We start from the raw sequence: 56,167 nt of genomic DNA, 5'->3' as shown, positions 1-56,167 counted from the left end.
CGGCCGCCTCCAGATTCCTCACCAGTTCGCGCGGCGTGCATGTTGGGGGCACAGGTGAGAAAAGGGATCAGACAAGGCACCGCCGTGGTCGCCATGACCGCGGCAGGCATGACCGGCTGGCTGGGTGTGCCGAGCGTGGCGCATCAGGCCGGCCAGGCCACCCTGGCCAAGGGACGCCACACGGTGTCCGCCAGGGAACTGGCCCGAGCCTTCCAGACCGGCTTCGGCATGCGCCACATCTCCCGCGCCTGACGCGCCTCGATCCACCGGCGTCACGGTTTCCTCCACCTGGTGGTGCGGCCGCTGCGCCCTCGGCCGACGTACGGCAGCACCGCGCTCTGAAGTACGCGGGCCGTCATCGCTCGTGTGATCGCAAACGTGACAAGCCGCCGCCCCAGGTAGGAGCGGCGGCCTACGCCGGTTCGCCGGACTGCTGACGACTGGTCTTCGCCTCAAGGACAAGGGCTCAGGTGAACAGATCCTGAAGGGTCTGCGTGGTGGCCGCGCGTTCGAGCCAGGCCTCGAGCTGGGCCAGGTCGGTGCAGGAGATGATCCGGGCGCGGGCGTCTTCCGGTACGTCGAAACCACGGGCTTCCAGTACGAGCAACACTGACGTGGCGGCTTGCTCCGCCCTGCCTTCCGCCCTGCCTTTGATGCGACCTTCTGCGAGGCCGCGGCCGGAGTGCTCGCGGGCGAAGGGGCTGTAGACGGGCCAGTCGGTGGACGTCATGACCTCCTCCATGAGGTGTCGGATATCGGGCGCGACTATGCTGTTGGCGTATGGCACCCCATTGGGGTTAGAGTGGGGGTATGCCTAAGATCAATGTGTACCTCCCTGACGATCTCGCCGAGGCCGTCAAGCAGGCCGGCGTCCCGGTGTCGGCGATCTGCCAGCGCGCCCTGGAGCAGGCGGTGCGCCGGGTGACCGCCATCAGGGAGATGGCCCTGGTCCCCCAGGACCTCGACGAGCCGACCGGAGCGCTGGCCCACCTCACTCCCAGGACTCGTGTCGTGGCGGTCAAGCTGGCCCAGGAGGCGGCCAGAGCCGACGGGGCCACCAGCGTCGGCACCGAGCACCTGCTCGCCGGCATGCTGGCCGACGGCGCCAACCTGGCGCTGCATGTGCTTCGCGCCATGGAAATCGACCCAGAGCAGGTCGGGCGCGACCTGTCCCGCCACCGACCGGCCCGGCGGCCTGAGAGCGCCGCCACGGCCACGGACGGCGCCGCGCCGCTGGCGCTGAGCACGGAGGCCGCCAACGCCCTGGAGTTCACCGTCACTGAGGCCACCTCCCTCGGCCACAACTACGTCGGCTGTGAGCATCTTCTGCTCGGCCTCGTCACCGAGCCCGACGGGATCGCCGGCCAGGTCCTGCGCGGGCTGGGCGCCGAGCCCCGGCTCACCCGGCGCGCGGTGGTGGCTGCCCTCGCGGGATACGTCCACCTGCGCGCCCAGGCCCAGCAGGACGCCCCCGCGCCCCCGGCCGGGCAGGCGGCGGGCGAGTCCGCCGTGCAGGCGAGACTGGCGGCTGCGATCCGTCAGGAGCTCCAGCCGTTCGTCCAGCGCCTCGAACGACTGGAAGAGCGCCTCGGCACGGACGCCTGAGGACCACAAATGATCACCACCGGCCGGAAGCGTACGCTCGCCGCGCTGCGCGTCGCCATCGTCTCCGTGGTCGTGGTCGGCATCGTGATCGCGGCAACATGGTGAGCCGCCCTCCGGGATCCGGTGGCGACTCTCACAACTCTGCCGGGATGCCGATGGCCTCCACTCAGAGCAGATGAGAAGCGGGGCGTGCTCAGGTGAACAGGTCCTGAAGGGTTTGGGCGGTGGCCGCCCGAGTGAGCCAGGTTTCGAGCTGGGCCAGGTCGGTGCAGGAGCGGATCCGGACGCGGGTGTCCTCTGAGATGTCGAGGCTGCGGGCTGTCGGCACACGGACATGGCAGCCAGGTCCAGGTGGCCGGCGGCTTGCTGGGGTCGGTGATGGCCGGGATGCCGTCCGGTCCCAGCGCCCGGGCCTGGAAGCGGAAGTGCGCTGATCTTGGCCGAGCAGCTTCTGGCGGGCATCGACCCGAAGTACGAGAGACGCCATGGGCTCGTGCTCGTTCGATATGTCTCCGCCTTGGCCCAGGCGAAGGAGGTCCCCGGGGCGGTGGCCGAGCTCACGGAAGCCGTAGGCATCACCGGGCAGCACATTTCGGTCCGGCTCACCGACGAGATCCGGCAAGCACGAGCCCGGCCGAATCCGTGGGCGGATACCACCCATGTCCGTCAGCTGGACGAGACCCTGCGCTCCCGCAGGCTCGTCCGGAGTTGCCCGGCCTGAACGGGATCGAGTTGCCGGTCAGAGCCAGTCGCGGCGTTTGAAGACGGTGTAGAGCACCAGGCAGACCGCCGCCATGAGCAGGATGGCGAACGGGTAGCCGAACGCCCAGTGGGTTTCGGGCATGACGTCGAAGTTCATCCCGTAAATGGTGCCGACCAGGGTGGGCGCGAAGAGGATGGCGGCCCAGGCGGAGATCTTCTTGACCTCCTCGCCCTGCCTGATGCTCGCCTCCGTCATCCTCGCCATCTCCTCGTTCTGCGCCTGCGTGACGAGCGTCGAGTTGACGATGAGGATGTTCTGCAACGTCTGCCGGAAGGACGAGATGCGCTCCGCCACCGTGATCGCGTGGTCGGCCACGTCACGCAGATAGCTCTCGAGCTCGCTGGTCACGCCGTATTTCGCCGCTCCCGCGATGAACCCGTGGATCATCCCGACCAGCGGCGCCGTGGCCCGCTGGAACTCGATCACCTCGCCTGACAGCTCGTAGACGCGGCGGGAGACCGAGGGGTCGCCGCCGAAGACCTGGACCTCGATCTCCTCGATGTCCTTCTGCAGCCCGGCCACCACCGGCGCGTAGCCGTCGACGATGGTGTCGAGGATGGCGTAGAGCACGGCCTGCGGGCCCTGCCGCAGCAGGTCGGGGTCGGACTCCATACGCCGGCGCACACCGTGCAGGTCGGGGGCCTCCGCGTGGCGTACGGTGATCACGAAGTTGGGGCCGACGAAGAAGTGCAGCTCCCCGAACGCGACCTCCTCCACGTCGTCGAGGTAGCGTGCGGCCCGCAGCACCACGAACAGCGTGTCGCCGTATCGGTCGGCCTTGGGCCGCTGGGAGCCGACGATGGCGTCCTCCAGCGCCAGCTCGTGCAGCTCGAACTCCTCGCCGAGCTTGACCAGCTCCCATTCCTTCGGCCGGTAGAGGCCGATCCAGGCCATGCTGCCCGGCTCCTGCTTGAGGCGTTCGAAGGCGTCGGCGAGCGAGCCCGGGTTGCCGACGCGCTCGCCGTCGCGGTAGATCGCGTTGTCGATGACGGTCGGCCGGTCGGGCGGCTCCTCCGAAGCGCGCGGGTCCATGGAGAGCTCGGGCGCCTCCTCGCGCGCGTCCGTGCCACGCCTGAAGCCTCTGACCCTGGCCATGCCCCTCCCAACGGCCTTCCCGACGGTTACGCGGGCCTGAACTCGTCGAGCTGCTGCACCGCCCGGTCCCTGATGGACTTGCGCCACATGGGCGTCCAGCCGAACAGCAGCCCGTGCGGCCTGCCCAGCGCCATCTTCGACCAGCGCCTGAAGTCGAACTCGTCGTGGTGGCGGACGATCAGGCCGTCCTCGAACCTGAACAGCGCGTCGATCTCGTTGACGACCTCGCGTCCCGTGCGCGAGAACGTGTAGCGGGCCGTCCAGTGCGCGGCGCCGCTGTGGTCGTCCGCCGTCACGTCACGATAGGCGGACTTCAGCCCGTCGCGGACGCCGAGCTGCAGCCGCCACATCCGCATGACCCTTTCGCGCCCCTCCACCTCCTGGAAGATGGGGTCGCCGAAACTGACCTCGGGGTGGTAGCAGCTCTCCATGGACGCGAAGTCCGCCCGCCCCAGAGCGTCGTAGAAGGCGCTGATGAGCGCCACGTGCCGATCGTTCACTTTCCCATCAGATCATGTCCGCGCCGTTGTCCCAGCACACGGCCCTGAGCCAGGCGTCGCCGAGGTCGAGCCGGGCGAGCGCGTCGAGCTGGTGCGCGTAGGAGTACGGGATGGTCGGGAAGTCGCTGCCGAGCACCACCTTCCCCGCGAGCCCGAGATCAAGCAGGGCGGGCCGCAGCCGGGCGGGGAACGGCATGCCGCGCTCGGCGAAGTCGGTGAACGCCATCGTGGTGTCCAGCGCGACCCGTTCGTAACGTCCGGCCAGCTCGAAGAACGGGTCGTACTCCGGCATCCCCAGGTGCGCGATCACCAGCCGGAGCCCGGGATGGCGGCGCAGCACCTGACCGATCGGCTCGGCGCCGACGTGACCTCCGGGGACGGGCACCGAGCTGGCGTGCGTCACCACCGGCACTCCGGCCTCCGCCAGCAGCCCCCACACCTCGTCCAGGTCCTCGCTCCGCGGGTCGAACCCGCCGACCTGCAGGTGCACCTTGAAGATCCGGGCGCCGTCCGTGAGCGCGCGGCGCACGTAGTCCCCGACTCCAGGCTCGGGGTAGAAGGTCGCCGACGGGAGACATTCCGGTGTACGGCGGGCGAAGTCGAGGGTCCAGCTGTTGAGATCGGCGGCCATGTCCGGTTTGTGGGCGTAGGCCAGGGCGGGGAACGTGCGCACACCCATCTCCCTCAGCCGCGCCAGCCGCTCCTCCGCCGGCCACTCGTACTCGATCTTCCAGCCGTCGCCCACCAGCGGGCCGCCGTGGCGGAAGTGGTGCCAGACCCGCCGCTGCATGCGGTCGGGCAGGAAGTGGACGTGCAGGTCGATCAGGCCGGGCAAACCGAGGCCCCGCCACCAGTCCGGCACCTCCGCGTCAGAATGTCGTTCCGTGGCCACGGAAAGGACTTTACCTGGATAGGGTTTTCCCTCGATGGACAAGTTCTGGGCCCACCTGATCGAGGTTCAGCCCGACCCCGACCCCTGGGTCGTGGCGGTCTCGGCTCTCGCCGCGCTCGTGCTCGTCGGTTTCCGGCTGCCCTGGCAGCTGTCCAGAGGCCTGATCACGATCGCCCACGAGGGCGGCCACGCGCTGATGGCGCTGGCCACCCGCCGCAAGCTCGAAGGCATCCGTCTGCACTCCGACACCTCGGGCGTCACCCTGACCAGGGGCAGGCCCACCGGTCCCGGCATGGTGCTGACCGCGCTGGCCGGCTATCTCGCGCCCTCGCTGCTGGGCCTGGCCGCGGCGTGGCTGACCGAGCAGGGCCGCATCACGCTGCTGATCTGGGTCGTGCTGCTGTTCCTGGTCTGCATGCTGCTGCTCATCCGCAACCTGTACGGCGCCCTGATCCTGCTGGCCACCGGCGGCGCGGTGTTCGCCCTGATCATGTACGCGCCGGCCGAGGTGCAGCAGGTCGTGGCCCTGGTGGCGGTCTGGTTCCTGCTGTTCGGCGGGATCCGCCCGATCATCGAGCTGCAGCGCAAGCGGCACCGGCGCCAGGCCCGTGACTCCGACGCCGACCAGCTCGCCCGGCTGACGATCCTGCCGGGCGGGTTCTACGTGTTCTTCTTCCTGCTGGTGTCACTCGCGTCCGTGGCGTTCGCCGCCTACCTCATGAATCCCCTTTAGGCTGGCATATCCCCACTGAACTCCCTTGCGAGCCTCATGGCAGGGAGTGTCGTGCTGCCTGGTCGAAGCCCGTGTGCGTGCGGGGCGCGGTGGCGCGCTCAACCGAGTAGCTTGCGCGCTGCCTGCTCGATCTCCTCCTCCGACAGCAGCACGTGGTCGGCCGCCCCGCCCAGCGGGATGAAGCTGTCGGATGAGGTGACCCGGGCGATCGACCCGGTGAACCCGGCGTCGAGCAGCTCGGCCACGACGCCCTCCGACACGCCTCCCGAGTGGCGGGTCTCGTCGGCGATCAGCACGTTGCCGGTCAGCTCCGCGGCCCGCAGCAGGTCGTCCATCGGCAGCGGCGCCAGCCAGCGCAGGTCGAGCACGCGGCAGCCGTAGCCCTCCTGGGTGAGCCGGACCGCGGCGCGCAGGCTCATGCGCACCCCGTTGCCGAACGTCACGATCGTCAGGTCGCGCCCGTCGCCGTAGGAGCGGGCACTCCCGACGGGGACGTGCGTCTCGGCCCAGCGACCGGGCGGCGCGTAAGGTGCCAGCCAACCGCCGTCGCCCGCCTCGAACAGGTCACGCGTGTGGTAGAGCGCGATGGGCTCGAGGTAGACGCAGACCGACCCGGACGTGCGGGCCGCCGCCAGGCAGGTGCGCAGCATGGCCGAGGCGTCGTCGGGGCGCGACGGTGAGGCGATGACCAGCCCTGGGATGTCGCGCAGCGCGGCCACCGCGTTGTCGTTGTGGAAGTGGCCGCCGAACCCCTTCTGGTAGGCGTAACCGGCCACCCGCACCACCATCGGGTTGGTGTAGTTGCCGCGCGAGAAGAACGACAGCGTGGCCGCCTCCCCACGGATCTGGTCGAGCGCGTTGTGCAGGTAGGCGAGGTATTGGATCTCGGGCACCGGCAGCAGCCCCGACACGCCGGAGCCGAGCGCCAGCCCCAGGATGGCCTGCTCGTCGAGCAGCGTGTCGAACACCCGCCCTGCCCCGAAACGTTTCTGCAACCCCCTGGTCACGCCGTAGACGCCGCCCTTCTTGGCGACGTCCTCGCCGAGCACCGTCATCTCCGGGTAGACGGTCAGCGCGTCGGCGAGCGTGCGGTTGATGGACTGGCAGAGCGTCAGCGGCTGCTCGTTCTCCGGCAGCGAACCGGCGAACGCCTTCTCCCTGGCCTCGCCGGTGGCCGCCACCGGGCTGATCCTGGCGATCAGTTCGGCGTCGCGCGGCGCGATCGGCTCCATGACCTCGCGGGCCGAGCCGAGGCGCGGGCTGCGCGTCGTCTCCATCGCCATCCGCAGCACGTGCTCGCGGGCGGACTCGTACGTGGTGAGCAGCCCTTCAGGGGTCTCCAGCCCGGCCTCGACGAGCAGCGCCGCCGTCCGCAGCAGCGGGTCGCGCGCGAGGTCGGCCTTGATCTCGCGCTGCGTACGGTAGGCCGACTCGACGTCGGAGCCGGCGTGCCCCATGAGCCGCACGGCCGACAGGTGCAGGAACGCGGGGGAGCGGTGCTCGCGTACGTGCTCGGCGGCGCGGACGGCCACGTCGTAGGCCTCTGCCAGGTCGCATCCGTCGGCGGCGAAGTAGGCGATGCCCGGGCGCCGCGCGGCCGTCTCCACCCATCCCTTGGGGGTGCGGACGCTGATGCCGATGCCGTTGTCCTCGCACACGAACAGCAGGGGCAGCGCCTGCCCCTGGTAGGTCGCGTAGGAGGCGGTGTTGAAGCCGGACAGGGCGCTGGCGTGGTTGATCGAGGCGTCGCCGAAGCTGCAGACGGCGACCGCGTCCTCCGGCCATGCGGACCTGACGCCGAGGGCCCGCGCCCGCTCGATCGCGAACGCCACGCCGACGGCTCTGGGCAGGTGGCTGGCGATCGTGGAGGTCTGCGGGATGACGGCCAGGTCGGGATGGCCGAACACCTTGTGCCGGCCGCCCGCGATCGGCTCGTCGGCCGCTGCGGTCAGGCCCATCAGCACGTCGCGGATGCCCTGCTCGGGCAGCCGCCCGGCCTGCTCCGACCGGGTGAGGTAGAAGGCGCCGGAGCGGTAGTGGAGCAGGGCGGGGTCGCCGGGCCGCAGGGCGGCGGCGACGGCGGCGTTGCCCTCGTGACCGGCGGAGCCGATCGTGTAGTAGCCCTCGTCCTGCGCGCGCAGCCAGCGGGCCGCGACGTCGAGCAGCCGGCTGTCGAGCTGGCGGTGGAACAGGGTGCGGCACCGCTCGCCGGTCAGGGCGACGCCGTCGCGGACCGGCTGTGCGGGATCTCGGGCGGGGCCCGCCTCAAGCATCGCCACGGCCTGGGTGAAATGAGTCTCAACTGTGTCGCGCGCCACAACTCGATTATGTCTTTGTTCGGCGCCGCCGTCTGCTGGACGCCGGCGACATGTCGTGGACCGGTTTCGGCGGCCGGCACATCGACGGCGCCTCAAGCCCCGTCATCGCCAGGGTGAGCATCGCCTCCAGCCTCCTGATCGGCGTCTCCAAAGCCGCGGTCGGGACCAGGTTCGCCACCGAGGCGGCCGGTCCTACCACCCGCCCGCGCCGACCGGCTGCCTCGCCCGAGTGCCGGACCCCTCACCTCGAACGACACCAGGAACGAGCCCGGCTCCGGGCCGGTGGAACCGGCGTCCCCGCGGCGACACGCGACGGCCCGCCCAGGACCGTGGACTCCACAAAAGCCGACAGGCTCGTGACGCGTCGAGGTGGGCTTCCGGAGGGGCCGACAACGGCCGAGCACTCCCAGGTGATCTCATTCCGCGTCGTCGGACCAATACATGTAGGGGCTCTCGTAATAAGGCCCCTCCGCGAACGGTGGACGCCTATCATGATCTCGGAGCACCTCATAGGAATGTTCGATCGGGTCCCTCCCCGAATCAAGCCTGCCTTCTCGGAGCGCATCGATCGTCGTATCTCCGTAGATCCCCGGAAGCCGTGGCAGGATGATGTGCAGCTTGCCCGGCAGTTGTCCGTGTTCGTAGACCACCATCCGGTTGAACTCGCGTAGGTGATCTCTGGCCTTGTCGTGGGCATCGCCCGTCAGGTCGGCCCACAGCTCGTCCGGCCGGAAACGTACGTCATAGCTCTCCGTGACGTTTTCGAAGCTCTGCTTGTGGTTCTTGAAACTGATGCCGAACGAATCGCACACGTCGCTGGTCTGACCGGCGACGTAAGCCAGCGCTTGCGCGGATCCGTGGAACTTGCGCATGGATTCCCCGATGAGCTCACCCATCTCCTCCGGCAACGCCTTGGACGCGCGGAGAGCGAAACCCTCGAGCTGATCCACCTTTTTCTCGAACTGGTTGGCGACTTTACGGAGCACATCCGCGTTGAAGATCAAGTCTTCCGGAGCGCTCCGATCAAAAAACTTCTTGATGACCGAGTAGTCGTTGGGCGAAACGTCCTCGTTTTCTTCCATGTGGTCGACCAGAACTTCCTCGCATGTATAGGTGCCGCCCCCGCTGGTCGTGTTCAGCAGTAGATCTTTATTCTCCATAAATGCTTCTTCGGCGGCAGTGTAGTTGGCTGAAGTGGTGGCAAGCATGCCGCCGATATTGCTGTATTGCCAGTGGAATTCCCGTCCCGCATCGGCTAGTACGTCGATCACCTTCGCCAGATCGAGCTGCATTCTTGAAATGGTTCGCCAAGAACCGGGCAGGAGAGAGTCCTGATAAGCTTGTTTGGCCAAGGGGGAGGAGTCAAGGTTCTCTAGTTGAAACTGAAACGTGCTGCTGTGTCCGAAGTCCGGTCCGGGGGTAGCGCCGCTTTTCCAGAGGATTACGCTGGTCTGGTAGCTCCATGGTGTCGGCTCGGAGGTGTCAAAATAATCTGATGACCTTTGCATGTCGGCCGCCAGTCCGGCGAGCTCGGAGTGGTTGACATTGATGCCACGCGAGGGCCAAGGCCAATCGCTGGTGCGAGCAAGCTGGATCTCTCCGGACCACTCTCTCCATTCTGAGTAGGATTTCTCTGCCATGGTTGAATCCTCCTGTGAGTTCCGGCAAGGTCGGCCCTCCAGCTCGAAGGTCGGGGACTTCTGCGTTGTCACACGAACAACATCGAGCTGCAGCGCCTCAATGAGACTGGTAATGGGATCGCAGGAGCCATCACCTGTCATGCGCTGGCTCTTGCTGGTGAAAGCGGTCCGAATATTACCGTGATCTTCCCCCTCCATCGCCGCCGCGAGGAAGAAGGGCGGGCGACCTCAGAGCCGCGTCACCCAGATATGGCGTTCCGCAGGGTTAGGGGCGACACCAGCCAGCGATTGCATCCCCTCAGAACCCTCTAATGGCGGTCTGCGCAGACACAAGGACAAGACGCCCACGATTTCAGACATTAGCTGTCGTCCATGTCGTGCACGGTGATCAGGGGTCTGCTGCAGATCGCCGACGAGGGCTCCTGGGTACCAGGGCCGGGTGTCGCTGTACTTCAAGCCGCTGGGCTCGCGCTCGTGGCAGTACGTGAAGACGACCTGGTCCAGCGACAGCGGCCGCCTCTACACCAAGGCCAAAGCCCGGCGGTCGGGTCACTGGAGGTTCGTCTTCCGCGGTGACGACGACGCCCACGGCGACACCAGCGGCCTCGGACTACGTCCGGGTGCGACGGTGACCGCCTGAGCTGGGGAGCGGCCCCGGGGCACACCGCCCCGGGGCCGCACCGGTCTCGGCCTAGTTGGGCTGCTGGCCGGGCAGCTTGGCGTCGATGCGGACAAGAAGGGACTTGATGTCCGCGATGTCACTGTCGACGGCGTCGAATCGCCGGTCCACGGCCTCGAACCGGTCGTCCACCGCCTTGAACCGGTCGTCCACGGCTGTGAAGCGCTCGTCCATGGCCCTGAACTGCTCGTCCACCGCCTTGAACCGGTCGTCGATCTCACGGGCCTGCTTGCCCATGAACGCCTCGAGACGGTCGAACCGGGCCTCGTGCGAGTCGAGCCGCTGGTAGATCTTGTCGATCTGCAGCTCCATCCGCGCGGCCTCAGAGCGATCGGCCGCAGTCGGATACGAAAATCAGTCCTATTCGGCCCGCCTGAACTGGGCGATGCCCACGCCGAGCAGCGCCGCTCCGAGCGCGGCCACGACGCCCAGCTCCAGCAGCACCGGCACCTGCTGGCCGAACCACGTCACCCCCGGGTTCAGCACCGCGTTCACCTGGGCCGGCACGTCCAGATGGGAGAAGACCGCCTGCCGCATCGGATCCACCGCGTACGTCATAGGGTTGACCACGGTCAGCACGTGCAGCCACGAAGGCAGGTTGGCCAGCGGGAACATCGCCCCCGACAGGAACATCATCGGCATGATCGCCATCTGCATCAGCCCGAAGAAGGACTGCATGTTCTTCATCCGGGCGGCCAGCATCACCCCGAAGGCCGTGATCGTGAACGCCGCCAGGAACATCTCCGCCAGCAGCGTGAGGAACAGCGAGGGGGAGTAGGGCACGCCCACCAGCCCCGCCATGGCGAGGATCACGACGCCTTGCCCGGTGGCCACGATGGCGCCGCCGAGGCACTTGCCGACCACGATCGCGCCGCGCGACACGGGCGCGACGAGCATCTCCCTGAGGAACCCGAACTCGCGGTCCCACACGATGGACCCGGCGGAGAACATGCCCGTCATGATCACGGTCATGGAGATCATGCCGGGGAACATGAACGTGCGGTAGTCGATCCCGGGGATCGAACCCTGCACCAGCGAGCCCAGGCCCGTGCCCATGACGAACAGCCACAACACGGGCTGCATGAGCATCGACAACATGCGGGTGCGGTCGTTGACGAAGCGCAACATCTCCCGATGGAGCACGATCTTGATGGCCCGGAGATCGTGACCGGCGCTGCGGGCCGGCACCCGGACACTGATGGTCTCTGCCGCCATGACTACCGCCTCGCCATCGCACGCATCCACGCCATGGTGTCGCCGCCGGCCTCGGCGTCGCGGATCGTGGAGCCGGTGTAGGACATGAACACGTCGTCGAGCGACGGCCGGGAGACGCTGACCGAGCGGATCGGCATGCCGAGCTCGGCGAACAGCCGGGGCACGAACTCCTCACCCGACGGCACGGCGAACGTCACCGCGCCCTCGCGCACGGCCGCCTCCAGCCCGAACCGCTCCCGCAGCGCCTCGATCGCCGCGGTGTCGTCGGCGGTCTGGATCTGCACGCGGTCCTTGCCGACGCTGGCCTTGAGCGCCTCGGGCGAGTCGATGACGACGATCTCGCCATGGTCGATGATCGCGATCCTGTCGCAGTATTCGGCCTCGTCCATGTAGTGCGTGGTCATGAAGATGGTGATGTCCTCCATGAGCCGTAACTGGTTGATGTAGCCCCAGATGGCCGAGCGGGTCTGCGGGTCGAGGCCGACGGTCGGCTCGTCGAGGAACAGGACCCGCGGCGAGTGCAGCAGGCCCCTGGCGATCTCCAGCCGCCGCTTCATGCCGCCGGAGAACGTCATCACCTTGGCGTCCTTGCGGTCCCACAGCGCGACCATCTCCATCACCTGCCGGATCCGGTCGCCGACCAGGCTCTTCGGCACGCCGTACAGTTCGGCGTGGAACCGCAGGTTCTGCTCGGCGCTCAGGTAGCCGTCGAGGGTGGGGTCCTGGAAGACCAGGCCGATGTTCCTGCGCACCTCGTCACGTTCCCGCACCACGTCGTGCCCCGCGACGGTGGCGGCGCCGCCGGTCGGGTTCACCAGGGTGCAGAGCATGCTGATGGTGGTGGTCTTGCCGGCGCCGTTGGGGCCGAGGAAGCCGAACACCTCGCCGGGACGCACCTCGAAGTCCACGCCTTTGACGGCGTCGACCTTGCCGTACGACTTGCGCAGCCCTTGCACGGCCACCGCCGCGTTCTCGTTCATTCAGCCCTCCGCGAGGATCTGGAAGACGGACCTGCGGGTCTGCTTGATCAGCTTCTTGGCCTCCGCCACCTGCCGGTCGCTGCCCGTCCTGGCCAGGTGGGAGAAGGCCTCGCTGAGCTGGGCCCAGAGCAGGCGCAGCTCGTGGTGGCCGGTCGGCACGGTGCGGGCGACCTCCTCCCACGGCGCCTCGCCGGCGTGCCGGGCCGCCTGCGCGCGCCCCTGCTCGCTCACCCGGTACGTACGGCTCCCGCCCGCTTCGTCCGCCACCACCAGCCCTTCGTCCTCGAGCTGCTGGAGCGCCGGGTAGACCGATCCAGGGCTGGGCCGCCACACGCCGCCGCTGCGCTCCTCGATGTCCTGGATCAGCTGGTAGCCGTTCTGCGGCCCTTCGTGGAGGAGGGCGAGCAGGGCCGCCCTGACGTCACCCCTGCGCACCCTCGGCGGGGGCGTGTCCCACCCAGGCCCCGCGCCGAACGGTGGCGGTGGTGGTGGCGGTGGCGGGGATGGTGGCGGTGGGCCGGGTGGGAAGGCTCCGGGCCCGGGCGCCCCTGGCGGGGGGACGGGCGGCGGCGCATTCCAGAAGTCGTTCTCGCGCATGCTGCCTCCAACCTATCGAGATAGCGTGACGATATATCTAGATAGTTGGCATGAGCAAGGGTATGTCCAGTAAGTCGGAGAAAGTTAGCGAGCGCTAACTGAGGCTTCGATCGCGGACCTCGCCATCGCGTGCAGCAGCGGCCGCATCTCCTGCGCGGGCAGCTCGCCGGCGCTGTGCGGCGTCGAGTTGAGCAGGCCGAAGACCGCGTGCGTCGCGGCGCGCAGGCGCGCGGCCGGGCAGGCGGGGTGCAGCTCGGCCAGCACGGTCACCCACTCCTCGACGTAGAGGCGCTGCAGCCGCCTGATCTGCCGGCGCGCCGGCTCGGGCACGTTGCCCAGCTCCCTGTCGTGCACGGTGATCAGGGCCGGCTGCTCGATCGCGAACGTGATCTGCACGTTGAGCAGCGCGTCCAGCGTCTCCGCAGGGCCTGGGGAGGAGGTGGCGACCGCGACGGCCGACTCGCGCAGCCGCGAGCTGACGTCGAGCAGCATCTCCGACAGCAGCGCGTCCTTGCCGCTGAAGTGCCGGTAGAGAGCGGGCCCCGAGATGCCGACCGCGCCCCCGATGTCCTCGATCGAGACCCCGTGGAAGCCGCGAGCGGCGAACAGCCGGGCCGCCGCCTCCAGGATCTCCGCGCGCCGGTTGCCGCGATTGCGGGTAGGTGGAGAGACGGTGCTCACGTCTCACATGCTAGACGATTAGGTTAATGATGACTAACATCCCAGCCATGGGAGGGGACTCATGAACGAGTGGCCGGTGCTGAAGTCGGCGGCTGAGCCCGGCGCGGAGGCGTACAAACGACATGCCGAGCACAACGAGCGGCTCGCCGCCGAGCTGCTCGAACGGCTCGCGGCGGCGGCCCTCGGCGGTCCCGAGCGGTCGCGGCGGCGCCACGTCGAGCGGGGCAAGCTGCTGCCGCGTGACCGCGTCGACGGCCTGCTCGACCCCGGCTCCCGCTTCCTGGAGCTGTCGCCCCTGGCCGCGAACGGCCTCTACGACGACCAGGCGCCGGCGGCGGGCATCATCACCGGCGTCGGCAGGGTCTCCGGGCGCGAGTGCGTGATCGTCGCCAACGACGCCACCGTCAAGGGCGGCACCTACTACCCGGTCACCGTCAAGAAGCACCTGCGCGCGCAGGAGGTGGCGCTGCACAACCGCCTGCCCTGCGCCTACCTGGTCGACTCAGGCGGGGCGTTCCTGCCCCGGCAGGACGAGGTGTTCCCCGACCGCGAGCATTTCGGGCGCATCTTCTACAACCAGGCCACGATGTCCGCCCGCGGCATCCCGCAGATCGCCGCCGTGCTCGGCTCGTGCACGGCCGGCGGCGCCTACGTGCCCGCGATGAGCGACGAGGCGGTGATCGTCCGCGGCCAGGGCACGATCTTCCTGGGCGGCCCGCCACTGGTGAAGGCCGCCACCGGCGAGGAGGTCACGGCCGAGGAGCTCGGCGGAGGCGACCTGCACGCCCGCGTCAGCGGCGTCACCGACCACCTCGCAGAGGACGACGCGCACGCGCTGGCCATTGTCCGCGACATCGTCTCCACGCTGGCGCCACGCGCCGAGCGGCCGTGGACGACGACGAAGCCGGAGCCACCCCGGTACGACCCGCGCGACCTGTACGGCATCGTGCCCGCCGACACCCGCCAGCCCTACGACGTGCGCGAGGTGATCGCCAGGATCGTCGACGGGTCGCGTTTCCTGGAGTTCAAGGCCGAGTACGGCTCGACCCTCGTCACCGGGTTCGCCCACCTCCACGGGCATCCGGTGGGCATCGTGGCCAACAACGGCATCCTGTTCGGCGAGTCCGCCATGAAGGGCGCCCACTTCATCGAGCTGTGCGACCAGCGGCGGATCCCCCTGGTCTTCCTCCAGAACATCAGCGGCTTCATGGTCGGCAAGGCGTACGAAGCGGGCGGCATCGCCAAGCACGGGGCCAAGATGGTCACGGCCGTCTCGTGCGCCCGGGTGCCCAAGTTCACCGTGGTGATCGGCGGGTCGTTCGGGGCGGGCAACTACGCCATGGCCGGGCGGGCGTACTCACCCAGGTTCCTGTGGATGTGGCCTAACGCCCGCATCTCGGTCATGGGCGGCGAGCAGGCCGCGAACGTCCTCACCACCGTGGGCGACGCCGACCCCGACGCGATCAGGGCCCAGTACGAGCACCAGGGCAACCCGTACTACTCCACGGCCAGGCTCTGGGACGACGGCGTGATCGACCCGGTCGACACGCGCACGGTCCTGGGCCTGGCGCTGTCCGCGGCGGCCAACGCGCCGCTCGAGCCCGCCGGTTACGGCGTCTTCAGGATGTGAGCGAGGTGAAGGAAACCGTGCGAAGCACCGGGCGGCAGGCGAGTTCCCCGCGCGGAGAAGGCGTGCGAAGCACCGAGCCGCCGGGGTGCGTGCGGGGGGCGAAGCGCCCGCAGGAGGGCTTCACGAGCGTGCTGATCGCCAACAGGGGCGAGATCGCCGTGCGGATCGCCCGCACGCTGCGCGGGCTCGGCATCACGTCGGTGGCCGTGTACGCGCCGTCCGACGCGGGGGCCAAGCACACCCTCGAAGCAGACATCGCCCTTGAGGTGCCGACATATCTTGATATTGAGGCCATTGTGGCGGCGGCTCGCGACTCGGGGGCGCAAGCCGTACATCCCGGTTATGGATTTCTTGCGGAGAACGCCGCGTTCGCGCGGCGCTGCGCCGAGGCCGGGCTCGTGTTCGTCGGGCCGCCCGCCGACGCCGTCGACGCGATGGGCGACAAGATCCGGGCCAAGGCCACGGTGGCGGCCGCGGGCGTGCCCGTGGTGCCCGGCCGGGCCGAGCCCGCCTCCGTGGAGGACTGGAGCGACTTCCCCGCCCTGATCAAGCCGTCCGCGGGCGGCGGCGGCAAGGGCATGGTCCTCGTACGGTCGGCGTCCGAGCTGCCCGAGGCGATCGCGTCGGCCCGGCGCACGGCACTGGCGGCCTTCGGCGACGGCACGCTGCTGATCGAGCGCTACGTCGAGAACCCGCGGCACATCGAGATCCAGATCATGGCCGACACCCACGGAAACGTCGTGCACCTGGGCGAGCGCGAGTGCAGCCTCCAGCGCAGGCACCAGAAGATCATCGAAGAGGCGCCCTCGCCCTTCGTCAGCCCCGAGACCCGTGCCCGCATGGGAGCGGCCGCGGCGGAGGCCGCGCGCGCGGTCGGCTACGTCGGGGCGGGCACGGTCGAGTTCATCGTGGACGGCACCACCGGGGCCTACCACTTCATGGAGATGAACACCCGTCTCCAGGTCGAGCACCCGGTGACCGAGCTGGTCACCGGGCTGGACCTGGTCGAGTTGCAGCTGCGGGTGGCGGCCGGCGAGCTCATGCCGTTCGGGCAGGACGACGTACGGCTGACCGGCCACGCCGTCGAGGCGCGCGTCTACGCCGAGGACCCGGCCCGCGGCTTCCTGCCCAGCGGCGGCCGTGTCCTGGCGCTCCGCGAACCCGGCGACCCGGCCCCCGGCGAGACCGCGACGGCGTCGCCGCGCGGCGGGGCGGTCGTGCGGGTCGACTCGGGGCTGGTCGAAGGAGCGGCCGTGGGCACCTCTTTCGACCCGATGTTGTCCAAGGTCATCGCCTGGGCCCCCGACCGCGCGACGGCGCTGGCCGTCCTCGACCGGGCGCTCGCCAGGACGGCCGTGCTCGGCGTGGTCACCAACATCCCGTTCCTGCGCGCGCTCGCCGCCCACCCGGCCGTCACGGCCGGCGAACTGGACACCGGCCTGGTCGAGCGCGTGCTCCCCGACCTCGTCCCCGCCACGCAGGTGCCCGACGAGGTGCTCGCCGCGGCCGGTCTCGTCTTCCACGCCATGCCCCAGGGCGACGACCCGTGGGACATCACGGACGGATGGCGGACCGGCGAACCGGCCTGGACCACCTGGCGGCTGGAGTCGCGGGACGGCGTGCACGAGGTCCAGGTCCGCGGGCTGCCCCGCGAATCGGCCGAGGTCCGGATCGACGGCGACGCGGTGCCGGCGCGCATCCGGACCGACGAGACGCCGGCCGGCGCGCTCTCCGGGCTTCGCGGCGGCGCGCTGCTGCACGTCACCGTCGGCGGCCGTACCGAGCGTTATCTCTGCGCGCGCGACGCCGACACGCTCTGGCTCGGCAGGGACGGAGCCTCGTGGGCGCTCACCCGGCACCTCATCGGCGACCCGGGAGACCGGCCGGGCGCCACGGCCGCCGGCGACGGCGCGGTGCGCAGCCCCATGCCCGGCACCGTGCTGGTGGTCAAGGCCCAGCCCGGCGAGCGGGTCAGCGAGGGCCAGCCGCTGCTCATCGTGGAGGCCATGAAGATGGAGCACACGGTCACCGCCCCGCACGACGGCACAGTGTCCGAGCTGGCCGTGCAGGCGGGCCAGCCGGTCGACATGGACGCCGTCCTGGCCGTGGTCCGCCGCGAACCCGCCGAACGGAGTGAGGCCATGGACCGTGAGGGAGCGCCGTCGTCCGGAGGGGACAGGGAGGCGTGATGCCGTACGCGATGGAAGGTCTTCCGCACCAGGTCACGATCTACGAGGTGGGCCCGCGCGACGGGTTGCAGAACGAGTCCGCCATCGTGCCCGTCGAGGTCAAGGCCGAGTTCATCCACCGCCTCGCCGACGCGGGGCACAAGGTGATCGAGGCGACCAGCTTCGTGCACCCGGACTGGGTGCCGCAGCTGGCCGACGCCGGTGAGCTGCTCGGCAGGCTGCACAGGAAGCCAGGAGTGCGCTATCCCGTGCTGGTCCCCAACATGCGCGGCCTCGACCGGGCGCTCGAACTCCAGGCCGACGAGATCGCCGTCTTCGCCAGCGCCACCGAGACGTTCGCCGCGAAGAACCTCAACCGCAGCCTGGAGAGCCAGTTCGACATGTTCGAGCCGGTCGTGGCCCGGGCGCTCGACAACGGGCTGAAGGTGCGCGCCTACGTGTCGATGTGCTTCGGCGACCCCTGGGAGGGGCCGACGCCGGTCAAGCAGGTGGTCGCGGTCGGGGAGCGGCTGCTCGGGCTCGGCTGCCACGAGCTGTCGCTCGGCGACACCATCGGCGTCGGCACGCCCGGCCACGTCACCGCCCTGATCAACGCCTTCCGCACGCCCGAGCGGCTCGCCGTGCACTTCCACGACACGTACGGGCAGGCGCTCAGCAACACCCTCGCCGCGCTCGAAGCCGGCGTGACCACCGTCGACGCCTCGACCGGAGGCATCGGCGGCTGCCCCTACGCCGAGTCCGCCACCGGCAACCTCGCCACCGAAGACCTCGTGTGGATGTTGCAGGGACTCGGCATCGAGACCGGGCTCGACCTGGGCAAGCTCGTGTCCACCAGCGTCTGGCTGGCGGAGCTGCTCGGCCGGCCCAGCCCATCCCGCGTCGTACAGGCGCTTTCGAAAGGGTGACCATGCTCAAGGACGAGTACGAAGAGCTCCGCAAAACCGTCGAGGCGTTCGCGCGCGACGTGGTCGCGCCGGTGATCGGCGACTACTACGAGCGCGAGGAGTTCCCGTACGACATCGTGCGGCAGATGGGCGCCATGGGGCTGTTCGGACTGCCGTTCCCGGAGGAGTACGCCGGCATGGGCGGCGACTACTTCGCGCTCTGCGTGGCGCTGGAGGAGCTGGCCCGCGTCGACTCCAGCGTGGCCATCACCCTGGAGGCCGCGGTGTCGCTGGGCGCCATGCCGATCTTCAGGTTCGGCACCGAGGAACAGCGCGAGACCTGGCTGCCCAGGCTGGCCGCCGGCGAGATGCTGGGAGCGTTCGGCCTGACCGAGCCCGGCGGCGGCACCGACGTGCCCGGCGGCATGCGCACCACGGCCGTGCTCGACGGCGACACGTGGGTGATCAACGGGACGAAGGCGTTCATCACCAACGCCGGCACCGACATCACCGGCGTCGTCGGCGTGGCCGCGCTCACCGGCGAGCGGGAGATCTCCACGATCCTGGTGCCGAGCGGCACGCCCGGGTTCACGGTGTCGAAGAAGTACTCCAAGGTCGGCTGGAACGCCTCCGACACGCGCGAGTTGTCGTTCACCGACTGCCGCGTGCCCGCCGCCAACCTGCTCGGCGAGCGCGGCCGTGGCTACGCCCAGTTCCTGCAGACGCTCGACGAGGGCCGCATCGCGATCGCCGCGCTCAGCGTCGGGCTGGCGCAGGGGTGCGTCGACGAGTGCCTGAAGTACGTCAGGGACAGGAAGGCGTTCGGCCACCCGATCGGCCACTACCAGGCCATCCAGTTCAAGATCGCCGACATGGAGGTCCGCGCGCACACCGCCCGCCTGGCCTACCACCACGCCGCCGAGAAGATGCTGGCCGGTGAGCCGTTCAAGAAGGAGGCCGCGATCGCCAAGCTGGTCTCGTCCAACGCGGCCATGGACAACGCGCGCGACGCGACGCAGATCTTCGGCGGGTACGGGTTCATGAACGAGTTCCCCGTCGGGCGCTTCTACCGCGACGCCAAGATCCTGGAGATCGGGGAGGGCACCAGCGAGGTGCAGCGCATGCTGATCGCCCGCCGGCTGGGACTGGGCGATCTCTGAGGTTTGCATCAGGAACGTGCGACGATCTAGTGTCGTCAGTCATGACGGCTGACGATCTTCTGATCAGGAGGGCGGAGAAGGCCGACGCGGACGCGGTGTTCGCGCTGGCGCGTGAGTTCGGCCTGACCTTCAGGCCCGAGCGCGAGGCCTTCGACTCCGCGCTGCCCGAGCTGCTGGCGAACAAGGACGCCCTGCTGCTCGCGGCCGTCGTGAACGGGCGGGTCCAGGGCTACCTGCTGGGGTTCGTGCACCTCACGCTGTTCGCCAACGGGCCCGTGGCCTGGGTCGAGGAGGCCATGGTCGGGTCCGGTTCGCGCCGGCAGGGCATCGGGCGGGCGCTGCTGGAGGAGTTCGAGAAGTGGGCCCGCTCCCGCGAGGCGGGCTACGTGGCCATGGCGACCCGGCGGGCGCCGGAGTTCTACCACGCGCTCGGCTACGAGGCATCGGCCACCTTCTTCCGCAAGGTCCTGCGCTGAGCCCGGTCCCGCGCTGGGCCCGGGCTTCCGCGAGGTCCTGAGCCGCGTCCGCGAGGTCCCCGCGCCGAGCCTGGGATCACGCCACCCGCGGGCGCGTTCTGTCGGCGCCGGATGGCATCCTTGGGACGTGAGCATCCATGCCGTGAGCCCCTTGTTCGTCGGGCGTGCCCGTGAGCTCGCCGTTCTCGGCGACGCGCTGGTCAGGGCGCGGGCCGGGGCGTCGGCCACGGTGCTCGTCGGCGGCGAGGCCGGCGTCGGCAAGACGCGGCTGATCAACGAGTTCACCGGCCGGGCCGGCGACGCCATGGTGCTCGTCGGCGGGTGCCTGGAGCTGGGCACGGAGGGCCTGCCGTTCGCGCCGTTCACCGCCGTGCTGCGCGGGCTCGTGCGCGAGCTGGGGCGTGACGGAGTCGCGGCGCTCGTCCCCGGCGGCACCACGCGCGGGCTGGCGCGGCTGCTGCCGGAGTTCGGCGAGCCGGACAGGGACGGGCCGGAGGCCAGGGCGCGCCTGTTCGAGCAGGTGCTCGGCCTGCTCGAACGGCTGGCGGAAGAGCGTCCCGTGCTGCTGGTCGTGGAGGACGCGCACTGGGCCGACCGCTCCACCCGCGACCTGCTGTCATTCCTCGTCCGCTACCAGCGCACCGCGGCCCGGCTGCTCGTCGTCGTCTCCTACCGCGCCGACGAGCTGCACCGCACCCACCCGCTGCGCCCGCTCATCGCCGAGCTGAGCAGGGTCGAGTGGGTCAGCCGGATCGAGCTGCGCAGGCTCACCCGCAAGGAGGCCGTCGAGCAGGCGGCCGGCATCCTCGACCGCGCGCCGTCCGCCGCCGACATGGACGTGATCTACGCGCGCAGCGAGGGAAACCCGCTGTTCGTCGAGGCGCTGCTGAGCGACGAGAGCGGCGGCCACGCGCTGCCCGAGTCGCTGCGCGACCTGCTGCTGGCCGGCGTCGAGCGGCTGCCCGACGAGACGCAGGAGCTGCTGCGGGTGGCCAGCGCCGGCGGGCAGCGCATCGAGCACGACCTGCTGAGCGCCGTCGCGGGGCTTGACGAGAGTGCGCTCTCCGGAGCGCTGCGGCCGGCGGTGGCGGGCAACGTCCTGGTCGTCGACGGCGAGGGCTACTCCTTCCGGCACGCCCTCATCCGCGAGGCGCTCCACGACGACCTCCTCCCCGGCGAGCACACCCGCCTGCACACCCGCTACGCCGAGGCGCTGGAGCGCGACCTGTCGATCCTGCCCGCACCGCGCGGCGCGATCGAGCTGGCCCACCACTGGCACTCCGCCCACGACTCCACGTGGGCGCTGGTCAGCGCCTGGCACGCGGCCGCCGCGGCCCGCAAGTCCGCCGCCTACGACGAGCAGCTCAGGATGTTGTCCAGAGTGCTCGAGCTGTGGGACCAGGTGCCCGACGCGGCCGAGCGCATCGGCGCCGTCCGCGTCCGCGTGCTGCGGCAGACGGCCACGGTCGCCCACCTGGCCGGCGAATACGAGCGCAGCATCGCCCTGGCCGGCGCCGCCCTGGCCGAGCTCGACCACGACACCGACCCGATCGACTCGGCGCACGCGCTGCGCCAGCGCGGCCTGACCCGCTACGACCTGGGCCGCCCCGGCTACATCGACGATCTTCGCCAGGCGGCCGCGCTGGTCCCCTCGCACGAGCCCAGCAAGGTGCGCGCCCAGGTCCTGGAGAGCCTTTCGCGCATGCTCCACCGGCCCCAGGACCTGCCGGAACGTCTGGCCACCGCCCAGCTCGCCAGGCAGATCAGCCGCGAGGTCGGCGACGCCAACGTCGAGGCCCACGCCCTGATCGACTACGCCTGGGGCCGCTGGGGCTACTCCGAGATCGAGGACCAGCTCGGGGCCTTCGGGGAGGCCCGCGCCATCGCGTCGGGCGGAGGGGCGTACAACGCGCTGATGCGCTGCGCGATCTCCGAGTCCGACGCTCTGGAGGGCGCGGGCCGGCACGAGCGGGCCGCGCGGGTCGCCCGCGAGGGCGTGGCCGAAGCCGGCCACTACGGCCTGGCCCGCACGTCCGGCACGTTCCTGTCGATCAACCTGGCCGAGCCGCTGGTGTCGCTCGGGCAGTGGGACGAAGCGCTGCAAGTGATCGAGCACGCGCTCGATCTCTCGCCGCCCGCCCCCTACCGCGCCAGCCTGCAGGGCTTCGCCGCCGACATCGCGCTGGCGCGGGGCGAGCACGACCGGGCCGAGACGCTGCTGGGCTCGGTGCGGAGGGTGCTGGCCCGCGGGGTCCACCGGGACCAGGTGCTGCTTCCTCATCTGCGCAGGGAGATAGGGCTGCTCGAGGCGCGCGGGCGGATCGAGGAGGCGGTGGAGACGGCGGGGCGAGCGCTGGAGGAGCGCGACCTGCTGGCCAGCCCGCGATATTCGTGGCCGGTGCTGGTGGCCTTCGCCCGGCTCTTCGCCTCCGTCGCGGCGCCCGTTCCCGCCGGAGGTTCCGGCGGGCCGGCGCGGCCCGGGGCGCCCTTCCTGCCGCGGCTTCGTGCGCTGGCGCAGGAGCTCGAGGTCGACGGGGCGCTCCAGCAGGCGCACCGGCTCACGTTCGCCGCGCTGACCGGCCCTCACTTCCCCGCCGCTGCGGCGGTGCTCGCCGGGGAACACCCGGCCGCCTGGCAGCTCAAGGCATGGGACGCGGCGGTGCGGGCGTGGGCCGGGCTGCGGCAGCCGTACGCCGAGGCCTGGTGTCTGATGAGCGCGGCCCAGGCCGCGCTCGCGTGCGGCGACCGGCAGGAGGCCGCGGCGCGGCTGGCACGGTCGCGGGAGCTGGCCGAGCGGCTCGGCGCCGGGCCGCTGATGGAGCAGGTCGACGCCTTCGGCCGCAGATCCAGGCTCGCGGGGCCGGACGCGGCGGGCGAGGGAAACCCGATGGGGCTGACGGCTCGCGAGCTGGAGGTGCTCCAGGAGGTGACCAACGGCCGCAGCAACAGGGAGATCGCGCAGGCGCTGTTCATCTCGGTCAAGACGGTGAGCGTGCACGTCTCCAACATCCTGGCCAAGCTCGGCGTCGCCACGCGGGGCGAGGCCGCGGCCACGGCCCACCGCCTCCGCCTCTTCGACATTCCGACGTGAGTCGTCCCGTCCGGCCGGGCCGGATGCTCCAGCCCGCCACGGCTCGTCGCCGGCTCGCACGGCTCCGCGTCACCGGCCACGCCACGCCGGGCAAGTGAGCGGACGCACCGGCCGGCCGGCGTCTCCAGGCCACCGCCCGGCCCTGCGAGCATGCGCCGACGGTCGAAGAAGGCGTTTCGCGGGTCGTCGCGGGTGGGTCGAAGGAGTTTCCCCTGGCGGCGGGTCCGCAGTGGTGTTGGGTGGATGCCACGGGTGCGGCGACGGCGCTTGACCGGTCGGCGAGGGGTGACGGGCGTTCGCGGGTGGCGGGCAGGGGTGTGGTCAGCCGGTCAGCTGGGCCTCGAGCCGGTAGCCGTCCACGGTGACGTACACCTGGTCACCGGGCCGGGCGTTCAGGCGCATGAGCACCGGCTGCAGGGAGTCGAAGACCGGCTGGTGGCCCTGCCACACCAGCACGATGGCGTTGTCGCCGGGGCCCGTCACCGACAGCAGCGTGCCGGGGCGCATGCCGAGCTGGGCCGCGTACCCCTCAGGCACCGGCACCGGGCCGCCCCTGAGGTGTTCAGGAGTGACCTCGATGCGCTGCCAGCGGCGCGGGTCGGAGGACGGGCCCGGCAGTGGCGGGGGTGGCGTGGACGGGGCGCCTGCCAGGCCGCCGGGCACCTTCCCTGAGCGGCTTCCCGACAGGGCCGACAACGTGGCCAGGGCGGCGGAAGGGTCGATGGAGCTCGCGTTCACCGTCGGGATGGGCTGGCCGCCCCGGTGGTGGCCGTTGGCGCCGGGCGTGCGGCGGGGGAGAGGCTGGGCGGGGGCCTGCGCCGCGGCCGGGTCGGGGACCGTCTCGGCGGGGAGGGCGTCGAGCCAGGCCTTGGCCGAGTGGGCGCGGATGCCCAGCTCCGCCATCAGCTCCACGACGTCGGCGTCGGGCGGGCTGGAGGCCAGGAGCTGCCGCGTACGGCTCTGGAGACCGTGGATGTCGCCCACCACCAGCCAGCCGTCCTGGAGACGGCGGTCGGGCATGAGCGTCACCAGCACACGCCAGAGCGGGGTGCGCAGCGACGGGACGGTCACCGGGTGGGCCGGGTCGGCGCCGATGAGCTGGTCCTCGGTGGCCGCCGCGCCGAGCCACTCGGTCAGCCGGAACATGTGGCCGGTGACGGGCGCGGACTCGGAGGAGCGCAGCCAGTGCAGGACACGCTCCTCCGCGGTGCGCTGGGCCTGCGAGAGCGCGTCCCTGTCGACCAGCAGCTTGTGGGCGAGCGTACGCAGGCTGACCGGGTCCTCGGCGAACAGCCGGTGGACGGCCACCGCCAGCTCCATCTTGTCCAGGCTGCGGAACAGGCTGTCCACGACCCGCACCATCGCGTGGTCGTTGTCGGTGGGCGCCGCGCCGGACGGCGGCGCGCCGGGAACAGGAGCCGCGTAGGCGGGCGCGCCCTTGGCGCCGTCAGGGCCGGGGACGGCGGGCATCGAGCCGGTGTGCGGGCCTGTTCCGGGAACGGCGGGCATCGAGCCGGTCTGGGGACCGGAATGGGGGACGGCGGGCATCGAGCCGGTGTGCGGGCCTGATCCGCGGACGGCGGGCATCGAGCCGGTCTGGGGACCGGAGCCGGGCATGCCGGGGAGCGAGCCGGTGTCCTGGCGCCCGGGCGCCGCGCCCCCGGGACGCTGCGGAAGGCGTTCGGACGGGCCGCCGGGGGCCGGGCGCTGGGGAAGGCCCTCGACCCCCGGGCCCTGGTGCGGGCCGCCGCCCGGAGGCTGGGCCGGGAGCGACCCCGTCTGGCGGCCGTCAGGTTGCGCGGGGAAGGAGCCGCTCTGCGGGCCGGCCGGGCGGTCGGACGGCTGAGCGGGGAAGGAGCCCGTCTGGCTCTGCCGGCCGCTCTCCGGCTGCGCGGCGAACGACCCTGTCTGGCGGCCTTCCCCTTGCGCGGGCGTGGAACCCGGCTGGCGGCCTTCCGGCTGCGCGGGAAGCGGGCCGGTCTGGCGGCCTTCCTGCTGTGCGGGGAAGGAGCCGCTCTGCGGGCCGGGCCTGCGATCCGGTGGCTGGACGGCGAAGGCGCCCGTCTGCGGCTGGGCGTGCCCCTCGGCCGGACTGGTGAACGGTCCTGTGGACGGCGGCTGCGCGCCGGCGCCGGGTTGGGAGGCGCTCTGGGCGACGAACATCCCGGTCTGAGGGGGCGCCGAGGGAGCGGCGCTCTCCTGCGGGCCGGGTTGCGCGCCGGCAGGCTGGGAGCCCGCGGGCTGAGGCGGGCCGGACGGGCCTGCCCCCGGCTGCTGGGGTGCGCCGGACTGCGCGGCCGCGGGTTGTGGTGCTCCGGGCTGGGTGCCTGCGGGTTGTGGTGCTCCGGGCTGGGAACCCGCGGGTTGTGGTGTGCCGGGCTGGGCGGCGGCCTGGGGCTGCGGTACGCCCTCCGGCTGGGCGGGGAAGGAGCCGGTGCTCCTGGACGAGAGACCGGCGGCCGCGCCGACATGGAGCGGGCGGGTCACCTCCGGATGGTTCGCCCGTGCCGCGAGCACCGGCTCGCGCTGGGCCGGGATGCGGCCGAGGATCTCGCGGAAGATCGAACCGACCACCACTTCAGGCGTGGCCGACGGGGTGCTCAGGTCGCTGGGGGACAACCGGCGCAGCCGCTGCCAGCCGCCGAGGCCGGTGATCGCCGTCCGGGTGGCCTCGGGCCAGCCCGGCAGTGCCGGGTCGATGTGGTGCACCGTCAGCGCGGGCAGCAGGTCGCACAGCGGCAGGTGATCCCAACGGGAGGTCGCCAGCCGGGCCAGCCGCTCGCAGATCCAGTCGAGGCCCGCCGTGCCGAGCGCCTTCGACAGCGCCATGGAGGACCACCACCCGGCGGGCAGGCGCGGGTCGCCGAGCGCCTCGGCCACCTGCTGCGGACGGCTCCAGCGCAGCGCAGGGACTAGGTCGCTCAGGCAGATCGATGACTCGACATCCATCGGCGGACCTTATCCTCCCCAGTGAGCCGCATGGTGCTGCCCGTAGTGATGTGGCTAATGGTGCAGCCTACGCGGCAAGCTATCAATCAGTGTGAATAGGGTAAAGACGGTTCAGATCCAAACCGTACCGTGGTCGGCCGCCCACGTGGGCCACACATTCGGCCCCCGCGCGGCAACCGGCCTCCAGAGCGGCCCCTTCCCCGGCACCATGTAAAGCCGCCGCGAGGAAGCCCGCGGCGAACGCGTCACCTGCCCCGGTCGAGTCGACGACCTCGGCGGGCACGCCCGCCGCCGTCGCGACCACTGCACCGTCCACGGCGGCCAGCGCTCCCTCGGCTCCCAGCTTCACGACCGCTGTACCGTACGTCTCACTCAAGAGTACGGCGGCACGCTCCGCCGTTGGGGCACCACTGAGAATCAGGGCCTCGTCAAGATTCGGGATGATCAGGCTGGCAGGGGCGGTTTCCTGGATGAACCGTTCGACGCCGAAGTCGCGCAGCGGCCCCGTGGAGGCCGGGTCGATGCTGATCGCGACGCCTCTGGCCGCCGCCTCCGCCATGGCGCGTCGGGCCAGCCGCAGCCCGCCTTCCCCGAAGAGGATGTATCCCGACAGATGGAGCCGGCCGACGCCGTCGAGCAGGGCGGGATCCCAGTCGGCGTCCGAGATCAGGCCGCCGGCGCCGCGGTTGGTGAGCATCGAGCGCTCACCGCTCTTGTCCACCATGGCGATCACGACCGCGGTCGGATGGTCGGAGTCCACGGAGAGGTGCGGGCGTACGCCCGTCTTGAGAAGCTCGGTCGTGTGCCACTCGCTGCTGTCGTAACCCAGCTTGGCCAGCAGCCGCGCGTCGGCGCCCAGGCAGGCGGCCCAGGCGGCGGTGTTCGCGCCCGAACCTCCGGGACGGAGCACGATGTCGGCGGCCGTGTCGGCGCCCGTCATGACCGGTGAACCATGCAACGCCACCACATCGGTGACGACGTCGCCGATGATCAGGAGAGCGTTGTCCATCACGGTCTCGCCCATGCGAGGGCGATCTGGGCGGCGAGTGCGGTGTTGCCGCGCACGGCGGCCAGGTTGGCCTCCAGGGAGGCGCCGCCGGTGCCGTCCACGAGATAGCCGAGCAGGAACGGGGTGATGGCCTGCCCCTTGATCCCCTGGCGCTCGGCGGCGGCCAGCGCCTCGGCGAGCACGCGGTCGTGCAGCTCGGGATCGAGCTGGCGGTCCTCGGGCACCGGGTTGGCCACGATCAGCGCGCTCTCCTGGCCGCCGAGTGCGTCCTGGCCGCGCATGATGGCCGCGGCCTGGGCGGGCGACTCGATGCGCCAGTCGATCGGCTGGCCGGAGGAGTGCAGGTAGAAGCCGGGGAAGGTGTCCGTACGGTAGCCCGCCACCGTCACGGCCCTGGTCTCCAGGCGCTGGAGCGTCGCGGGCACGTCGAGGATCGACTTGACGCCGGCGCAGACGATGGTGATGCGCGTGCGGGCGAGGGCGTCGAGGTCGGCGGACTCGTCCTGGTCGTCCGTCCAGCCCCGGTGCACGCCGCCCAGGCCTCCGGTGGCGAAGATCCGGATCCCGGCGCGGGCGGCGAGGAACGACGTGGCCGACACGGTGGTCGCGCCGCTCGCCTTCAGCGCCGCCGCCACGGGCAGATCCCGCTGTCCCAGCTTGCGCAGGCCGGACTCCGTCGCGACGCGCTCCAGCTCCACCTCGTCGAGCCCGATGCGCGGCACGCCGTCGAGCACGGCGATCGTGGCCGGCACGGCGCCGGCGTCGCGGACGATCCCCTCCAGTTCGCGCGCCACCTCGAGGTTGCGCGGTTGCGGCAGCCCATGGGAGATGATCGTGGACTCCAGCGCCACGACGGGCGCGCCGCCGGCCAGGGCCTCGACGACCTCGCTGGACGGCTGAAGAACGGAGTCGGTGGCGCTGCGCATGGTGAGTTTCGTGCTCCCTGAGTGATCCTTACCGGCATACCCTGAACGGGGTAGTTTACGGTATTTGTTCCGAGCTGAGCACGGCGCTGCGGCCGTCCATCCGAGGATCACACGAGAAGCGCCACTCCGGCCAGTGAGACGGCGGCGATGACCGCCGTGGCGATGCCTCCGAGCAGCATGACTCGTCCGCCTTTGATCAGTTTTCGCAGGTCGATGCCGGTGCCCAGGCCGAACAGGGCGGCCGCCATCAGCACACCGGTCACCTGGGGGATCTGGTCCGTCACCGCCGCCGGCACCTGCCCGGTGCTGCGCAGGGCGACCATGGCCAGGAACGCCACCACGAACAGCGGCACGACCGGCGGCCGGGACGAGGCGTCCCCGGTGCGGCCGGAGAACAGGGCCACCATGGGGGCGAGGAGGAGCACGCGGCCCAGCTTGACCGTCACGGCGGTGGCCAGGACTCCCGAGGCGGCGCCGATCGCGGCCACCTGGGCGACCTCGTGCACGGCCGCCCCCGTCCACACCGCGAGTTGTGCGGGCGACAGGCCCATGAGGGAGGCCAGGAGGGGGATCGCGGCGATGGCGGCGGTGCCGTACAGGACGACGACGCCGAGCGCGCCGGCGGCGTCGTCATCGTCGGAGGTGTCCGAGCTCTCGTGCATGGCGGCGATCGCGGCGGCGCCGCAGATGGACACGCCGGTCGCGACGAGGAGCGACGTGCCGGGCGTGAGGCCGAGCATGCGCCCGATCCGCGGCGTCACCGCGAACGTCACCCCGGTGGCCACCACCACGACGGCGAGCGTCTGCCAGCCGAGCGCGAGCACCTGAGGCAGCGCGATCTGCAGGCCGAGCAGGGCGACCGCGACCCGCAACACCCGCCTGGAGACGAACGCCAGCCCCGGCTTCAACCGTTCGCCGATCCCGGCCACGTTGGCCAGCGCCGCGCCGGAGGCCACCGCGATCACCGCGGGACTGAGCGCCGGGAAGAACCGGCTGGCGGCCAGCGCGAACACCACCGCGAGCGCGGTCACGGCGACACCCGGCCAGGTCGCGGCGAGGAAGGAGCCGGTACGGCGCATCCGCGCCCGGGCGAGGCGGAGGGTTCGGGATCCCGGCGTGGTGGAGCGGCGAGCCCGCGACCCCGCTGTGGCGGTGTCGTGAGCCCGCGGCTGCGGCCCCGATGGGTGGCGGGCGGCAGCGGGCGAGCCGTCGGTGAGGGACATGATCCCAGTCTTTTGAGCGGGTGGCACGGCCGGTAGGCGCCAGCTGACTGGGAGCCCATAGCCTGGGGCTATGAGTGCACTGCCCGATCTCGACTCCTTGAAGCTGCTGGTCGATGTCGGCGTGCTGGGCAGCCTCGGGCAGGCGGCCAAGGCCGCGGGCATCGCCCAGCCGTCGGCGAGCAAGCGCGTCGCCCACCTCGAACGCCGCCTGGGCCTGCCGCTGGTCGAGCGCACACCGCGCGGGTCGACGCTCACCGCCGAGGGCAGGATGGTGGCGGGCTGGGCCGCGCAGGTGCTGGCCGCCGCCGAAGAGTTGATGCGCGCCGTGCAGGCCGTGCGGCACGGAGAGGCGGCGCATCTGCGGGTGGCGTCCAGCATGACCGTGGCCGAGTATCTCGTGCCGAGGTGGCTCGGTGAGCTGCAGAACCGGGAGCCGGACGTGCCGGTCGGGCTCGACGTGGTCAACTCCGCCGACGTCGCGGCGCGGGTGCTGGCCGAGGACGTGGAGCTGGGGTTCGTCGAGGGGCCGAGCGTGCCCGAGGGGCTGGACAGCCGGGTCGTGGGCACCGACAGGCTGGTGGTCGTGGTGGCGCCCGGCCATCCGTGGGCGCGGCGCCGCACGGCGCTGCGGGGCGTGGAGCTGGCCGCGACGCCGCTGGTGGTGCGGGAGCCGGGGTCGGGGACGCGGGAGACGCTGGACGTGGCGTTCAAGGGCCTGCACCAGGCCAGCCCGCGGCTGGAGCTGGGGTCGAACGCGGCGGTCAAGGGAGCCGCGCAGGCGGGAGCGGCGCCCGCGGTGCTCAGCGGGTACGCGGTGGAGGCCGACGTGGCGACCGGGCGGCTGGTGGAGGTGCCGCTGGCTGGGGTGAATCTGGTCAGGAGCCTGCGGGCGGTATGGCGCCGCGGCCGTCCCCTCACCGGCCCTGCCGCGATCCTGCTCGCCATCGCCAGCCGTCCGTGACCGTTCCGGGCGTTGACGGATGGTGTGGTTTGCGCCTTATGGTGCGTGGATGGGCGCTTATGACGTGATCGTGGCCGGCGGCGGGCACAACGGGCTGGTCGCCGCGGCGTACCTGGCCCGGGCGGGACGGCGGGTGCTCGTCCTGGAGCGGTACGGCCACGTGGGCGGCCTGGCGGTCTCCACCCGGGCCTTCCCCGGAGTGGACGTGCGCCTGTCGCGCTACTCCTACCTCGTCAGCCTCCTGCCCCGCGAGATCGTCCGCGACCTGGGGCTCGACCTGGAGCTGCGGCGCCGCCGCCACGCCTCCTACACGCCCAGGGGCGGCACGGGCCTGCTCGTCGACAACGAGGACGCGGCACGTACGGCGGCCTCGTTCCGCGCCGTCACCGGAGGGGAGGCCGACCACGAGGCCTGGCGGGACTTCTACGGCATGACCGCGCGGGTCGCCCGCGCTCTCGCTCCCACCCTGCTCGAACCCCTGCGCGCGCCGGCCGAGATCGAGCGGCTGGTCGGCGCGCAGGCGTGGCGGGACCTGTTCGCCAGGCCGATCGGCGAGACCGTGGACGAACGTTTCGCCGACGACACCGTGCGCGGCGTCGTGCTCACCGACGCGCTCATCGGGACGTTCGCCGACCCCGCCACCGACCTGTCGGCCAACCGGTGCTTCCTCTACCACGTGATCGGCGACGGCACCGGCGACTGGAACGTCCCCGTCGGCGGCATGGGCGCGGTCTCAGGGGCGCTGGAGGCGGCGGCCAGGCGGGCCGGCGCCGAGATCAGAACCGGCGCGGAGATCGTCGGGATCTCGCCGTCCGGGGAGGTCGCGTTCGTGACGGAGGACGGCGAGCACACGGTGAACGGCGGGCACGTTCTGGTCAACCTGCCGCCCGCGGTGCTCGACCGGCTGATGGGCCGGCCGGCGGAGGTGCCCGAGGGAGCGCAGCTGAAGGTCAACATGGTGCTGTCGCGGTTGCCACGGCTGAAGGACGCGCAGGTGGATCCGCGCGCCGCCTTCAGCGGTACGTTCCACATCAACGAGGGACGCGACCAGCTCGCCGGGGCGTACGCCCAGGCGGCCCGAGGGGAGATCCCGGAACTGCCGCCCGCCGAGGTCTACTGCCATTCCCTGACCGATCCGTCCATCCTCGGCCCCGAGCTCAGGGGCAGGGCCGAGACGATGACGCTGTTCGGGCTGCACATGCCCGCCCGACTTTTCCGGAAAAATCCGGATCAGGCCCGGAAGCAGGCGCTGGAGGCCACCTTCGCGTCCGTCAACGCCGTCCTGGCAGAACCTCTGGAGGACTGCCTGCTCAAGGCCCCCGACGGCACCCCGTGCGTCGAGGCCAAGACGCCCGTCGACCTCGAGAAGGACGCCGGGCTTCCGGGCGGCCACATCTTCCACGCCGACCTGAGCTGGCCGTACGCCGAGCAGGGCCGCTGGGGCGTGGAGACCGAGCACGAGCGCGTTCTCGTGTGCGGCGCGAGCGCCCGCAGGGGCGGCGGCGTGAGCGGGATCGGCGGCCACAACGCCGCCATGGCCCTGCTCGGCCGCTGATCGCCGCTAACCGTCCTCGGAGACCAGCTTGGTGGCCACCTCCAGCGCCACCGCCACCCGCTCCGCCTCCGACAGGTCCGTGTCGACGAGGAAGGGCACGTTGCCCAGGATCACCGCGATCACCGCGAGCCTGGCCTCGAACCGCCGCACCGGGCTCGCCTCCGGGGGCACCAGCAGGGACAGCATGCTGATCAGGCTCTGGCGCATGCACTCGCCGGCCGGCAGCTCGCGCATCACCCCCTGGTTCACCTGAGCGAACTGGAACAACGGCCGCCACTGATCAGCCAGCAACTCCGCGATCCGCCGCAGGATCTCCTGCTTCGACTCGGCGGTCATGGGCTGCTGCCTGGCCCAGGTCACCAGCTCGTCGATCGAGTCGACCAGCCGGTCGACGACGCCGGCGAGGATCGCCTCCTTGGTGCGGAAGTGGTAGTAGAGCGCGGGCCTGGTGATCCGCAGCCGCTCGGCGACCTCCTGGAGCGTGGTCTTGTCGTATCCCCGCTCGGCGAACAGTTCCAGCGCCACCTGCTGGATCCGCTCTCTCGTATCCGTCCGCCGTCCAGCCATTCCGCTCCCATCACTTGACCGCCGGCCACTTCATTGCTTACTTTCGCGTAAGTAATGAATGACGCCGGACTCGTTGGGAGCAGACTATGGCCGAGAACTTCCCCGTCCCGCGCACCTGCCCGTTCGCACCTCCACCCGCGTACGAACGCATGCGCGAGCAGGCCCCGCTCGTCCGCGCCAGGCTGCCCCGCGGTGAGGCGTGGCTGATCACGCGGCACGCCGAGGCCCGGCAGGTGCTCTCGGGCGCGGGCATCAGCACCAACCCCGCCACCCCCGGCCACCCGAGCGGCGCGCTGAGCAGGGAGCCCTCGACCCCCGAGCAGGACGCCGCCATGGCGAAGTTCGCCATCGGCCACTTCATCGACCTGGACCCGCCCGAGCACGGCAGGTTCCGCCGGCTGCTCATCCCCGAGTTCACCGTCAGGCGGATGAGAGAGCTGCGACCCGGCATCCAGCACATCGCCGACGAACTCGTCGACGACATGATCGCCAAGGGGCCGGAGGCCGAGCTGGTGGAGGCGTTCGGGCTGGCGCTGCCCTCGCTGGTCATCTGCCGGCTGCTCGGCGTCCCGTACGCCGACCGCGAGTTCTTCCAGTCGCGGACCCGCAGGATGATCTCGGCCGGCGTCGGCCAGGAGGCGCGTCACGCCGCGGTGATGGAGATCAGGGGCTTCCTCGACGCGCTGGTCACCAGGGCGGAGGCGGATCCGGAGGACAACCTGCTCGGCCGGCTGATCGGCACCGGGCGGCTCAGCCACGACGAGATCGTGGGCGTGATGTTCCTGCTGCTCGTCGCCGGCCACGAGACCACCGCCAACATGATCCCGCTCGCCGCGCTCACGCTCATGCGCCACCCGGCCCAGCTCGCCGCGCTGCGCGCGGACCCGGACCTGTGGCCCGCGGCCGTCGACGAACTGCTGCGTTACCTCTCGGTCGTGGACTGGGTGGCGTTCGACCGCGTGGCCATCGAGGACCAGCACATCGGCGGGCAGCTCGTCAGGAAGGGCGAGGGCATCTTCGTGCTCGGAGCCTGCGCCAACCGGGACGAGCGGGCCTTCGAGCGGCCGGACGAGTTCGACATCGGCCGCTCCGCCCGGCACCACGTGGCCTTCGGCTACGGGGTGCACCAGTGCCTCGGCCAGAACCTGGCCAGGGCCGAGCTGGAGATCGCGCTGCGCACGTTGTTCGAGCGGCTGCCCGGGCTGCGGGTCACGGTGGCGGACGAGGACGTGCCCGTCAAGCACGAGAGCCCCATCCTCGGGCTCAAGGCGTTGCCCGTCGCGTGGTGATCCACGGAAAAGAACCGAGGGCGTTCATCACCTTTTCATGATGAACCTCTAGCGTTTGCAGCATGAGTGAGCCCGCACGGTTGCTGGTGGTGGACGACGAGCCCGCGTTGCGCGAGGCGCTCCAGTCGAGCCTCGAGTTCGAGGGCTACAAGGTCGTCACGGCCGGCGACGGGCACGCGGCGCTGGAGGCCCTGGCGAGCGACTCGTTCGACGGGGTGCTGCTCGACGTCATGATGCCGCGCCTCGACGGGCTGACCGCGTGCCGCCGGCTGCGGGCGTCCGGCAACCACATCCCCGTCCTCATGCTGACCGCCCGCGACGCGGTCGGCGACCGGGTCTCCGGGCTCGACGCGGGCGCCGACGACTACCTCGTCAAGCCGTTCGAGCTGGACGAGCTGCTGGCCAGGGTACGCGCGCTGCTGCGGCGAGGCGCGCTCAGCGCCGGACCGGCCGAGAACGGCGACGCGCTCACGTACGACGACCTGCGCATGGACCCCGCCACCAGGGAGGTCACCCGCGGCGAGCGCAGGCTCGACCTGACCAGGACCGAATACCTGCTGATGGAGCTGTTCCTCGCACATCCGCGCCAGGTGCTGACCAGGGACCAGATCCTGAGCGAGGTGTGGGGATTCGACTTCGAGCCGACCTCCAACTCGCTCGACGTCTATGTGATGTACCTGCGGCGCAAGACCGAGGCCGGGGGAGAGCCGCGCGTGATCCACACGGTGCGCGGCGTGGGATACGTCCTGAGAGCGGCGCCGTGAGACGAGGGAGCCTGAGGTCCCGCCTCACCCTCCTCGTCACGGTGGCCGTGGCGCTGGCCATCACGGTGTGCGCGGGCATGTCGTGGTTCATCGTCCAGGACCAGCTGATCAAGCAGCTCGACCAGACCATCATGGACCCGGAGGAGTCAGGGGACAGGGACTTCCTCCTCCACCACTGCACTCCTGAGGGCTCGTCCGACGAGTACGCCGGCATGGCGATGTTGTTGCGCGCGGACGGCACCACGTGCTCGCTCGGCGCGCCCATCCTGTGGACGGAGGAGGACCTGACCCTGGCGGCCGACCGCCGCGAGCCGATCTGCCGTGACGGCGTGACCCGCGACGGCAAGCCGGTCCGCGTGGTGATCTCGAACTTCTCCCCTGGCACCGCCGTTCTGGAGGCGGCTCCGCTCTACCACACCAGGCGCACGCTGCGGAACACCGCGTTCGCGCTGGCGGCCGTCGCGGCCCTGGGCGTGTTCGGCGCCGCGTGGGCGGGCCTGGCCATCTCGCGCGCCGGGCTCCGCCCGGTCGGAGACCTCACCAAGGCGGTCGAGCACATCGCCCAGACCGAGGACCTCGGCACCCGCATCCCCGTCAAGGGCAACGACGAGATCGCCCGGCTGAGCTCGTCCTTCAACGCCATGACCGCGGCGCTGGCCGGATCCCGCGAGCGCCAGCAGCAACTCGTCGCCGACGCCGGCCACGAGCTGCGCACCCCTCTCACCACCCTGCGCACCAACATCGACCTGCTGCTGCGCAGCGAGCAGACCGGACGCAGCCTCGACCCCGGGGCGAAGGAACGCCTGCTGGTCAACGTGAAGGCGCAGTTCGCCGAGCTGTCCACGCTCGTGGGCGATCTGCTCCAGCTGGCCAGGGGCGACGCCCACCACGAGCCGCACGTCGAGCTGGCCTTCCACGAGGTCGTCACCGCCGCCGTGGAGCGCGCCCGGCTGCGCGGCGCCGAGGTCGTCACCGACCTGAGCCCGTGGTACGTCGTCGGCGCCGCCGCCTCCTTGGAACGTGCCGTGCTCAACCTCATCGACAACGCCGCCAAGTTCAGCCCGGAGGGCCAGGTCGAGGTGAGCCTGCGCGGCGGCCGGCTGACCGTGCGGGACCACGGCCCGGGACTGCCCGAGGAGGACCTGCCGTACGTGTTCGAGCGCTTCTGGCGCTCGCCGTCGGCGCGCGGGCTGCCCGGGTCGGGGCTGGGCCTGGCGATCGTGGCGCAGGCGGTCGCGGAGGCGGCAGGAACGGTACGCCTGGAGAACGCGCGCGGCGGCGGAGCGATCGCAACCATGGATCTGCCGGGAACTCCCGATCCGCGGCCGACAACAAGGCCGTATGAGGGGCGAAATGAGGGGCGAAATGATGGCCCGGAGAATACGTCTGGCTAATTTATTCGGATAGGTCCGAATTTATGCCGCCAATAGCCCGCTGACCAGGGGAAACTTTCTTCGGTTCCCTTCATGGCCGACGCCCGGCAAGGTATTCTCGTGGCAAACGAACGGGACCGGAGAGCCATTACATCCCCGGTCCCTGCCTTCAAAGGTAGGGGAGATCGAGTTGAGCTACAAGGACGCGGCTGTCAAACTCGCTAACGAGTTGGCCACCGAGTTCGTCAACATCCGGGCGGATCGCATGGAATTGGGACAGCAGCTCACCGAGCGCGTCAACGGCGTGGGCTCCCGCGTCAAGGTCGTCGACGGGAAAGTCACCACTCTCGACGCGAAGGTCGACACCTTGGACAGCAAGATCGATGCCCTGGACGGCAGGGTGGGGTCGCTCGGGACCAAGGTCGACGCCCTGGATGCCAAGGTCGACGCCAAGTTCGCGGAGACCGACCGCAGGCTCGACAAGCTGGAGAGCAAGGTCGACGCCAAGTTCGCGGAGACTGACCGCAGGCTCGGCAAGCTGGAGAGCAAGGTCGACGCCAAGTTCGCGGAGACTGACCGCAGGCTCGGCAAGCTGGAGAGCAAGGTCGATAGTCTGGAGAGCAAGGTCGACGGGCTGCAGGGGACGCAGCTCGAGATGCTGGACATCCTCGTCGCGATCCGGCGCAAGCTCGACGTGAACTGAATTCGAGCCCCTCCCGAAGGGCGGGCCCGCACGCCATGCGGACCCGCCCTTCGCGTGCGCAGGACCCCCGGACCGGGCACCCGGCCACCGGACGCCCTGCGCGCCCCCTGCCCGGCGGATTTTCGGGCCTTGTGACCTTCCGCGGCGAACGGGTGGTCGGGCGCGGGATCGGGTTTCGGTCTTGACAACGATGTCAGAGGCATCCTTGATGGTGCTATGGGCGCACCGCTGATCGCCGCCCGCGGGATCGTGAAGAGCTACGGCCACGTGGAGGCGCTGCGTGGCGCGGACTTCGCGGTGCGACCGGGCGAGGTGGTCGCGCTGATCGGCGACAACGGCGCGGGTAAGTCCACCCTGGCGAAGATCCTGTCAGGCGTCGAACGGCCCGACACGGGCACGATCGAGGTCGACGGCCGGCCGGTGGCGTTCGGATCGGCCGACGAAGCCAGGGGCGCCGGCATCGAGACCGTCTACCAGGACCTCGCGCTCTGCGCGGAGCTCAGCCCGTCCGCCAACTACTTCCTCGGCAGGGAACGGCTCAGGCCGGGGCTGCTCGGAATGCTGGGCGTGCTGGACAACGCCGCCATGCGGCGCGAGACGCGGGAGGCGTGCGAGCGGCTGGGCGTACGGCTGAAGTCGGAGACGGCGCCGGTCTCGACGTTGTCGGGCGGGCAGCGGCAGGGGGTCGCGGTGGCCAGGGCGGTGGGATGGGCACGGCGGGCGGTGTTCATGGACGAGCCGACCGCGGCGCTCGGCGTGGTGCAGACGCGGCGGGTGCTCGACCTGATCAGGAGCGTACGCGACGCGGGCGTGGCGGTCGTGCTCATCAGCCACAACATGCAGGACGTCATGGCGGTGTCGGACCGGGTGGAGGTGTTGCGGCTGGGCCGCAGGGTGGCCAGGTTCGACACCGCGCGCGTCTCGATGGAGGAGCTGGTCGGCGCCATGACCGGCGCACTCGAACAGGCCGGTCCCGACGGGCGGCCGGACGACGCCGGGCAGGACGCCGCAGATGGGGACGGAGCGGAGGACGGGCCCGGGCGGGGCGTCGCGGGTGGGGACGGGCCCGGGCGGCGCGGCGCGGGGGCGGACGGACAGGAAGACGGCCGATGAGCCGCCTCCGGTTCGGCGCCCCGCAGGTCGTGTGGATCGGCCTGGTGCTGGCGGGGCTGTTGGTGACGTTCTCGGTGCTCGCGCCGCGCACGTTCCCCACCTCGTTCAACGTGCTCAACCTGGTCAGCGACGCGGCCATCCTGCTGCTGCTCGCCGCCGGCATGACGTACGTGATCATCACGGCGGGCATCGACCTGTCGGTGGGCGGGGTGCTGGTGTTCTCGGCCGTGTCCGCGGCCAAGGTCATGGAGGCCACCGGGTCGCTCGCGCTCGGCGGCCTGGCCGCCCTCGTGGCCGGGCTGGCCTGGGGAGTGCTGAACGGCGTGCTGATCGCCATGGGCCGTATCCCCGCGCTCATCGTGACGCTCGGCACCCTCGGCATGTCTCTCGGCGGCGCGCTGCTGCTCACCGGCGGCGTCGACCTGCGCGCCCCCACCGAGCTCAACCTCGGGCTCGGCCTGGCCCGCTGGCTGGGCGTGCCGGTGATCGTGTGGATCTGCGCCGCCATCACCGCGGCCCTGGCCCTCATGCTCGCCTGCACCCGGTTCGGCCGCCACACGTACGCGATCGGCTCCAACGTCGAGGCCGCCCGGCGTGGCGGCGTCGCCGTGCGCGCACACCTGGTCAAGGTGTACGGGCTCGCGGGGCTGCTGGCGGGCCTGGCCGGCTGCCTGTCGCTGGCCAAGTACGGCATCACCGGCGTGTCCGCGCACTCCACCGACAACCTTCAGGCCATCGCGGCCGTGGTGATCGGCGGGACGTCCCTGTTCGGCGGGGTCGGCACGGTGGCCGGCACGGTCATCGGCGTCTTCATCCCCGTCGTGCTGCAGAACGGCTTCCAGATTCTCGGCGTGCGGCCGTTCTGGCAGCAGGTGGTGGTGGGCGCGGTGCTCGTCGCCGCCGTCTACGTCGACCAGTGGAGGCGCAGGGCCCGCGACCGATAGGAGGAGGCACCAGCATGCGCAAGATCACGGCCGCGCTCGCGGCGACGATGATGATCGCCGCCTGCGGCGGGCAGGGGAGCGAGGCGGGCGGCGACGACCAGACCAGGGTCACGCTCGTGCAGGGCCTGGCCGGTGAGGAGTTCTACGAGACGATGGCCTGCGGCGCGAAGGCCAAGGCCCAGGAGCTGGGCGTGGCGCTCGACGTGCAGGGGCCGCAGAAGTTCGATCCGACGCTCCAGACGCCGATCGTCAACTCCGTGACCGCGAGCGCGCCGGACGCCATGCTGATCGCGCCGACCGACGTCAAGGCGATGATCGCGCCGCTGACCCAGGCCAAGCAGCAGGGCATCAAGATCATCCTGGTGGACACGGTGGTCGAGGACGAGAGCATCGGCCTGTCGCGGATCAGCACCGACAACGTCAAGGGCGGCGCGGCGGCGGCCCAGGCGCTGTCGGAGCAGATCGGCGGCAAGGGCAAGGTGCTGGTCATCTCCACCGACCCCGGCGTCAGCACCGTGGACGCGCGGATCAGGGGCTTCGAGCAGGAGATCACGGCGAACCACCCGGACGTCGACCATCTCGGGGTGCAGTACTCGCACAACGACGTCGGCGAGGCGTCCAGGATCGTCAACGCGGCGCTGGCGAAGGATCCCGAGCTGGCCGGGGTGTTCGCGGCGAACCTCAACTCGGCCACCGGTGCGGGCTCGGCGCTGCGGCAGGCGGGCAAGCTGGGCGAGGTCAAGATGGTGGGGTTCGACGCCGGGCCCGCGCAGGTCAAGCAGCTCAAGGACGGCGTCGTGCAGGCCCTGATCGCGCAGTTGCCCGGCGACATCGGCGCCAAAGGCGTCGAGCAGGCGGTGGCCGCGGTCAAGGGGCAGCAGGTCACGGCGTCGATCCCGACGGACGCCACGATCGTCACGGAGGAGAACGTCGACCAGCCGGAGGTGCAGAAGATCCTTTACCGGGCGGGGTGCTGATCCGGGCCGGCAGGACGGAGGGGAGCCGGGAGCGGAGCCTGACCTAGGCCGGCAGGGCGGCGAGGAGGAAGGCGAGCCGGGCGGCGGCGGACTCGACGTCTTCCGAGGTGCCCAGGCGGTAGCCCCAGGAGGTGATGAACGCGCCCTCGTCGGAGCAGGTCACGGTCTCGGCGAGGGTGGCGGAGAAACGGTTGCGGACCGACACGTAGGCAGGGTCGCTGGACAGGGCGAGGCTCTGGACCGACAGGTCCGCGTGACGACCCGCGTGCCAGGCGAACCGCTCGAGGCAGAGCGCGGTATCAAGCATCATGCGTCACCTCCGCAACGTCTCGCGACAGAATTGCACGATCTTGGGGCGGGAGGCAAGCAATTGCTGCGGTTAATGTGCGGTTTGTTTCCGGTAATCGTGAAGGATCCTGATGATGACCTCCCGCCCGGACTCCTCGAACTCGGCCACCTTCGCGAAGTCGTCGAACGCCCGGACGTAGAAGGCGATGTCGTCGGGGTCGCGCAGGATGAGGTCCTTCGTCATGGTGGCCACGCCGACCATGGAATCGTTGTAGATCCAGAACCCGTTGACCGGGTTGGACGGGAACTCGGCGTCGAAGGGGATCACGCCGAACTCCACGTTCGGCAGCGTGCTGACGGCCAGCAGGCGGTCGAGCTGGCCGCGCATGACCTCGGGCGGCGCCAGGAGGGTGCGGAGCGTGGACTCCGACACCACGAACCGGAACGTCCTCGTGCGGTCGTAGAGGATCTCCTGGCGCTGCATGCGCACCCGGACCGCCGCGTCGATCTGGTCGGCGGCGCTGTAGAGGCGCTTGACCTTGCGGAACACGTGCCTGGCGTATTCGGAGGTCTGCAGCAGGCCCACGATGATGCCGGGCTCGAACACCCGGAACAGCTTGGTGCGCGCCTCCAGGTCGCGGACGTCCTCCTGGAGGGCGGCCAGCCCGCTGCGGTGGCGCTGCTTCCAGTCGTCGTGCCGTTCGAGCAGCGCGATCGCCTGCCGGATCAGCTCGTCGGTCGTGTCGGGCGAGGCGCGTACGGCCTGCGCCCACACGACCACGTCGTCCTCGGTGGCGGTCTGCCTGGCGTTCTCCAGGCGCGAGACCTTGGACGGTTGCCAGCGCAGCTGCTCGGCCAGCTCCTTGCCGGACAGCCGGGCCGCCTCGCGCAGCTGGCGTAAATGGCTGCCGAGGTCGATCCGCGCCTGCTGAAAGGACGTCACGCCGCAAGAGGCTAGCCCTGCTTGCGTCGATCATGCCAGTGGGGTGCGCAATTGTGATCAGCCGGTAGCCGTGGGTGTTCCTCCGCAGGTGGGGAAAGCGGTTGCCGAACCGTCGGTCAGGACCCGGCGGGCGATTTCGGTGATGAGCTCGCGGGGCACCTCGACGGCGCCCTCGCCGTCGAGCACGTCGCGAAGGTCCGCGAGCGCCTCCGCGTCGGTGACCTGGAGGCCCTGGACGACGATGGTGCCGCGGTCGGTCTCGTACAGGGTGGGACAGGCGCCCGCCTCCGAGGTGGACCCGAGGAACCGCATACGCATGACGATCCTTCCCCGATGAAAGATGCAATTGCGCGCAATTGTATGGCTCGGGGGTCTATGTGTGATCGTTTCTCCGAAAATCGTGATATTTGGTCAGTTGAGCGTGCCGCCCTTGAGCTCCTGGGCCCGCTCGAACAGGCCGAGCGTCACCGCGTACCAGTCGATGGCCGACATGTCGCGCTCGGACAGTGCCGCGTAGGAGGCGATGATCTCCTGCGGCGCGGGCAGTCCCGGCACGTGGTCGTCGCCCGCCGGCCATCCCCGCGCAAGCGGGACGAGAGGCCGCTCCCTTCGGGAAGCGGAGGAGTCACGAGGTAGAACACCGGCTCCCGCGCGGCCACCAGCGCGGGGGCGGGCACCGGCGTGCCGTGCGGCGCCGCCGGGGACCGGCGTGGCCCCCGTGATCGGGACCGGCGGCGGCCCCTGATCGTCCATCCACGCGCCGGGCTCGTCGAGGTCGATGGCGCCGGCGTCGACGTGGATGGAGGTCATGTGCCGCCCTTCGGCCAGAACGATGTTCTGGTGGGGGCCCTATGCGGGCCCCGCGAACCGGGTCAACCGAGTGCCTGCATGAAGGGGAGGAACTGGCGTGACCGGTCTCCGGGCAGGTCGTCGCCGCGCACCATGAACGCGACCTCCCACGGCTCGCCGATGCCGTGCTCGCCCGCCCACCGGATCATGGACTCGTGGGCGAGGTCGAAGTCCATCCGCACCTCGCCGCCCGCGTCGAGCGCCAGGTCGCCGATCAGGGCGCGCGCCGTCTCCTCGTCGCCGGCCACGACCGGGCCGATCACGGTGTTGTCGTCGTTGCGCCAGCACTGGCCGAAACCGCCGGCCGCCACCCTGACCTGCTCGCCGAACGTGAACATCCGCCGCAGCGCCGCCGACCTGTCCATGCCGAACACCTCGGCGTCGAGCGCGAGGACGGCGTCGAGGTCGGCTGCCGTGGCGGGACGGGTCAGGCCCGAGGGCTCGCCCGCGAAGACGCCCGTGTGCTTGGCCACCCGGCCGACCGTCCGGAAGCCGAGCTGCTCGTAGAGCGGCCGGCCCTGCCCGGTGGCGTGGAGGAAGACGGTGCGGTCGCCGGCCTGGTCGAGCACGTGCCGCATGAGCGCGCGGCCGAGGCCCTGCCTGGCGTAGCGGGACGCGGTGAGCACCATGCTGATCACGGCGTGCCCGTCGCCGTAGGGGGTCAGGACGTTGCACGCGGCCAGGCCGTCGCCGTCAGGGGCGTCGATGCCGTACGGCTCGCCGATCTCGAACAGCAGGCGCCACTTGTGCTCCTCGGGCGGCCAGTCGCGGTCTTTGGCCAGGCGGACGCAGTCGTCCAGGTCATGGATGGTGAGGCGGCGCATGAGACCTCATCCTGCTGCATCGGCGGACATGATCTCAAAAGGTTTCTGCAGCAGGATGAAGGCATGGAGTGCGTTGTGGCGGTTGATGTTGGCGGCACCACCATGAAAGGCGGACTTGTCACCCGCGACGGGACATGTCTGCATGTCGAGCGGCGGCCCACCCCGCGCGCCGGCGGCCCTGAGCGCGTGATCGCGGCCGTCTCCGCCTTCGTCGCCGACCTCGCCCGGCCCCGGCCCGGAACACGCCCGCAGGCGGTGGGGCTGGTGGTGCCCGGTCTCGTCACGGCGGAACGGGCCGTCTTCTCGGCCGCGTTCGGCTGGCGGGACGTGCCCGCGTCGTCGTTCACGGACGTGGACATGCCGGTGGCGCTCGGGCATGACGTCCGCGCGGCCGGGGAGGCGGAGCTGGCCTACGGGGCGGGCGGGGACGACGTGCTCTACCTGCCCATCGGCACGGGCATCGCGGGCGCGGTGGTCCTGTCCGGGTCGCCGTACGGGGGCGCCGCCGGATGGGCCGGGCAGATCGGCCACATCCCGGTACGGCCCGGCGGGGCGGCCTGCGGGTGCGGGCAGCGGGGCTGCCTGGCGGCGTACGCGTCGGGCGGCGCGGTCGCGGCCCGGTACGGCGCCGGCGGGGCCGAGGAGGTGGTGCGGCGAGCCTCGGAGGGAGACGCGGCGGCCGGGCGGGTGTGGGACACGGCCGTGGAGGCGCTCGCCCTGGCCCTGGCCACGTACACGCGGCTGCTGGATCCGGCGGCCGTCGTCATCGGCGGCGGGGTCTCCCACGCGGGCGACGCCCTGATCGTCCCCCTCCGGGCCCGCCTGTCAACCCTCCTGTCCCCTCATCCGCCGTCCCCGTCCCTGCCGGCCGACGGGCGGTCAACGTCGCAGGAGGCGGCGGCACACGCGCGGTCGTCGCCGGGGGCGCCGGAGCGGCGGGTGCAGGAGCGGCGGGCGCCGGAGGTCAGGGCGTCGGCGCTCGGGGCTCGGGCGGGGGTGCTGGGCGCGGGGCTGCTGGGGTGGCGGATGGCCGGCTCAGTCCAGGAGCGCCGTGGGGATGCGCAGAGGCCGGGCGCGTAGCTCCTCGCCCAGCGCCTTGGCCTGCGGGTCCATGCGCGGGCTCGCCGCCACACCCCGGCCCAGGAGCCCGTGGATGACGAAGTTGAGCGCCTTGAGGTTCGGCAGCTCGTAGCGGTCGACGCGGTACGCGGCCAGATGCGGCAGGAGGCGCTTGAGCCGGTCAGGGGTCAAGGTGGCGGCCAGCCACGCGTAGCGGTCCGGTGTCCCGGCCCAGACTCCCAGGTTGGCGTTGCCGCCCTTGTCGCCGGAACGGGCCCCCACGATGCGCCCCAGCGGCATCCACACGGTCTCCTCACCCGCGACGCCGCCCGTGCCGTGCGCGTCCTTCTCGTGCGCGGCGCCTGCCGGGGCGGGGTGGGCCGCGCCGGGCGCCCGGACGGAGGCGGGATCCGCGGTCCGCTGGGGGGTGGCGGGGTCGAAGGGCTCCGACGTGAGCGGGGCTGCCGGGGCGGGGAGGGAGGACGGAGGGTGAGGACCGGCGGGGACGGCGGGGACGGGTATCTCCGCGCCGTTCACGAAGACCTGCGGGCGCACGCCCGAGGCCGGGACCAGGACCGGCCAGTAGACCCCGTACGGCGTGGCGTTGCCGGGCGGGGTGAGGCCGTAGAAGCCCGGGTAACCGGCCAGCCCCGTCTCGACCACGGCCGAGGAGAAGGCCCGCCCCGCCGTGCGTTCGTCTGCGTCCATGACCGTGATCCGCAGCAGGCCGGACTCCGTGAGCGTCACGTCCACCGCGTCGAACGACTCGCGCGGGATCCGCGCCCAGACGGCCTCCTCCGCCACCCGGGCCTTGGCCTCCATGTCGAGCCCCGTGAGGACGAGGGTCATGGTGTTCCGGTAGCCGCCCAGGTAGTTGACGGCGACCTTGAGGGTGCCGGGCGGCGGCTCGCCCCGGACCCCGGAGACCAGCACCCGGTCGGGCCCGTCGCCGGCGAGTGTGATCGTGTCGAACCTGGCCACCACGTCGGGGCCGAGGTAGCGGGGGCCGCCCACCTCGTACACCAGCTGGGCGGTGACCGTGCCGACCGAGACCAGGCCGCCCGTGCCGGGATGCTTGGTGATCACGGCGGATCCGTCCGGGCGGAGCTCCGCGAGCGGGAAGCCGCAATGGGCCAGATCAGGCACGTCCTGGAAGAACGGGTAGTTGCCGCCCGTGGCCTGGCAGCCGCACTCGATGATGTGCCCTGCGACCACCGATCCCGCCAGCGGGTCGAGGTCGGCGGGGCCCCAGCCGTACCGCCAGATGCCGGGCCCGGTCACCAGGGCGGCGTCGGTGACGCGGCCGGTCACCACCACGTCCGCGCCCGCCGACAGGGCGGCGGCGATCGGGCGGCCGCCCAGGTAGGCGTTCGCGGTCAGCGGGGTGGCGTCAAGGCGCTCGCCGGTGTCGGCGTTGACGAGGTCGAGGGGCGTGCCGGTGAGGTCGTCGCCGGTGACGTGGGCGACCGAGGGGGACAGGCCGAGGCGGGCGGCCAGCTCGTGCACGGCCTCCGCGCACCCGGCGGGGTCGAGGCCGCCCGCGTTCGTCACGATCTTGATGCCCCGGTCGAGGCAGGGCCCGAGGACGTCCTCCAGCTGCCGCAGGAACGTCGGCGCGTAGCCGGCGCGGCCCTTGAGCCGGTTGCCGGCCAGGATCAGCATGGTGAGCTCGGCGAGCCAGTCGCCGGTCAGCACGTCGATCGGCCCGCCCTCGACCATCTCCCTGGCCGCGGAGAGCCGGTCGCCGTAGAAGCCGCTGCAGTTGGCGACGCGCAGGGTCATCGCGTGGCCCAGGTGGGCGGCCGCTTCTCCATGTACGCGGCGATGCCCTCCTGGCCCTCCTCCGAGGTGAAACGCTCGGCGGACAGCGTCGTCATCTGCCGCAGCCCTTCACGGAACGACATCGCCGGCACCTGCCTGACCAGCTGCTTGGTGAGGGCCAGCGCCTCGGGAGCGCCCTTGATCAGCAGGTCGGCGTAGTGGGCGACCGCCGCGTCCAGCTCCTCCTCCGGCACGGCCTTGGAGATCAGCCCGATCTCCGCGGCCCTGGCGGCGTCGAAGACCTCGCCGGTCAGGAAGTATTCGGCGGCGGCCCTCGGGTCGAGCCTGCGCAGGACCGGCACCGAGATCATCGCGGGCACCACGCCGAGGCGTACCTCCGTGAACGCGAACGACGCCGTCACCGGCGCGACCGCGAAGTCGCACGCCGCCACCAGGCCGAGGCCGCCGGCCCGCGCGGTGCCGTTGAGCCGGCAGATCACCGGCTTCGGGCTCTCCCAGATGAGGGTGAGGATCTCCGGGAACGACGCCGTCACCGGCGCGTCCGGCTTGCCGTCGGCCGCGCGCTGCTCCTTGATGTCGGCTCCCGAGCAGAACACCTTGCCCGTGGCCGTCAGCACGATCACCCTGGCCGCCGGCTCGGCCAGCGCCCGGTCGAGCCGCTCCCTCAACTCGCCGAGCAGGCGGACGGACAGGGCGTTGCGGTTGGGCGGCGAGTCCAGCGTGATGGTCGCCACGCCCGCGGCCAGGTCCTGGTGGACCAGGGTCATGTGCTCTCCTCCTGAATGATCGCCAGCACGGCTCCCGCCTCGACCTGCCGGCCTTTCTCCACGTGTACGCCGGACACCACGCCGTCGGCGGGGGCGGCGACCCGGTGCTCCATCTTCATGGCCTCGAGCACCAGCACCGGCTGGCCCTTGGCGACCCGGTCGCCGGCCGCCACCTCGACGCGCAGCACGCTGCCCGGCATGGGGGCCAGCAGGGACCCCGGCGCGACGTGCTCGACCGGCTCGGGCAGCCGGGGGAGCGGGGTCAGCACGGCGCAGCCGCCCGCGTGGTCGACGTAGACCTTCGGGTCGCCGTCGTACCGGGCCACCTCGAAGGTGTGGCGGACGCCGTCGTGTTCGAGGACGACGGTGTCCGGTCCGGCGCCGAGCACGGTGACGTTCTCGGGGAGCGGGTCGTACACGGTCTCGGCCTCGGCGAAGCGGGCGCGGCGGGGCTGGGAGCGCACGTTGCGCCAGCCGCTCGGCAGCCCGGCCAGCACGCGCGCGTCGCGCCGGTTGGCGGCGGCCAGGGCGAGGGCGGCGGCCAGCGCGGGCAACTCGCCCGCGGTCTCGGCTGCAGCCTCGCCGGCCGGTTCGGGCTGAGGGCGGGCGGTGGTGCCGTGGACGGGGCCGTCGGGGTCAAGGAATCCGGTATGAGTCTCACCGGCCAGAAAAGCCGGATTTGTCAGGACTCGTACGAGCAAGTCGCGATTAGTGGTGACCCCGTGGAGCTTCGCCCGCCGCAGCGCCGTCGCCAGCCGCCGCACCGCCTGCGCCCGCGTCGAGCCGTGCGCCACCACCTTGGCCAGCATCGCGTCGTAGTGCGGCGACACCACGGATCCCGACTCGACGCCCGCGTCCACGCGCACGTCCCCGGGCACTTCGAACCGCCGCAACACCCCCGTCTGGGGGAGGTAGGCGTCGTCCTCCGCGTACAGCCGCGCCTCGACCGCGTGCCCCGCGGGCCCGGGAGGGCTCGCGGGCAGCGCGACCCCCTCGGCGATCTCCAGCTGGAGCCGGACGAGATCGACGCCGTGGACCAGCTCGGTCACGGGGTGCTCGACCTGGAGCCGGGTGTTCATCTCGAGGAAGGCCACCCGGTCGCCCTTGACCAGGAACTCCACCGTCCCGGCTCCGACGTGGCCGACCGCCCGCGCGGCCCTGACGGCGGCCTCGAACAGGCGCTCCCTCAGCCCGGCGGAGATCCCGGGCGAGGGGCACTCCTCGACGACCTTCTGGTGCCGCCGCTGCACGCTGCACTCGCGCTCGCCCAGCGCCCACACGGTGCCGTGCCGGTCGGCCAGCACCTGGACCTCGACGTGCCGGGCCGCCTCCAGCAGCGGCTCCACGAACACGGCGCCGTCGCCGAAGGCCGCCGCCGCCTCCCGCTGCGCCGACCCGATCTCCCGCGCGAGCTCGCCCGGCTCGCGCACGACGCGCATGCCCCGGCCGCCGCCACCGGCGGACGCCTTCACCAGCAGCGGGAACTCGCCAGGAGCGGCCGGGTCGAGCGACGGCAGCACCGGCACCCCGGCCTGCGCCATCAGCCGCTTGGCCGCGATCTTGGACCCCATGGCCGCGATGGCCGCCGGCGGCGGGCCGACCCACACCAGCCCGGCGTCGAGCACGGCCTGCGCGAACTCGGCGTTCTCCGACAGGAAGCCGTACCCGGGGTGCACGGCGTCCGCCCCGGCGGCGCGGCACGCGGCCAGGATGAGCCCGGCGTCCAGGTACGTCTGCGAGGGATGCGCGCCCGGCAGGCGTACCGCGAGATCGGCCTCGGACACGTGCGGCGCGCTCGCGTCGGGGTCGGAGTGCACCGCCACCGTGACGATGCCGAGCGAGCGGCAGGTGCGGAAGACGCGGCGGGCGATCTCGCCCCGGTTCGCGACGAGCAGGCGGCTGATCACGGGCGGAACACCCCGAATCCCGCCGGCTCGGGCACCGGCGCGCTGTTGATCGCCGACAGGCACATGCCCAGCACGGTGCGCGTGTCGCGCGGATCGATGACCCCGTCGTCGTAGAGGCGCCCCGACAGGAAGAACGCCAGCGACTCGGCCTCGATCTGGGCCTCCACCATCTCCCGCATCGCCGCGTCGGCCTCCTCGTCGTAGACCTGCCCCTTCGCCTGCGCCGACGCCCGGCCCACGATGGACAACACGCCGGCGAGCTGCGCGGGCCCCATCACCGCCGACTTGGCGCTCGGCCAGCTGAACAGGAAGCGGGGGTCGTAGGCCCGCCCGCACATGCCGTAGTTGCCCGCGCCGTACGACGCGCCCATGACGATCGTCAGATGGGGAACGGTCGAGTTGGACACCGCGTTGATCATCATCGCGCCGTGCTTGATGATGCCGCCCTGCTCGTAGTCCTTGCCGACCATGTAGCCGGTCGTGTTCTGCAGGAAGACGAGCGGCGTGCGCGACTGGTTGGCCAGCTGGATGAACTGCGTGGCCTTCTGCGACTCCTCGCTGAACAGCACGCCCCGGGCGTTGGCCAGCACGCCGACCGGATAGCCGTGGATCCGCGCCCGGCCCGTCACCAGCGAGACGCCGTACGCCGGTTTGAACTCCTCGAACTCGCTGCCGTCCACCACCCGCGCGATCACCTCCCGGGGATCGAACGGCACCTTCAGGTCCTCGGGGACGATGCCGAGCAGCTCGTCCGCCGGATAGGCCGGCTCCCGCGCGGGCAGCGGGACGGCGCCCCGCTTGCGCCAGCCGAGCGAGCGCACGATCGAGCGCCCGATGCGCAGCGCGTCGTGCTCGTCCTCCGCCAGGTGGTCGGCGAGCCCGCTCACCCTGGCGTGCATCTCCGCCCCGCCCAGCGACTCGTCGTCGGACTCCTCGCCGGTCGCCATCCTGACCAGCGGCGGCCCGCCCAGGAACACCTTGGCCCGCTCCCGCACCATCACCACGTAGTCGCTCATCCCGGGCACGTAGGCGCCGCCGGCGGTGGAGTTGCCGAAGACGAGCGCGACGGTCGGGACGCCCGCAGCCGACAGCCGCGTCAGGTCGCGGAAGATCTGCCCGCCGGGGATGAAGATCTCCTTCTGCGTCGGCAGGTCCGCGCCGCCGCTCTCGACCAGATTCACGTACGGCAGGCGGTTGCGCAGCGCGATGTCCGCCGCGCGCAGGGACTTCTTCAGCGTCCACGGGTTGGAGGCGCCGCCGCGGACGGTGGGATCGTTCGCCGTGATCACGCACTCGACGCCCTCGATCACGCCGATCCCCGAGACCATGCTCGCCCCGACGGGGAAGTCGCTGCCCCACGCGGCCAGCGGCGACAGCTCCAGGAAGGGGGAGTCGGCGTCGATCAGCAGCTCGACGCGTTCGCGCGCGAGCAGCTTGCCCCGCGCGCGGTGCCGCTCGACGTACTTCTCGCCGCCCCCGCCCACCGCCCTGGCGTGCTCGGCGTCCAGCTCGGCCAGCTTGGCCAGCATCGACGCGCGGCGCCGCTGATGTTCCTCGCTCGCGGGGTCGAGCCTGCTCCTGATCATGCGCCCTCCTCCGGGCGCGCCGAAGGTGACGTGCACGTCAACCCGATCGCCCGCGCCCACAACCGCGTCAGATGGTCGACGGCCGTCTCCTCCGCGGCCTGCTCGCCCAGGTCGAGCCAGACGTGGGCGAAGTGCTCGACCATCCCGCCCAGCATGACCGCGGTCAGCCGGGGGTCGAGCGCCGGGTCGGCCAGGCCCTGCTCCTGCAGCCGCCGCAGCCCGTCGGCGCCCCGGCGCACGAACACCTCGCGCAGTTCGAGCAGCAGTCGCCCGAACCGGTCGTCGCCGGTCGCCGCCTGCTCGAACATCCGCACCAGCCGCGAGTTCGCGGCCCAGGCCCGCAGGTAGAGCCGGTTGGCCGCCTCGATGCGGGCGTAGGGGTCGGCGGAGGCGGCCGTGCCCACGACGCTCGCCGCGAACATCTCTCCGACCACCGCCTCCGCGACCTCGCCGAACAAGGCCTCCTTGGAGCCGAAGTACGTGTAGAAGGTGCCGTGGGAGACCCCGGCCCGCACGCACACGTCGTCGACCCGCACGGCGTCGTATCCGTGCTCCTCGAACGCCTCGCGCCCGGCCTGCAGCAACGCGGCCCGCGTGCGCCTCCCCCTGGAGGTGGACGCCGGAGACTTGACGATCACGTCAGCCACGCTAGCGCACGAGAGCGCTCAGGTCACCGGGCGCGGAGACTCCGCGCGGGCCCGTACGCGCGAGGCCCGGCTGCCGGGTCAGCCGCAGTGGCTCCAGCCGGACTTCCAGCTCTGCAAGCCCCACGAACCGCCCCAGATCACGCACTTCTTCTTCGCCGCCAGCCTGACCGGGCCCGCGTACGCCGAGAACTTGCCCGGGTTGCTCGCCTTGCCGCCCTTCTTGACCTGGAGCAGCGCGTTCATCTGCATCTTGCCCGTCCCGACCAGCTGCGACATCGTGACCACGCAGTTCTTGCCCGACTTCGCGTTGTACGCGAGGTGGATCGTGGCGTTGCTGCCCAGCGCGTGCGAGTCGATGACCTTGTAGCCGGAGCCGCACACCTTGGTCACGGTGTAGGGGTTCTTCTTGGGAGCGACCTTCCTGGGCGCGGCGGCCTGCTTGGGCCGCTTGAAGACCGGGATGGTCCGCGTGGGGCCCGCGGTCGGGCGCGCGGTCGGCTCCGCGTTGGGCTCGACCATCGTCTTCTTCTTTTTCTTGGTCGGCGTGGGCGTCGGCTGCGGCCTGCGGGTCTGCGGGACCGGCGGCGGGGTGTAGCGGTTCGGCCGGGGGGTGACGGTCTTCTTGGGCTTCCTGGGCTTCTTGGTCGTCGGGTCGATGTCCAGGGTGGGGACGGGGACCGTCTCCATCGGGGTGACGGAGGCGGGCGGCTTGCCGGGCTGCCCGGCGCCCGAGCCGTCACCCGGCGTGCTGGTCGTCGAGTTGCCCACCGGCACGACCGGGACTTCCTGGCTGTTCGCCTGCACCACGACGGCGCCGACGACCACGAGCAGGGCCGCGGCGGCGGCGCCCGAGAGCGCGAGGGTCAGCGTGCGGCGCTGCTTGGCGTGCGGGCCGTCACCCGGCCTCGGCGAGCCGCCGGGAGTTCCCTGCTGGAACCCGCCGCCCGGGGGCATGCCGGGGCCGTGCGGCGGCATGCCGGCTCCGGCGCCCTGCGGGCCACTCTGAGGGCCACCCTGCTGGCCACCCTGGGGCGCCCCCGGATACGGGGAGCCGTGCGGTCCCTGGGGCGTACCGTGCGGGCCTTGAGGACCCTGCGGGTGTTGCGAGCCCTGGGGACCTTGGGGGCCGTTCTGAGGGGCTCCCGTTCCGGGCATCGCCGGCTGCTGGCCTCCCGGGGATCCGGCCGGATGGTGCGGTCCAACGGGACCGCCGCCGGAGTGCGGGGCGTTGTGCGCCAGACCCGCCTGGACGGGGCCCGCCTGGACCGGGACATGGGGGACGGGTCCGCCGAGCCCCGGGGTGTGGCCTGCGCCCGGTACAGGGCCGCTCTGGCCAGGGTTGCGCACGGGGCCGCTCTGGCCCTGCCCGGGGACGGGGCCGCTGTGGCCCGGGTTGCCCTGGCCGGGGACGTTCGGGATGGGCCCGCTGAGGCCGGGGTTGTGGCCGGCGCCCGGGACGGAGCCGCCCTGGCCGTGCTGGGCGGCCGCGGGGGGCGTGACGTACTGGCCGGTCTGCGGGGGTCCCACGGGCTGCGGGCCGGTCTGGAGCGGGCCGCCCACGAGGTGAGGGCCGGTCGGCTGCGTCCAGGGGCCGGGGTAGACGTCCTCCGAGGGCGCCGCCTCGCCACCCGGACCGTTCTCGGCTTCGGGACCGCCGCCCTCCGGCTGCGCCGGCGCAGCGGACTGGGTGGCGCCGAACTGCCGGCCCACCGGTTCGATGGCGGTCTTCGGGGCCGGCTGGCCGGTGAGGTTGACGATGAGCTCGTCGGCGGAGGGCCGCTGCGCCGGGTCCTTGGACAGGCAGGCGGCCACCAGCTCGGCGAGCACGCCCTCCATCCTGCCGAGCTCCGGCTCCTCGTTCAGGATGCGGTTCATCACCACGGGGATGGAGTCGGCGCCGAACGCGGGTTTGCCCGTCGCCGCGAACACCATCGTGACGCCCCAGGCGAACACGTCCGCGGCCTCCGACACGGCCGCGCCGGTGAGCTGCTCGGGCGCCAGGTACGACGGCGTCCCCATGGCCATGCCCGTGGCCGTCGCACCGGGGGAGTCGAGCGCGCGGGCGATGCCGAAGTCGATCACGACGGGCCCTTCGGGGCCCATGAGCACGTTGGCGGGCTTGAAGTCGCGGTGCAGGATGCCGGCGCGGTGGATGGCGGCGAGCGCGGTGGCCGTGCTGATCGCGAGCCGTTCGAGTGCCGCACCCCGCCGCGGTCCCTCGTTGATGACCAGCTCGCGCAGCGAGGGCCCGGGGACGAACTCGCTCACGATGTACGGGCGGCTGCCCTCCAGGTCGGCGTGGAGCACGGGGGCGGTGCAGAACCTGGCCACCCGCTGCGCCACCGCGACCTCGCGCAGGAACCTCGTCCTGGCGTCCGTGTCGGCGACCAGGGCGTTGTGCAGCAGCTTGACGGCGACCTGTTCCCCCGAGTCGCTCTCGCCAAGATAGACGATCCCCTGGCCGCCCTCGCCGAGCCGGGCGACGATGTCATACGTCCCCAGCCGCCGCGGATCGTCCGCCTCCAGCGGCTGGAACTGATTCACGTCGGACCCCCATCACAACCCAGTAGATGAGGCAAAACGCTACCAGCGAGACCGTTGGGGCGTCTGCCGGACCTATCAGAACCTTCACGTTTTGACGTAGTAAGTCAGGGTTACTTCGCAGGTAGTGTGCTCTGCGAACCCCAAGGTCACGGCTTGATGAAGCCGAGGTCACCTTTTGTCAAATGGCTTTGCCCGGGTTGAGGAGACCGAGCGGGTCGAAGACCGCCTTGATGCCCCGCTGCACCTCCGTGGCGACCGGCCCCGCCTCGAGGGCCAGCCAGCGCTGCTTGAGCAGGCCGACGCCGTGCTCGCCGGTCAGGGTGCCGCCGAGCTCCAGCGCGTGCGTGAACACCTCGTCCGCCGCGGCCCAGACCTCCGGGGGCGGCTCGATGGTGCCGTGCTCGAAGATGAAGACCGGATGCAGGTTGCCGTCCCCCGCGTGCGCGACCGTGGCGATCCGCACCCCGTGCCGGGCCGCCGCGGCCTCGATCGCGGTGATCATGTCGGGCAACACGGAACGCGGCACGCACACGTCCTCGACCAGGCACGCGCCCTGCCGCTCCTTGGCCTGGTAGGCGAGCCTGCGCAGCCCGATCAGCTCCTCGGCCTCCTGCGGGCTGGAGGAGACGGCCACGAACGAGGCGCCGTTCTCCATGCACAGCTCCTCCATGCGCGCGGCCATCGCCTGGCCGTCCGTCGCGTCCGACTGGCCGATCAGCATGGCCTGGGTCGACGCCTCGAGGCCGATGTTGCGCCACTCGTCGATGGCCTCGAGCGTGGCCCGGTCGAGCAGCTCCATGAGGGAGGGCTGGCAGCCGGCCGCCATGATCGCCGACACGGCGGCGCCCGCGTCGCGCAGCGAGCCGAACTCCGCGGCGAAGGTGGCCGGTGGCGCGACGGGAGCGCGGCGCAACCGCACCGTGGCCGCCGTGATCACGCCCAGGGTGCCCTCCGAGCCCACGAACAGGCCGGTCAGGTCGTAGCCCGTGACGCCCTTCATCGTGCGGCGGCCGGTGTCGAGGATCCGCCCGTCGGCCAGCACGACCTCAAGCCCGAGAGCGGAGTCCCTGGTCACGCCGTACTTGACGCAGCGCAGCCCGCCGGCGTTGGTGGCCAGGTTGCCGCCGATCGTGGAGATCTCGTACGACGACGGGTCGGGCGCGTACATCAGGCCGTGCTCCCTGGCGGCCTTGTCCAGGTCGGCGGTGATGACGCCGGGCTCGACGACGGCGATCTCGTCGGCGGGGGAGAGCTCCCGGATCGCGGTCATCCTGGCCAGCGACAGGATGACCGAGCCGTCGCCGGCCACGGAGGCGCCCGCCAGGCCGGTGCCCGCCCCGCGCGGCACCACCGGCACCCGGTGCTCGGTGGCCCACTTCATGGTGGTGACCACGTCGTCGCGGGAGGCGGCGAGCACCGCCCCGGCCGGCTTGCCCGGCTCCAGGAACGTCCGGTCGCGGGCATAGGAGTCGATCACGTCCGGATCGGTCAGGACGCGGCCTTCGGGCAGAGAGCTCACCAACGCATCAATCGGTCTCACACCATGCACCTTATGGGCAAATCCCCACTATCCGGAGAGGGGCCCTGGAGGGCGGCTCGGCGGGCGGTTTGCGCAGGCCGTGGCTTAGGGCCAAACTGCCCGAGTGAAAGTCAGGTGCCCGGTGTGTTCGGAGACCGACCAGGTCGTAGCGGTCCCCGGAGCGGTCGCCGCGGGGACCACGTACAAGATCGGGCGGGTGCGGTTACCCGGGGCGCGCGAGGTGGCCGATCTGCCGATGGCGGCGACCCTGGGCGCCTCGAAGCACGTCATGAGCCGCACGCAGCTCGCGGTCTGGTTGTCGTTCCCCAGCCGCCACTACACGCCGTGGGCCAGGAACCAGGGCTACATCCTGCTGCTCCTGGCAGCCCTGGCCCACCTCGTCATGTCGCTGGTCATCGCGATGGGCCAGGACCCCAACTGGGGTGAGGTGCTGCTCGCGCCGTTCTGCCTGACGGGCCTGTTCTGGGGGCTCGGCCTGCTGAACGTGCTCGGTTCGTACGGCGCACGCAAGCGCGACGACAGCGAGGCTCCGGCCAGGGAGAAGGCCATGGCCGTGTGGGAGGGCCTGTGCTACTGCGCCCGCGACAACGTCGTGTTCGAGCCGGGGGTCGGCGTCTCGTTCCATCCGAGCGAGACGCGCGAGTACATCTTCGGCTTCCGGTCGGGCCGCTGACTCAGCCCCGCTCCTCCGCCACCAGGCGCACGCAGACGGCCAGGCCGTTGATGGCCTGCTCCAGCTCGTCGAGCTCTGGGTAGGTCGGCGCGATCCTGATGGTGCGGTCGCCGGGGTCGTCGCCGTAGGGGTGGGTGGCGCCCGCGGGGGTCAGCGCGATGCCCGCGGCCTTGGCCTTGGCCACCACCTCGGCGGCGTGCGGCACCTCCAGGCTGATGAAGTAGCCGCCCTTGGGGCTCGTCCAGGTCGCCAGGTCGCCGAGCTGCTCGGTCAGCACCTTGTCGACCAGCTCGAACTTCGGCCCGATCAGTTCGGCGTGGCGGCGCATGTGGGCGGCGACCCCGGCGCCGTCGCGGAGGAACTCCACGTGCCGCAGCTGGTTGAGCTTGTCGGGGCCGATGGACTGCTTGGCGGTGTTGTGCAGGAACCACTCGACGTTGGCTGGTGAGGAGCCGAAGAACGACACGCCCGCGCCCGCCAGCGTCACCTTCGAGGTGGAGGCGTAGACGAACACGCGGTCGGCGTTGCCCTGTTCGGCGCTGAGCGCGAGCAGGTCGGCCAGCTCGGCCGGGGTGTCGGTGAGGTGGTGCACCGCGTAGGCGTTGTCCCAGAAGATCCGGAAGTCGGGGGCGGCCGCGGGCATGGCGGCCAGCCTGCGCACGGTCTCGTCGCTGTAGACGACGCCGGACGGGTTGCTGTACTTCGGCACGCACCACATGCCCTTGACGCTGGCGTCGGAGGCGACCAGGCGCTCCACGACGTCCATGTCGGGCCCGCCGGCGTTCATCGGGACGGGCACCATCGTGATCCCGAACCGCTCACAGATCGTGAAATGCCGGTCGTACCCCGGCACCGGGCACAGGAACGTGACCTTCGGCTCCTCCACCCACCGGCGCGCGGCGCCCGGCAGCGGCGTCAGCAGCGCGTGCACGATCGTGTCGTGCATCAGGGCCAGGCTGGCGTTGCCGCCCACGACGAGCTGACCGGCGGGCACCTGCACCAGCGGGGCGAACAGCTCGCGCAGCTCGGGCAGGCCCTGCAGGTTGCCGTAGTTGCGGCCGTCGGTGCCGTCGGCCGCGCGGTAGGACGTGGGCAGTTCGAGCATGTCGTTGGAGAGATCGAGCTGGCGCGGTGACGGCTTGCCCCGGGTGAGGTCGAGCTTGAGCCCTCTCTGGACGAGGGCGGCGTAGTCACGCTGAGCGGTCACGAGATCTCCTCCATGTCGGTTCGGTTACGAAGGATAGAAGACGCCGCCATGTGGACCGGCACCGATCCGC

Annotated in this window: 52 protein-coding genes; 22 read left to right on the top strand and 30 right to left on the bottom strand. The window is 71.4% G+C overall.

The annotated features are described in order from the left end of the window. Positions 1 to 93: 93 nt before the first annotated feature. Complete coding sequence (locus tag ABGB14_RS14700) at positions 94 to 252, top strand: hypothetical protein (protein ID WP_347644170.1); 159 nt, start codon at positions 94 to 96, stop codon at positions 250 to 252. A gap of 214 nt (positions 253 to 466) precedes the next feature. Here ABGB14_RS14700 and ABGB14_RS14695 read toward each other — a convergent pair whose 3' ends face one another. After that, positions 467 to 730: a hypothetical protein gene (locus ABGB14_RS14695; RefSeq protein WP_347644169.1), complete on the bottom strand. Its 264-nt coding sequence runs from the start codon at positions 728 to 730 to the stop codon at positions 467 to 469. Between the two features lie 80 nt (positions 731 to 810). Between ABGB14_RS14695 and ABGB14_RS14690 the strand changes: the two genes are divergently transcribed. Continuing rightward, positions 811 to 1,605 (top strand): Clp protease N-terminal domain-containing protein, encoded by a 795-nt coding sequence (locus tag ABGB14_RS14690; protein WP_347644168.1) that lies wholly within the window; start codon positions 811 to 813, stop codon positions 1,603 to 1,605. A 193-nt stretch (positions 1,606 to 1,798) separates the two neighbouring features. Here ABGB14_RS14690 and ABGB14_RS14685 read toward each other — a convergent pair whose 3' ends face one another. Next, positions 1,799 to 1,933 carry a hypothetical protein gene (locus ABGB14_RS14685; RefSeq protein ID WP_347644167.1) on the bottom strand — a complete coding sequence of 45 codons (135 nt, stop codon included), beginning with the start codon at positions 1,931 to 1,933 and terminating at the stop codon, positions 1,799 to 1,801. A 108-nt stretch (positions 1,934 to 2,041) separates the two neighbouring features. On the opposite strand from ABGB14_RS14685, the gene ABGB14_RS14680 reads away from it, so the two are divergent. Continuing rightward, entirely contained in the window at positions 2,042 to 2,326 is a 285-nt protein-coding gene (locus tag ABGB14_RS14680) for a hypothetical protein (protein WP_347644166.1), read from the top strand. Between the two features lie 18 nt (positions 2,327 to 2,344). Here ABGB14_RS14680 and ABGB14_RS14675 read toward each other — a convergent pair whose 3' ends face one another. From ABGB14_RS14675 to ABGB14_RS14665, 3 genes are read right to left on the bottom strand one after another with little or no spacing between them, the layout of a single operon-like run. After that, positions 2,345 to 3,463, bottom strand: a complete 1,119-nt coding sequence (locus ABGB14_RS14675; RefSeq protein WP_347644165.1) for a magnesium and cobalt transport protein CorA — start codon at positions 3,461 to 3,463, stop codon at positions 2,345 to 2,347. 26 nt (positions 3,464 to 3,489) lie between these two features. Next, the gene (locus ABGB14_RS14670; RefSeq protein WP_347644164.1) at positions 3,490 to 3,963 is read right to left on the bottom strand and encodes a nuclear transport factor 2 family protein; all 474 of its coding nucleotides are present in this window, start codon (positions 3,961 to 3,963) and stop codon (positions 3,490 to 3,492) included. Between the two features lie 7 nt (positions 3,964 to 3,970). After that, entirely contained in the window at positions 3,971 to 4,855 is an 885-nt protein-coding gene (locus tag ABGB14_RS14665; RefSeq protein WP_347644163.1) for an amidohydrolase family protein, read from the bottom strand. 34 nt (positions 4,856 to 4,889) lie between these two features. Here ABGB14_RS14665 and ABGB14_RS14660 point away from each other — a divergent pair, with 34 nt between their 5' ends. Next, positions 4,890 to 5,588 carry a M50 family metallopeptidase gene (locus tag ABGB14_RS14660; protein ID WP_347644162.1) on the top strand — a complete coding sequence of 233 codons (699 nt, stop codon included), beginning with the start codon at positions 4,890 to 4,892 and terminating at the stop codon, positions 5,586 to 5,588. Positions 5,589 to 5,686: 98 nt separating this feature from the next. Here ABGB14_RS14660 and ABGB14_RS14655 read toward each other — a convergent pair whose 3' ends face one another. Then, positions 5,687 to 7,906: a thiamine pyrophosphate-dependent enzyme gene (locus ABGB14_RS14655; protein WP_347644161.1), complete on the bottom strand. Its 2,220-nt coding sequence runs from the start codon at positions 7,904 to 7,906 to the stop codon at positions 5,687 to 5,689. 416 nt (positions 7,907 to 8,322) lie between these two features. Beyond that, a complete protein-coding gene (locus ABGB14_RS14650) occupies positions 8,323 to 9,546 on the bottom strand; it encodes a hypothetical protein (protein ID WP_347644160.1) in 1,224 nt (407 codons plus the stop codon). 439 nt (positions 9,547 to 9,985) lie between these two features. Here ABGB14_RS14650 and ABGB14_RS14645 point away from each other — a divergent pair, with 439 nt between their 5' ends. Continuing rightward, on the top strand, positions 9,986 to 10,186 hold the full coding sequence (locus tag ABGB14_RS14645) for a hypothetical protein (protein ID WP_347644159.1): 201 nt from the start codon (positions 9,986 to 9,988) through the stop codon (positions 10,184 to 10,186). Positions 10,187 to 10,237: 51 nt separating this feature from the next. Here the strand turns inward: ABGB14_RS14645 and ABGB14_RS14640 are convergent, their stop codons facing one another. The 5 genes from ABGB14_RS14640 to ABGB14_RS14620 all read right to left on the bottom strand — a co-directional run bounded on the left by ABGB14_RS14640 (position 10,238) and on the right by ABGB14_RS14620 (position 13,698). Then, a complete protein-coding gene (locus tag ABGB14_RS14640) occupies positions 10,238 to 10,537 on the bottom strand; it encodes a hypothetical protein (protein WP_347644158.1) in 300 nt (99 codons plus the stop codon). A gap of 48 nt (positions 10,538 to 10,585) precedes the next feature. After that, positions 10,586 to 11,440 (bottom strand): ABC transporter permease, encoded by an 855-nt coding sequence (locus tag ABGB14_RS14635; protein ID WP_347644157.1) that lies wholly within the window; start codon positions 11,438 to 11,440, stop codon positions 10,586 to 10,588. A gap of 2 nt (positions 11,441 to 11,442) precedes the next feature. After that, complete coding sequence (locus ABGB14_RS14630) at positions 11,443 to 12,420, bottom strand: ATP-binding cassette domain-containing protein (protein ID WP_347644156.1); 978 nt, start codon at positions 12,418 to 12,420, stop codon at positions 11,443 to 11,445. Continuing rightward, on the bottom strand, positions 12,421 to 12,855 hold the full coding sequence (locus tag ABGB14_RS14625) for a PadR family transcriptional regulator (protein WP_347644155.1): 435 nt from the start codon (positions 12,853 to 12,855) through the stop codon (positions 12,421 to 12,423). It abuts the gene before it with no gap. Between the two features lie 246 nt (positions 12,856 to 13,101). Beyond that, positions 13,102 to 13,698: a TetR/AcrR family transcriptional regulator gene (locus tag ABGB14_RS14620; RefSeq protein WP_347644154.1), complete on the bottom strand. Its 597-nt coding sequence runs from the start codon at positions 13,696 to 13,698 to the stop codon at positions 13,102 to 13,104. Positions 13,699 to 13,759: 61 nt separating this feature from the next. On the opposite strand from ABGB14_RS14620, the gene ABGB14_RS14615 reads away from it, so the two are divergent. The 6 genes from ABGB14_RS14615 (at position 13,760) to ABGB14_RS14590 (ending at position 23,128) form a co-directional block, all read left to right on the top strand. Next, positions 13,760 to 15,328, top strand: coding sequence for a carboxyl transferase domain-containing protein (locus ABGB14_RS14615; RefSeq protein WP_347644153.1), 1,569 nt, complete (start codon positions 13,760 to 13,762; stop codon positions 15,326 to 15,328). A gap of 89 nt (positions 15,329 to 15,417) precedes the next feature. Further along, a complete protein-coding gene (locus ABGB14_RS14610) occupies positions 15,418 to 17,517 on the top strand; it encodes a biotin carboxylase N-terminal domain-containing protein (protein WP_347644353.1) in 2,100 nt (699 codons plus the stop codon). After that, the gene (locus ABGB14_RS14605; protein ID WP_347644152.1) at positions 17,517 to 18,422 is read left to right on the top strand and encodes a hydroxymethylglutaryl-CoA lyase; all 906 of its coding nucleotides are present in this window, start codon (positions 17,517 to 17,519) and stop codon (positions 18,420 to 18,422) included. Before ABGB14_RS14610 ends, ABGB14_RS14605 begins: the two co-directional genes overlap by 1 nt. Before the next feature lie 2 nt (positions 18,423 to 18,424). Then, positions 18,425 to 19,561: an acyl-CoA dehydrogenase family protein gene (locus ABGB14_RS14600; protein ID WP_347644151.1), complete on the top strand. Its 1,137-nt coding sequence runs from the start codon at positions 18,425 to 18,427 to the stop codon at positions 19,559 to 19,561. A 41-nt stretch (positions 19,562 to 19,602) separates the two neighbouring features. Beyond that, entirely contained in the window at positions 19,603 to 20,037 is a 435-nt protein-coding gene (locus tag ABGB14_RS14595; protein WP_347618320.1) for a GNAT family N-acetyltransferase, read from the top strand. Positions 20,038 to 20,164: 127 nt separating this feature from the next. Further along, positions 20,165 to 23,128 carry an AAA family ATPase gene (locus ABGB14_RS14590; RefSeq protein ID WP_347644150.1) on the top strand — a complete coding sequence of 988 codons (2,964 nt, stop codon included), beginning with the start codon at positions 20,165 to 20,167 and terminating at the stop codon, positions 23,126 to 23,128. Positions 23,129 to 23,449: 321 nt separating this feature from the next. Here the strand turns inward: ABGB14_RS14590 and ABGB14_RS14585 are convergent, their stop codons facing one another. From ABGB14_RS14585 to ABGB14_RS14570, 4 genes are all read right to left on the bottom strand, one after another. Then, a complete protein-coding gene (locus ABGB14_RS14585; protein WP_347644149.1) occupies positions 23,450 to 26,077 on the bottom strand; it encodes a hypothetical protein in 2,628 nt (875 codons plus the stop codon). Positions 26,078 to 26,159: 82 nt separating this feature from the next. Further along, positions 26,160 to 27,101, bottom strand: a complete 942-nt coding sequence (locus tag ABGB14_RS14580) for a PfkB family carbohydrate kinase (protein ID WP_347644148.1) — start codon at positions 27,099 to 27,101, stop codon at positions 26,160 to 26,162. Next, the gene (locus tag ABGB14_RS14575) at positions 27,086 to 28,012 is read right to left on the bottom strand and encodes a pseudouridine-5'-phosphate glycosidase (RefSeq protein ID WP_347644147.1); all 927 of its coding nucleotides are present in this window, start codon (positions 28,010 to 28,012) and stop codon (positions 27,086 to 27,088) included. Before ABGB14_RS14575 ends, ABGB14_RS14580 begins: the two co-directional genes overlap by 16 nt. Positions 28,013 to 28,119: 107 nt before the next feature. Further along, entirely contained in the window at positions 28,120 to 29,235 is a 1,116-nt protein-coding gene (locus ABGB14_RS14570) for a putative sulfate exporter family transporter (protein WP_347644146.1), read from the bottom strand. 70 nt (positions 29,236 to 29,305) lie between these two features. Between ABGB14_RS14570 and ABGB14_RS14565 the strand changes: the two genes are divergently transcribed. Continuing rightward, the gene (locus ABGB14_RS14565; protein ID WP_347644145.1) at positions 29,306 to 30,196 is read left to right on the top strand and encodes a LysR substrate-binding domain-containing protein; all 891 of its coding nucleotides are present in this window, start codon (positions 29,306 to 29,308) and stop codon (positions 30,194 to 30,196) included. 49 nt (positions 30,197 to 30,245) lie between these two features. Next, the gene (locus ABGB14_RS14560; protein ID WP_347644144.1) at positions 30,246 to 31,751 is read left to right on the top strand and encodes an NAD(P)/FAD-dependent oxidoreductase; all 1,506 of its coding nucleotides are present in this window, start codon (positions 30,246 to 30,248) and stop codon (positions 31,749 to 31,751) included. A gap of 6 nt (positions 31,752 to 31,757) precedes the next feature. Here ABGB14_RS14560 and ABGB14_RS14555 read toward each other — a convergent pair whose 3' ends face one another. Further along, the gene (locus tag ABGB14_RS14555) at positions 31,758 to 32,318 is read right to left on the bottom strand and encodes a helix-turn-helix domain-containing protein (RefSeq protein ID WP_347644143.1); all 561 of its coding nucleotides are present in this window, start codon (positions 32,316 to 32,318) and stop codon (positions 31,758 to 31,760) included. Between the two features lie 86 nt (positions 32,319 to 32,404). On the opposite strand from ABGB14_RS14555, the gene ABGB14_RS14550 reads away from it, so the two are divergent. The 7 genes from ABGB14_RS14550 (at position 32,405) to ABGB14_RS14520 (ending at position 39,481) form a co-directional block, all read left to right on the top strand. Then, positions 32,405 to 33,607, top strand: coding sequence for a cytochrome P450 (locus tag ABGB14_RS14550; RefSeq protein ID WP_347644142.1), 1,203 nt, complete (start codon positions 32,405 to 32,407; stop codon positions 33,605 to 33,607). Between the two features lie 62 nt (positions 33,608 to 33,669). Next, complete coding sequence (locus tag ABGB14_RS14545) at positions 33,670 to 34,371, top strand: response regulator transcription factor (RefSeq protein ID WP_347644141.1); 702 nt, start codon at positions 33,670 to 33,672, stop codon at positions 34,369 to 34,371. Beyond that, entirely contained in the window at positions 34,368 to 35,765 is a 1,398-nt protein-coding gene (locus tag ABGB14_RS14540) for a HAMP domain-containing sensor histidine kinase (RefSeq protein ID WP_347644140.1), read from the top strand. Before ABGB14_RS14545 ends, ABGB14_RS14540 begins: the two co-directional genes overlap by 4 nt. A gap of 169 nt (positions 35,766 to 35,934) precedes the next feature. Beyond that, complete coding sequence (locus ABGB14_RS14535; protein WP_347644139.1) at positions 35,935 to 36,447, top strand: hypothetical protein; 513 nt, start codon at positions 35,935 to 35,937, stop codon at positions 36,445 to 36,447. Between the two features lie 216 nt (positions 36,448 to 36,663). Beyond that, positions 36,664 to 37,560, top strand: a complete 897-nt coding sequence (locus ABGB14_RS14530; RefSeq protein WP_347644138.1) for an ATP-binding cassette domain-containing protein — start codon at positions 36,664 to 36,666, stop codon at positions 37,558 to 37,560. Next, the gene (locus ABGB14_RS14525; protein ID WP_347644137.1) at positions 37,557 to 38,504 is read left to right on the top strand and encodes an ABC transporter permease; all 948 of its coding nucleotides are present in this window, start codon (positions 37,557 to 37,559) and stop codon (positions 38,502 to 38,504) included. Before ABGB14_RS14530 ends, ABGB14_RS14525 begins: the two co-directional genes overlap by 4 nt. 14 nt (positions 38,505 to 38,518) lie before the next feature. Next, a complete protein-coding gene (locus tag ABGB14_RS14520) occupies positions 38,519 to 39,481 on the top strand; it encodes an ABC transporter substrate-binding protein (protein WP_347644136.1) in 963 nt (320 codons plus the stop codon). 43 nt (positions 39,482 to 39,524) lie between these two features. Here the strand turns inward: ABGB14_RS14520 and ABGB14_RS14515 are convergent, their stop codons facing one another. The 5 genes from ABGB14_RS14515 to ABGB14_RS14495 all read right to left on the bottom strand — a co-directional run bounded on the left by ABGB14_RS14515 (position 39,525) and on the right by ABGB14_RS14495 (position 42,385). Next, complete coding sequence (locus tag ABGB14_RS14515; RefSeq protein ID WP_347620896.1) at positions 39,525 to 39,791, bottom strand: hypothetical protein; 267 nt, start codon at positions 39,789 to 39,791, stop codon at positions 39,525 to 39,527. A gap of 69 nt (positions 39,792 to 39,860) precedes the next feature. Further along, entirely contained in the window at positions 39,861 to 40,712 is an 852-nt protein-coding gene (locus ABGB14_RS14510) for a helix-turn-helix transcriptional regulator (protein WP_347644135.1), read from the bottom strand. A 57-nt stretch (positions 40,713 to 40,769) separates the two neighbouring features. Further along, a complete protein-coding gene (locus ABGB14_RS14505) occupies positions 40,770 to 41,030 on the bottom strand; it encodes a hypothetical protein (protein ID WP_132598580.1) in 261 nt (86 codons plus the stop codon). A gap of 93 nt (positions 41,031 to 41,123) precedes the next feature. Beyond that, on the bottom strand, positions 41,124 to 41,522 hold the full coding sequence (locus tag ABGB14_RS14500) for a hypothetical protein (RefSeq protein ID WP_347644134.1): 399 nt from the start codon (positions 41,520 to 41,522) through the stop codon (positions 41,124 to 41,126). 62 nt (positions 41,523 to 41,584) lie between these two features. Beyond that, positions 41,585 to 42,385 carry a GNAT family N-acetyltransferase gene (locus ABGB14_RS14495; protein ID WP_347644133.1) on the bottom strand — a complete coding sequence of 267 codons (801 nt, stop codon included), beginning with the start codon at positions 42,383 to 42,385 and terminating at the stop codon, positions 41,585 to 41,587. Between the two features lie 75 nt (positions 42,386 to 42,460). Between ABGB14_RS14495 and ABGB14_RS14490 the strand changes: the two genes are divergently transcribed. Then, positions 42,461 to 43,465: an ROK family protein gene (locus ABGB14_RS14490; protein WP_347644132.1), complete on the top strand. Its 1,005-nt coding sequence runs from the start codon at positions 42,461 to 42,463 to the stop codon at positions 43,463 to 43,465. Here ABGB14_RS14490 and ABGB14_RS14485 read toward each other — a convergent pair. The 7 genes from ABGB14_RS14485 to ABGB14_RS14455 all read right to left on the bottom strand — a co-directional run bounded on the left by ABGB14_RS14485 (position 43,421) and on the right by ABGB14_RS14455 (position 54,217). Further along, entirely contained in the window at positions 43,421 to 45,226 is a 1,806-nt protein-coding gene (locus tag ABGB14_RS14485; protein WP_347644131.1) for an acyclic terpene utilization AtuA family protein, read from the bottom strand. The genes ABGB14_RS14490 and ABGB14_RS14485 overlap by 45 nt on opposite strands. Further along, complete coding sequence (locus tag ABGB14_RS14480; protein ID WP_347644130.1) at positions 45,223 to 45,993, bottom strand: enoyl-CoA hydratase-related protein; 771 nt, start codon at positions 45,991 to 45,993, stop codon at positions 45,223 to 45,225. Before ABGB14_RS14480 ends, ABGB14_RS14485 begins: the two co-directional genes overlap by 4 nt. After that, positions 45,990 to 47,900, bottom strand: a complete 1,911-nt coding sequence (locus tag ABGB14_RS14475; RefSeq protein WP_347644129.1) for a biotin carboxylase N-terminal domain-containing protein — start codon at positions 47,898 to 47,900, stop codon at positions 45,990 to 45,992. The genes ABGB14_RS14480 and ABGB14_RS14475 overlap by 4 nt, the downstream gene beginning before the upstream one ends. Continuing rightward, positions 47,897 to 49,486 (bottom strand): carboxyl transferase domain-containing protein, encoded by a 1,590-nt coding sequence (locus ABGB14_RS14470; RefSeq protein WP_347644128.1) that lies wholly within the window; start codon positions 49,484 to 49,486, stop codon positions 47,897 to 47,899. Before ABGB14_RS14470 ends, ABGB14_RS14475 begins: the two co-directional genes overlap by 4 nt. Beyond that, positions 49,483 to 50,124 (bottom strand): TetR/AcrR family transcriptional regulator, encoded by a 642-nt coding sequence (locus tag ABGB14_RS14465; protein WP_347644127.1) that lies wholly within the window; start codon positions 50,122 to 50,124, stop codon positions 49,483 to 49,485. Before ABGB14_RS14465 ends, ABGB14_RS14470 begins: the two co-directional genes overlap by 4 nt. An 87-nt stretch (positions 50,125 to 50,211) precedes the next feature. Next, on the bottom strand, positions 50,212 to 52,677 hold the full coding sequence (locus ABGB14_RS14460; RefSeq protein ID WP_347644126.1) for a protein kinase: 2,466 nt from the start codon (positions 52,675 to 52,677) through the stop codon (positions 50,212 to 50,214). A gap of 178 nt (positions 52,678 to 52,855) precedes the next feature. Further along, entirely contained in the window at positions 52,856 to 54,217 is a 1,362-nt protein-coding gene (locus ABGB14_RS14455) for an FAD-linked oxidase C-terminal domain-containing protein (protein WP_347644125.1), read from the bottom strand. A 121-nt stretch (positions 54,218 to 54,338) separates the two neighbouring features. On the opposite strand from ABGB14_RS14455, the gene ABGB14_RS14450 reads away from it, so the two are divergent. Continuing rightward, positions 54,339 to 54,890: a hypothetical protein gene (locus ABGB14_RS14450; protein WP_132602028.1), complete on the top strand. Its 552-nt coding sequence runs from the start codon at positions 54,339 to 54,341 to the stop codon at positions 54,888 to 54,890. A gap of 1 nt (position 54,891) precedes the next feature. On the opposite strand, the gene ABGB14_RS14445 is transcribed toward ABGB14_RS14450, so the two are convergent. Further along, positions 54,892 to 56,097, bottom strand: a complete 1,206-nt coding sequence (locus tag ABGB14_RS14445; protein ID WP_347644124.1) for an aminotransferase class I/II-fold pyridoxal phosphate-dependent enzyme — start codon at positions 56,095 to 56,097, stop codon at positions 54,892 to 54,894. Between the last annotated feature and the right edge of the window lie 70 nt (positions 56,098 to 56,167).

Origin of the sequence: Nonomuraea sp. B10E15, assembly GCF_039871615.1 — a bacterium.
Taxonomy (GTDB): domain Bacteria; phylum Actinomycetota; class Actinomycetes; order Streptosporangiales; family Streptosporangiaceae; genus Nonomuraea.
The sequence above is the reverse complement of the archived record's forward strand: the minus strand, read 5'-3'. Positions and strand labels throughout refer to the sequence as shown.

Excerpts from the sequence above, each read along its gene's own strand:
- ABGB14_RS14700 (WP_347644170.1), top strand. The coding sequence starts at position 94 with ATGACCGCGGCAGGCATGACCGGCTGGCTGGGTGTGCCGAGCGTGGCG.
- ABGB14_RS14695 (WP_347644169.1), bottom strand. The coding sequence starts at position 730 with ATGACGTCCACCGACTGGCCCGTCTACAGCCCCTTCGCCCGCGAGCAC.
- ABGB14_RS14690 (WP_347644168.1), top strand. The coding sequence starts at position 811 with ATGCCTAAGATCAATGTGTACCTCCCTGACGATCTCGCCGAGGCCGTC.
- ABGB14_RS14675 (WP_347644165.1), bottom strand. The coding sequence starts at position 3,463 with ATGGCCAGGGTCAGAGGCTTCAGGCGTGGCACGGACGCGCGCGAGGAG.
- ABGB14_RS14660 (WP_347644162.1), top strand. The coding sequence starts at position 4,890 with ATGGACAAGTTCTGGGCCCACCTGATCGAGGTTCAGCCCGACCCCGAC.
- ABGB14_RS14650 (WP_347644160.1), bottom strand. The coding sequence starts at position 9,546 with ATGGCAGAGAAATCCTACTCAGAATGGAGAGAGTGGTCCGGAGAGATC.
- ABGB14_RS14640 (WP_347644158.1), bottom strand. The coding sequence starts at position 10,537 with ATGGAGCTGCAGATCGACAAGATCTACCAGCGGCTCGACTCGCACGAG.
- ABGB14_RS14635 (WP_347644157.1), bottom strand. The coding sequence starts at position 11,440 with ATGGCGGCAGAGACCATCAGTGTCCGGGTGCCGGCCCGCAGCGCCGGT.
- ABGB14_RS14630 (WP_347644156.1), bottom strand. The coding sequence starts at position 12,420 with ATGAACGAGAACGCGGCGGTGGCCGTGCAAGGGCTGCGCAAGTCGTAC.
- ABGB14_RS14615 (WP_347644153.1), top strand. The coding sequence starts at position 13,760 with ATGAACGAGTGGCCGGTGCTGAAGTCGGCGGCTGAGCCCGGCGCGGAG.
- ABGB14_RS14605 (WP_347644152.1), top strand. The coding sequence starts at position 17,517 with ATGCCGTACGCGATGGAAGGTCTTCCGCACCAGGTCACGATCTACGAG.
- ABGB14_RS14600 (WP_347644151.1), top strand. The coding sequence starts at position 18,425 with ATGCTCAAGGACGAGTACGAAGAGCTCCGCAAAACCGTCGAGGCGTTC.
- ABGB14_RS14595 (WP_347618320.1), top strand. The coding sequence starts at position 19,603 with ATGACGGCTGACGATCTTCTGATCAGGAGGGCGGAGAAGGCCGACGCG.
- ABGB14_RS14585 (WP_347644149.1), bottom strand. The coding sequence starts at position 26,077 with ATGGATGTCGAGTCATCGATCTGCCTGAGCGACCTAGTCCCTGCGCTG.
- ABGB14_RS14580 (WP_347644148.1), bottom strand. The coding sequence starts at position 27,101 with ATGGGCGAGACCGTGATGGACAACGCTCTCCTGATCATCGGCGACGTC.
- ABGB14_RS14575 (WP_347644147.1), bottom strand. The coding sequence starts at position 28,012 with ATGCGCAGCGCCACCGACTCCGTTCTTCAGCCGTCCAGCGAGGTCGTC.
- ABGB14_RS14570 (WP_347644146.1), bottom strand. The coding sequence starts at position 29,235 with ATGTCCCTCACCGACGGCTCGCCCGCTGCCGCCCGCCACCCATCGGGG.
- ABGB14_RS14565 (WP_347644145.1), top strand. The coding sequence starts at position 29,306 with ATGAGTGCACTGCCCGATCTCGACTCCTTGAAGCTGCTGGTCGATGTC.
- ABGB14_RS14560 (WP_347644144.1), top strand. The coding sequence starts at position 30,246 with ATGGGCGCTTATGACGTGATCGTGGCCGGCGGCGGGCACAACGGGCTG.
- ABGB14_RS14555 (WP_347644143.1), bottom strand. The coding sequence starts at position 32,318 with ATGGCTGGACGGCGGACGGATACGAGAGAGCGGATCCAGCAGGTGGCG.
- ABGB14_RS14550 (WP_347644142.1), top strand. The coding sequence starts at position 32,405 with ATGGCCGAGAACTTCCCCGTCCCGCGCACCTGCCCGTTCGCACCTCCA.
- ABGB14_RS14545 (WP_347644141.1), top strand. The coding sequence starts at position 33,670 with ATGAGTGAGCCCGCACGGTTGCTGGTGGTGGACGACGAGCCCGCGTTG.
- ABGB14_RS14530 (WP_347644138.1), top strand. The coding sequence starts at position 36,664 with ATGGGCGCACCGCTGATCGCCGCCCGCGGGATCGTGAAGAGCTACGGC.
- ABGB14_RS14525 (WP_347644137.1), top strand. The coding sequence starts at position 37,557 with ATGAGCCGCCTCCGGTTCGGCGCCCCGCAGGTCGTGTGGATCGGCCTG.
- ABGB14_RS14520 (WP_347644136.1), top strand. The coding sequence starts at position 38,519 with ATGCGCAAGATCACGGCCGCGCTCGCGGCGACGATGATGATCGCCGCC.
- ABGB14_RS14515 (WP_347620896.1), bottom strand. The coding sequence starts at position 39,791 with ATGATGCTTGATACCGCGCTCTGCCTCGAGCGGTTCGCCTGGCACGCG.
- ABGB14_RS14505 (WP_132598580.1), bottom strand. The coding sequence starts at position 41,030 with ATGCGTATGCGGTTCCTCGGGTCCACCTCGGAGGCGGGCGCCTGTCCC.
- ABGB14_RS14500 (WP_347644134.1), bottom strand. The coding sequence starts at position 41,522 with ATGACCTCCATCCACGTCGACGCCGGCGCCATCGACCTCGACGAGCCC.
- ABGB14_RS14495 (WP_347644133.1), bottom strand. The coding sequence starts at position 42,385 with ATGCGCCGCCTCACCATCCATGACCTGGACGACTGCGTCCGCCTGGCC.
- ABGB14_RS14485 (WP_347644131.1), bottom strand. The coding sequence starts at position 45,226 with ATGACCCTGCGCGTCGCCAACTGCAGCGGCTTCTACGGCGACCGGCTC.
- ABGB14_RS14480 (WP_347644130.1), bottom strand. The coding sequence starts at position 45,993 with ATGACCCTGGTCCACCAGGACCTGGCCGCGGGCGTGGCGACCATCACG.
- ABGB14_RS14470 (WP_347644128.1), bottom strand. The coding sequence starts at position 49,486 with ATGATCAGGAGCAGGCTCGACCCCGCGAGCGAGGAACATCAGCGGCGC.